The 57197-nt window shown below is 64.1% G+C and carries 49 protein-coding genes (2 of these 49 running past the window's edge); 14 read left to right on the top strand and 35 right to left on the bottom strand.

Features of this window, described 5'->3' with window-relative positions:
- The 3 genes from AC1RWL_RS01830 to AC1RWL_RS01820 all read right to left on the bottom strand — a co-directional run.
- Positions 1-210, bottom strand: the 5' end (the start) of a protein-coding gene (locus tag AC1RWL_RS01830; RefSeq protein WP_439623503.1) for an aromatic/alkene monooxygenase hydroxylase subunit beta. 849 nt of this gene lie to the left of the window's left edge; the window shows 210 of its 1059 coding nt (coding positions 1-210); the start codon lies at positions 208-210; its stop codon lies off the left edge, out of view.
- Positions 211-259: 49 nt separating this feature from the next.
- Positions 260-1345 (bottom strand): NADH:ubiquinone reductase (Na(+)-transporting) subunit F, encoded by a 1086-nt coding sequence (locus AC1RWL_RS01825; protein ID WP_493093517.1) that lies wholly within the window; start codon positions 1343-1345, stop codon positions 260-262.
- Between the two features lie 85 nt (positions 1346-1430).
- Entirely contained in the window at positions 1431-3104 is a 1674-nt protein-coding gene (locus AC1RWL_RS01820; RefSeq protein WP_492647811.1) for an aromatic/alkene/methane monooxygenase hydroxylase/oxygenase subunit alpha, read from the bottom strand.
- Between the two features lie 486 nt (positions 3105-3590).
- Between AC1RWL_RS01820 and AC1RWL_RS01815 the strand changes: the two genes are divergently transcribed.
- From AC1RWL_RS01815 to AC1RWL_RS01800, 4 genes are read left to right on the top strand one after another with little or no spacing between them, the layout of a single operon-like run.
- Positions 3591-4046 carry a hypothetical protein gene (locus AC1RWL_RS01815; protein WP_493093518.1) on the top strand — a complete coding sequence of 152 codons (456 nt, stop codon included), beginning with the start codon at positions 3591-3593 and terminating at the stop codon, positions 4044-4046.
- Positions 4047-4074: 28 nt separating this feature from the next.
- Positions 4075-4374, top strand: a complete 300-nt coding sequence (locus tag AC1RWL_RS01810; protein ID WP_493093519.1) for a hypothetical protein — start codon at positions 4075-4077, stop codon at positions 4372-4374.
- Position 4375: 1 nt separating this feature from the next.
- The gene (locus AC1RWL_RS01805) at positions 4376-5476 is read left to right on the top strand and encodes a WD40 repeat domain-containing protein (protein WP_493093520.1); all 1101 of its coding nucleotides are present in this window, start codon (positions 4376-4378) and stop codon (positions 5474-5476) included.
- Between the two features lie 12 nt (positions 5477-5488).
- A complete protein-coding gene (locus tag AC1RWL_RS01800) occupies positions 5489-5668 on the top strand; it encodes a hypothetical protein (RefSeq protein WP_439623511.1) in 180 nt (59 codons plus the stop codon).
- Between the two features lie 74 nt (positions 5669-5742).
- Here the strand turns inward: AC1RWL_RS01800 and AC1RWL_RS01795 are convergent, their stop codons facing one another.
- Together AC1RWL_RS01795 and AC1RWL_RS01790 are read right to left on the bottom strand one after the other, a co-directional pair.
- Positions 5743-6036, bottom strand: a complete 294-nt coding sequence (locus AC1RWL_RS01795) for a ribbon-helix-helix domain-containing protein (protein WP_493093521.1) — start codon at positions 6034-6036, stop codon at positions 5743-5745.
- Between the two features lie 93 nt (positions 6037-6129).
- Complete coding sequence (locus tag AC1RWL_RS01790) at positions 6130-7182, bottom strand: NAD(P)-dependent alcohol dehydrogenase (RefSeq protein WP_493093522.1); 1053 nt, start codon at positions 7180-7182, stop codon at positions 6130-6132.
- A gap of 226 nt (positions 7183-7408) precedes the next feature.
- Between AC1RWL_RS01790 and AC1RWL_RS01785 the strand changes: the two genes are divergently transcribed.
- The 7 genes from AC1RWL_RS01785 (at position 7409) to AC1RWL_RS01755 (ending at position 21156) form a co-directional block, all read left to right on the top strand.
- The gene (locus AC1RWL_RS01785; RefSeq protein ID WP_493093523.1) at positions 7409-9301 is read left to right on the top strand and encodes a sigma-54-dependent Fis family transcriptional regulator; all 1893 of its coding nucleotides are present in this window, start codon (positions 7409-7411) and stop codon (positions 9299-9301) included.
- A gap of 216 nt (positions 9302-9517) precedes the next feature.
- Complete coding sequence (locus AC1RWL_RS01780) at positions 9518-10603, top strand: ATP-binding protein (RefSeq protein ID WP_256115251.1); 1086 nt, start codon at positions 9518-9520, stop codon at positions 10601-10603.
- Complete coding sequence (locus tag AC1RWL_RS01775; protein ID WP_493093524.1) at positions 10575-12905, top strand: DUF5682 family protein; 2331 nt, start codon at positions 10575-10577, stop codon at positions 12903-12905. Before AC1RWL_RS01780 ends, AC1RWL_RS01775 begins: the two co-directional genes overlap by 29 nt.
- Before the next feature lie 22 nt (positions 12906-12927).
- Positions 12928-16878, top strand: a complete 3951-nt coding sequence (locus tag AC1RWL_RS01770) for a WGR and DUF4132 domain-containing protein (RefSeq protein WP_493093525.1) — start codon at positions 12928-12930, stop codon at positions 16876-16878.
- Positions 16875-18014, top strand: a complete 1140-nt coding sequence (locus tag AC1RWL_RS01765) for a VWA domain-containing protein (protein ID WP_493093526.1) — start codon at positions 16875-16877, stop codon at positions 18012-18014. Before AC1RWL_RS01770 ends, AC1RWL_RS01765 begins: the two co-directional genes overlap by 4 nt.
- A gap of 3 nt (positions 18015-18017) precedes the next feature.
- Positions 18018-19958: a YehQ family protein gene (locus AC1RWL_RS01760; RefSeq protein WP_493093527.1), complete on the top strand. Its 1941-nt coding sequence runs from the start codon at positions 18018-18020 to the stop codon at positions 19956-19958.
- 91 nt (positions 19959-20049) lie between these two features.
- Entirely contained in the window at positions 20050-21156 is a 1107-nt protein-coding gene (locus AC1RWL_RS01755; RefSeq protein ID WP_493093528.1) for a hypothetical protein, read from the top strand.
- Between the two features lie 69 nt (positions 21157-21225).
- On the opposite strand, the gene AC1RWL_RS01750 is transcribed toward AC1RWL_RS01755, so the two are convergent.
- The 4 genes from AC1RWL_RS01750 to AC1RWL_RS01735 form a co-directional block, all read right to left on the bottom strand.
- Complete coding sequence (locus AC1RWL_RS01750) at positions 21226-23427, bottom strand: methyl-accepting chemotaxis protein (protein WP_493158194.1); 2202 nt, start codon at positions 23425-23427, stop codon at positions 21226-21228.
- A gap of 151 nt (positions 23428-23578) precedes the next feature.
- A complete protein-coding gene (locus AC1RWL_RS01745) occupies positions 23579-24841 on the bottom strand; it encodes an MFS transporter (RefSeq protein ID WP_493093530.1) in 1263 nt (420 codons plus the stop codon).
- Positions 24842-24943: 102 nt separating this feature from the next.
- Positions 24944-25444, bottom strand: coding sequence for an NUDIX hydrolase (locus tag AC1RWL_RS01740; protein WP_256115421.1), 501 nt, complete (start codon positions 25442-25444; stop codon positions 24944-24946).
- 157 nt (positions 25445-25601) lie between these two features.
- Positions 25602-26408: a BtpA/SgcQ family protein gene (locus AC1RWL_RS01735; RefSeq protein WP_493093853.1), complete on the bottom strand. Its 807-nt coding sequence runs from the start codon at positions 26406-26408 to the stop codon at positions 25602-25604.
- 309 nt (positions 26409-26717) lie between these two features.
- On the opposite strand from AC1RWL_RS01735, the gene AC1RWL_RS01730 reads away from it, so the two are divergent.
- The gene (locus AC1RWL_RS01730) at positions 26718-27593 is read left to right on the top strand and encodes a DeoR/GlpR family DNA-binding transcription regulator (RefSeq protein ID WP_493093531.1); all 876 of its coding nucleotides are present in this window, start codon (positions 26718-26720) and stop codon (positions 27591-27593) included.
- Entirely contained in the window at positions 27590-29074 is a 1485-nt protein-coding gene (locus AC1RWL_RS01725) for an FGGY-family carbohydrate kinase (protein ID WP_493093532.1), read from the top strand. The genes AC1RWL_RS01730 and AC1RWL_RS01725 overlap by 4 nt, the downstream gene beginning before the upstream one ends.
- A gap of 90 nt (positions 29075-29164) precedes the next feature.
- Here AC1RWL_RS01725 and atzF read toward each other — a convergent pair whose 3' ends face one another.
- The 8 genes from atzF to AC1RWL_RS01685 are packed head-to-tail and all read right to left on the bottom strand — an operon-like array spanning position 29165 to position 37456.
- The gene (gene atzF, locus AC1RWL_RS01720; protein ID WP_493093533.1) at positions 29165-30970 is read right to left on the bottom strand and encodes an allophanate hydrolase; all 1806 of its coding nucleotides are present in this window, start codon (positions 30968-30970) and stop codon (positions 29165-29167) included.
- Positions 30971-30973: 3 nt separating this feature from the next.
- A complete protein-coding gene (locus tag AC1RWL_RS01715; RefSeq protein WP_493093534.1) occupies positions 30974-31321 on the bottom strand; it encodes a cupin domain-containing protein in 348 nt (115 codons plus the stop codon).
- On the bottom strand, positions 31314-31982 hold the full coding sequence (locus AC1RWL_RS01710) for a cysteine hydrolase family protein (RefSeq protein WP_493093535.1): 669 nt from the start codon (positions 31980-31982) through the stop codon (positions 31314-31316). Before AC1RWL_RS01710 ends, AC1RWL_RS01715 begins: the two co-directional genes overlap by 8 nt.
- Positions 31982-33529 carry an ABC transporter ATP-binding protein gene (locus AC1RWL_RS01705; RefSeq protein ID WP_493093854.1) on the bottom strand — a complete coding sequence of 516 codons (1548 nt, stop codon included), beginning with the start codon at positions 33527-33529 and terminating at the stop codon, positions 31982-31984. Before AC1RWL_RS01705 ends, AC1RWL_RS01710 begins: the two co-directional genes overlap by 1 nt.
- Positions 33530-33531: 2 nt before the next feature.
- Complete coding sequence (biuH, locus tag AC1RWL_RS01700; protein ID WP_493093855.1) at positions 33532-34230, bottom strand: biuret amidohydrolase; 699 nt, start codon at positions 34228-34230, stop codon at positions 33532-33534.
- 28 nt (positions 34231-34258) lie between these two features.
- Positions 34259-35179, bottom strand: a complete 921-nt coding sequence (locus AC1RWL_RS01695) for an ABC transporter permease (protein WP_439617891.1) — start codon at positions 35177-35179, stop codon at positions 34259-34261.
- Positions 35179-36306: an ABC transporter permease gene (locus AC1RWL_RS01690; protein WP_493093536.1), complete on the bottom strand. Its 1128-nt coding sequence runs from the start codon at positions 36304-36306 to the stop codon at positions 35179-35181. Before AC1RWL_RS01690 ends, AC1RWL_RS01695 begins: the two co-directional genes overlap by 1 nt.
- A 19-nt stretch (positions 36307-36325) precedes the next feature.
- Positions 36326-37456, bottom strand: coding sequence for a BMP family ABC transporter substrate-binding protein (locus AC1RWL_RS01685; RefSeq protein WP_493093537.1), 1131 nt, complete (start codon positions 37454-37456; stop codon positions 36326-36328).
- A gap of 388 nt (positions 37457-37844) precedes the next feature.
- On the opposite strand from AC1RWL_RS01685, the gene AC1RWL_RS01680 reads away from it, so the two are divergent.
- The gene (locus AC1RWL_RS01680) at positions 37845-38459 is read left to right on the top strand and encodes a GntR family transcriptional regulator (RefSeq protein ID WP_493093856.1); all 615 of its coding nucleotides are present in this window, start codon (positions 37845-37847) and stop codon (positions 38457-38459) included.
- Between the two features lie 9 nt (positions 38460-38468).
- On the opposite strand, the gene AC1RWL_RS01675 is transcribed toward AC1RWL_RS01680, so the two are convergent.
- The 18 genes from AC1RWL_RS01675 to AC1RWL_RS01590 all read right to left on the bottom strand — a co-directional run.
- On the bottom strand, positions 38469-39398 hold the full coding sequence (locus tag AC1RWL_RS01675; protein ID WP_493093538.1) for an electron transfer flavoprotein subunit alpha/FixB family protein: 930 nt from the start codon (positions 39396-39398) through the stop codon (positions 38469-38471).
- A gap of 23 nt (positions 39399-39421) precedes the next feature.
- Positions 39422-40171, bottom strand: coding sequence for an electron transfer flavoprotein subunit beta/FixA family protein (locus AC1RWL_RS01670; protein WP_493093539.1), 750 nt, complete (start codon positions 40169-40171; stop codon positions 39422-39424).
- 51 nt (positions 40172-40222) lie between these two features.
- Positions 40223-41302, bottom strand: a complete 1080-nt coding sequence (locus AC1RWL_RS01665) for an AbrB family transcriptional regulator (RefSeq protein ID WP_493093540.1) — start codon at positions 41300-41302, stop codon at positions 40223-40225.
- 103 nt (positions 41303-41405) lie between these two features.
- Complete coding sequence (gene pcaC / locus AC1RWL_RS01660) at positions 41406-41786, bottom strand: 4-carboxymuconolactone decarboxylase (protein WP_100674842.1); 381 nt, start codon at positions 41784-41786, stop codon at positions 41406-41408.
- A gap of 42 nt (positions 41787-41828) precedes the next feature.
- The gene (gene acnA / locus AC1RWL_RS01655) at positions 41829-44537 is read right to left on the bottom strand and encodes an aconitate hydratase AcnA (protein ID WP_493093541.1); all 2709 of its coding nucleotides are present in this window, start codon (positions 44535-44537) and stop codon (positions 41829-41831) included.
- Positions 44534-45925, bottom strand: a complete 1392-nt coding sequence (locus AC1RWL_RS01650; RefSeq protein WP_493093542.1) for an MmgE/PrpD family protein — start codon at positions 45923-45925, stop codon at positions 44534-44536. Before AC1RWL_RS01650 ends, acnA begins: the two co-directional genes overlap by 4 nt.
- Before the next feature lie 39 nt (positions 45926-45964).
- Positions 45965-47326, bottom strand: a complete 1362-nt coding sequence (locus AC1RWL_RS01645) for a CapA family protein (protein WP_493093543.1) — start codon at positions 47324-47326, stop codon at positions 45965-45967.
- A gap of 94 nt (positions 47327-47420) precedes the next feature.
- Positions 47421-48020 carry a thiamine pyrophosphate-dependent enzyme gene (locus tag AC1RWL_RS01640; RefSeq protein ID WP_493093544.1) on the bottom strand — a complete coding sequence of 200 codons (600 nt, stop codon included), beginning with the start codon at positions 48018-48020 and terminating at the stop codon, positions 47421-47423.
- A gap of 2 nt (positions 48021-48022) precedes the next feature.
- Positions 48023-48565 (bottom strand): phosphonopyruvate decarboxylase, encoded by a 543-nt coding sequence (locus tag AC1RWL_RS01635; RefSeq protein WP_493093545.1) that lies wholly within the window; start codon positions 48563-48565, stop codon positions 48023-48025.
- Between the two features lie 91 nt (positions 48566-48656).
- Positions 48657-49655, bottom strand: coding sequence for a Bug family tripartite tricarboxylate transporter substrate binding protein (locus AC1RWL_RS01630; protein WP_493093546.1), 999 nt, complete (start codon positions 49653-49655; stop codon positions 48657-48659).
- 166 nt (positions 49656-49821) lie between these two features.
- The gene (locus tag AC1RWL_RS01625) at positions 49822-50769 is read right to left on the bottom strand and encodes a LysR substrate-binding domain-containing protein (RefSeq protein WP_435269234.1); all 948 of its coding nucleotides are present in this window, start codon (positions 50767-50769) and stop codon (positions 49822-49824) included.
- Positions 50770-50861: 92 nt separating this feature from the next.
- Positions 50862-52046 (bottom strand): 2-methylaconitate cis-trans isomerase PrpF, encoded by a 1185-nt coding sequence (prpF, locus tag AC1RWL_RS01620; RefSeq protein WP_493093547.1) that lies wholly within the window; start codon positions 52044-52046, stop codon positions 50862-50864.
- A gap of 3 nt (positions 52047-52049) precedes the next feature.
- Complete coding sequence (locus AC1RWL_RS01615) at positions 52050-53552, bottom strand: tripartite tricarboxylate transporter permease (protein WP_493093857.1); 1503 nt, start codon at positions 53550-53552, stop codon at positions 52050-52052.
- On the bottom strand, positions 53552-54001 hold the full coding sequence (locus AC1RWL_RS01610) for a tripartite tricarboxylate transporter TctB family protein (RefSeq protein ID WP_493093548.1): 450 nt from the start codon (positions 53999-54001) through the stop codon (positions 53552-53554). The genes AC1RWL_RS01615 and AC1RWL_RS01610 overlap by 1 nt, the downstream gene beginning before the upstream one ends.
- Positions 54002-54136: 135 nt before the next feature.
- A complete protein-coding gene (locus tag AC1RWL_RS01605; RefSeq protein WP_493093549.1) occupies positions 54137-55615 on the bottom strand; it encodes an aldehyde dehydrogenase in 1479 nt (492 codons plus the stop codon).
- 20 nt (positions 55616-55635) lie between these two features.
- On the bottom strand, positions 55636-56349 hold the full coding sequence (locus AC1RWL_RS01600) for a 4-carboxy-4-hydroxy-2-oxoadipate aldolase/oxaloacetate decarboxylase (protein ID WP_439623580.1): 714 nt from the start codon (positions 56347-56349) through the stop codon (positions 55636-55638).
- A gap of 35 nt (positions 56350-56384) precedes the next feature.
- Complete coding sequence (locus AC1RWL_RS01595; protein ID WP_493093550.1) at positions 56385-57092, bottom strand: HpcH/HpaI aldolase family protein; 708 nt, start codon at positions 57090-57092, stop codon at positions 56385-56387.
- Positions 57089-57197: the final stretch of an NAD(P)-dependent oxidoreductase gene (locus AC1RWL_RS01590; protein ID WP_493093551.1), read on the bottom strand. The gene runs 824 nt beyond the window's last position; only the last 109 of its 933 coding nucleotides appear in the window; the start codon falls outside the window, past its right edge; it ends in the stop codon at positions 57089-57091. The genes AC1RWL_RS01595 and AC1RWL_RS01590 overlap by 4 nt, the downstream gene beginning before the upstream one ends.

Below are 57197 nucleotides of genomic sequence, written 5' to 3'. Positions count from 1 at the left end.
GACGTAAGCGCCCTTGCCATCGGCGAACGAGATGATCCAGTCCTGGATCAGGTAGCGTTCCGGGTCGGGCTGGACGTCGACGGTGACGTCCTCGTAATGGGTGGCGCGCTGGCCCTTCGGATCGTAGTAGCGGTATTTCCGGCTGTCGGAATCGGCGAAGACCGCGGAACCCGCCGCACCCGATCCGATTGAAGTCGCTGTCGCTGTCATGGTTTCTCACTCCCTTTTTTCAGTTGGCTTTCGGACCCCAAGGGTCCTTTCAGTGACCCGTCGTGGTGGCGCCGGACGAGGTGGTGAACTTGTCGAAGAAGATGCGTTCCAGCTCGAAGCCGTTCATGAAGAGAACCGGCTGGAGGGCGTCGATCATCGGCGGCGGGCCGCAGGCATAGACATCGCCCTCGCCGTCGATGCCGAGCTGTTTCAGGATGGCGTCGACGCTCTGGTGCACGAAACCGCGCTCGCCCTCCCATCCGCTCGCCTCGTCGGCATGGGACAGGACCGGGATGAAGGTGACGTCCGGATGCGCGCTGAGCAGCTCCTCTATCCGGTCGAGATAGAACAGGTCGTCCGGCGTGCGGGCGCCGTAGAAGAAATAGACCGGACGCGTCTCGCCGCTCTTCAGATGGTCGTTGAGGATCGACCAGACCGGCGACATGCCGGAGCCGGCACCGACCAGCACTAGTGCTCCCTGTCGCTCCTCCCGCCGGAAGCAGGTTCCGTAGGGTCCGACGACGGTGACCTCGGCTCCGACGCGGATGCCTCCGGAATCGAGCTCTCCGGAGAACTTTCCCTCGGGGTATTTCTTGATGATGAAGGAGAGTTTCTGGGTTTCGTGCGGCGTATTTGCCATGGAGAACGAGCGCGTAATCGTCTCCCCTTTTTCCGTGGTGACCGTGATGTCGACATATTGCCCCGCCCAGAACTTCATCGGGGAGCTGAGCTCGATCTCGATGCCGCGGATATCGTGGGTCAGGTTCTCCTTGGCGGAGATCCGGCCGCTGAATGTCTTGACGGCAATCGATTTCGCCAGAACCTCCTCGTCGTAATTGAGAAGTTCGACTTCCATGTCGGAATAGGCGATCGACCGGCACAACAGGATGTGGCCGGTATCCTTCTCCATGTCGTTGAGGGCGAAGGTCGAGTATTTGAGCATCTCGACCTCGCCGTCGAGCAGCACGCATTTGCAGGCGGAACATTGCCCTTCCTTGCAGCCGTGCGGCAGCGCGATCCCCTGGCGGAACGCTGCGTTGAGAACCGTCTCGCCATGTTCGACCTCGAACTCGACGCCGACCGGCTCGAGGCGGACCTTATGTGCTTCCTGATGTCGTTTTTGAGCTTCTGCCATGCTGGAACCTCCCAATTCCCGATCCCGGACTGTTGCGGAGGCCGGCCGAAACCGGCCTCCGCGGGTCGTAACCCGGTGAAAGGCCTCAGTTGACGGCGTTGATCTTGAAGCCTGCGCGATACTCGGCGAGGTGCTGTTCGCGGGCGGCCGGCGACATTTCGCGAAGCAGGGTCAGCGGCGACAGGATGGTGTGGCCGCGGATATCGTCCAGCGTCCACATGTCCTTGGCGTCGAAGCTCAGATGCGGTTGCGGAATGAGCGTCTTGCCGTCGGAGCGGATGAAGTTCAGGTCTTTCATCGCGTCGCCGAGATCCCAGCCGTGATAGACGGTTTCCCATTCGCGCTTGCCGCTGAAGCGGCCCATGGCAGGCGTCGGTCGGCCCTGGTATTCGTCGGAAAACGCCTCGACGGCGGTCCAGCGGTCCAGTTCATGGGCGAAGGTGTGGATCTGCCCGTCGATCTCGTCGACCACGATGTCCTCGCGGATGAGGCAGGGCACCAAGCAGCTCCAGCAGCGATGCGGATAGACGTAACCGACATCCTCGTTGAAGGTGATGATCTTCTCGCCGCGCTTGCTGAGCTTGGCATGCCACTTCCAGAAGTCGCCGAATTCGGCATACCAGCCGGGATATTTGTGCTCGAACCATTCGAAGTCCTTGTCGGTCTGAGCTTCGATACGCCAGAAGTTCAGCGGCCAGCCGACCGTGAAGAACTGGGCAACCTTGTGCACGTAGTTCTTCTTGGTGATGCGGTTCCAGGCTTCGTGAACGTCGTCGTGATGGACCTTGATGCCGTATTTTTCGAGCGGCAGCATGTAGGTGCGGTAATAGTCCTCGAAGATCCAGCGGTGCCACATCTCCGCGTAGGATTCCTTGTTCTTGTCGCGGTTGGTGGTGCCGTATTCGATCAGCGTGCCGATGGCGGCGTCGACGATCGCGTGGTTCTGCCAGAAGGCGTAGCGCAGGTCGCGCTCCAGAAGCAGGTGGTTTTCCGGCTCCTTCAGGGCGGCCATCAGCAGCGAGTGGCCGTTGCCGATATGGCGGCTTTCATCGGATTGGACCGACAGGAACACCGTCGGCAGCGCATAGTCGCCGTTGCGGGCGGCTTCCGAAGGCATGGCCACGAACAGGGTGTTGGTGAAGGCCGTTTCCGCGACCACGGTCAGGTACATGCAGGCCGACGTCATCACGTCGCCGGTGATGAAACCCTCGCCGAACTGGCGGCCGATGGTCGTGGCATAGCACTTGCCGAAGGCTTCCTCGGTGATGTCGAAGCCCGCCGGGTCGATATAGTTCTCCATGTACCATTTCTTCAGGTTCATCTGGATGGTCGAGTGACGGAACTCGTCGACCATCTGCATGGTGAAGCCGGTGCGCAGGTCCTCGCCGGGCGCGATGCGCGCCACCATCGCCATGGAGCGGGCGGCCGAGATTTCCGGGAACGGAATGATGGCGAGGAACAGCTTCATCCACTCCACCCAGCGCGGCTGGACGTTGCGGAACATGTCGCCGCGCAGCGCCGCATCGAGCGCGCCATAGACGCGGTTGTCTTTTTCCTCCTGCATCGGGAAATAGGACCGCAGGACCTGCTTCATCGGATCGCGCGGCGCCTTGGTGATCTTGTAGTCCGTCGGAAACGTCATGGCTTCCTGGACATAGGTCGGGTTCCAACCGAGGTCGGAAATCTTCTTCGTCGCCTCGCCGACGGATATGCCGCGCTGCGAAGTAATCTTGTTGAGCGTCAAAGACGACATCGTCATTAGCCTCCACTGTGTTTGAACCGCGAGCCTCCCGGCTCCGGCTGGAACGGCGCCATCAGCACCGCGAGCGAAAGTTGACATGGCACGGCAAAGGGTGGCGCCCGGGGCGCGACCAAGGTCCGACCATTCAAGTGGATCACGGCAAAGGTTATTGGGAGAAAGGCCCAGTCATTCCGAACACGGACTGTTGCGAACCTGTACCCCAACTCCTTCGTTCTTCTGGCGTCGCTTCAAGCGCGATGGCTTCTTGTGAAATAGACGTTGCAAGGCCCGTGCCAGTTTGGAAAAACCCGGCAATCCGCGCCTCGACGCGATCGGGAAACCAAAAGTGTAACGTTATTTTACAATCGTAAATTACAACATGTAACGGCTTAAATACTTAGCACATGCAGCATAAATTCATTTAAAGGCTCGGGAAAACAATATTGGACATGATTTTATTCTTTACCTATATAAACCGCTTCCTTCTCAATTCGGAAGACAGCCATGTCAAACAACGATGATCCGATCGCAGGAATAAGCGAAGGCGAGGATGTCAACACTGCGCTCGCGCAGCTCATGCCGCGGGACCTGGTTTTCTCGATGCGCTTCATGGGCGAGAGCCAGCACCTGATGCAGAACCACTTCCAGCAGTTCATTCTGCAGGAACTGGCCATGGCCGGCATCACGCCCGAAACCCATCCGATGCTCCACGCCTTTGCGGAAAAACACGCGCTCATGCTGCGCGATTTCGTCTTCTCGGGCGTGTCGCTTTCCCGGCAGTTCCGCGTCGGGGAGATGGAGCAGCTGACCGGCGACATGCTGATCCGCGTCGATGTCTGGGACCAGCTTCGCAGCCACGTTTCCATGGCGGAACGGCAGTTCAGGACCCAATTGCCGGACCTGCCGACCATTCTGGAAGCCTGGAAAGCACCGGAGGCCGGCGGCACCGCCCGCCGTTGAACACGCTGTCACACTCAGGAGGTTTTCAATGTCCGATCTCGATCTCATGCGCCGCCGCGTCGAACTCGTCGGCACCGTATCGACGCTGACCGCGAAAGCCCTGAAGCTGACCCAGGCGGTCTCCGGGGTCGAAATGGACATCCTGCGCCTCGAGCTGGCAATCGGCCGCGATCCCGCGAACAGACAACTGGTGCAGGAATTGCATGACCAGGAGGAGAGCGCCGCGGCGATCCGCCAGGAACAGGCCGACTGCGCGGAAGACATCGCTGCGGCGGAACGGGAGGTCGCCGCACTGGATGTGCTGATCGCGGCCGCAAAGGGAGGATGAAATGAACCAGCAGACCATTCCCAACGTCACCCTGTTCGATCTCCTGGCGCGCAACTGGCAGCGCCCGGCGCCCGTCCGCCAGCTCTGTTTTAACGAGGACGACACGATCCTGGCGATCGGCTCCGCCGATGGCGCGGTCGCCCTCGCCCGCATCGGCGACAACGAACCGCCGGAATCACGCATCGCGGTCGACAACGGCCAGACGACGATCTCCCCCCGAAAGGGCAAGCCTTCGCCGTTAATCAGCACCCGCATCCAGGAGGGTACAGCCCTTTCGGCCTATCGGGACGGCACCTTCCTCGTCTCGACCCGCAGCGGCGAACTTCTCCACGTCACGCGTTCCGGCGAGATCGCGGGAAAGGTCCTTTCCGACAGAACCCCGATTTCCGCCTTCGCCCACAACCACGCGGCGGACCTGACGGCGGTGATCGTCAGGCGGCGGCTGCGCCTGCAATCGGGCGAGGCGCAAGCGATCCGGGAGGCCGAGCTCGGCGACCTGGCACCCTTGCTTGTCTCGATATCGGACGATGGCGGACTGATCGCGCTTGCCGGCCCGGACAGGCTGAGCATCCGACGCATCGACGATGATTCAGGCCCGCTATGGGAAACGAACCTTTCATCACCACCGCTTTCGTTGAAATGGAGCGCGGATCGCCGATGGCTCGGCTGCGGGCAACAAACCCGCGGCCTCTGTCTGCTGGATGCGGAAACTGGCGAGCGCATTGTGTTCGGCGATTTTCCGGGTCCGGTCGGCACGGTCGACTGGAGCGAGGCGACGAACACGGTTGTCGCGTCCGGAGCCTATCGCATCGCCGGCTGGTCGATGACGGCAGCGCCTGCCAAGGCGCTTGCAACGGGACGTGCCGGCTTCGTCATGGTGGAGGCCGTTGCAGTGCATCCGGCCAAGGCGCTGGTGGCAGCGGGCTATGCAAACGGCAGGATTGCCGTCGCCGAGATCGGGTCACCCGAAGAATTGACCATCCGCGATATCGGCGGCCCCGTCACGGCGCTGCAATGGTCGGCAAGCGGCCGCTATCTGGCGGCGGGCGACGGCTCGGGCAACGCCGCCATCATCACCTTCCCAAATGAAATCTTCAAATAGCAGGAGGACATCATGCAAGCAGAGCAACGCACGACGGAAGACACAAGCAAGGACGCCTTTTTCGAACGGATTGCCAAACTGTCGGAGGAGATGATCGCCGCGCACGGCAAGGATTTCAGCATGGGTGCGCTGGTGCTCGGCGCGCGATGGATCGCCGAGGGCCGTGTCGAACCCGACCGCAAGGACAATTGAGCGCCGCGCAACGCGACGGCACGATCCGGCGAGACCGGGGTCAGCGGATGTTACCCGTCTGCCGATGTCGGCCGTCAGGCCCGGTTTGCGGCGCCGATCCCGCCCCGGCGCTCCTCTTGGTAGAGGAGACAGACGGTCCGCAGGATGGACGCCAGGTTGGAGATGCCGCCGGGCAGTTCCATCGCCTCGGCGTAAAGCTGCGAAATCAGCTTGGAGGTCGAAAGCCCCTCCGTCTCGGCTATGCCTTCCAGAACCTGCCAGAAGGCCGTCTCCAGGCGGACACTGGTCGAGTGCCCCGAAATCCGCACCGATCGGCTGACCTTCGCGAACCGTCGCGGGCTCTGGTCCGTCAATACCCTGCACATCATGGTTTCTTCCTTCGCGTCCTCGCGCCTCCAACAGACGCTCCCCGCCGCTTGTCGCGGCAGGGAGCGGGAGACGGTCTGCGGCTGATCGGCATGTCAGGGGATGAGCACGGCGCGCCCGTGGATCTTGCCGTCGCGCAGGTCCTTGAGCGCCTGGTTGGCATCGGCGAGCCGGTATTCGACGGTTGTCAGGTCCACGAGCCCACGATCGGCGAGCGCCATCAGCTCAGTCAGTTCCGCCCAGGTGCCGACCAGGTTGCCGATGATGTTCTTTTCGGTAATCACCATGTCGACGGTCGGAATGCGGATGTCCTCGCCGTAGCCGACGACATAGTAGCTCCCCATCGGCCGGGTCATCTTCAGGCCCTTCAGCGTCGTGCCCTTCTCGCCGACGAAGTCGATGACGGCTTCGGCACCCTGCCCGCCCGTCAATTCGAGCACCGCCTCCACCTCGTTGCCGTCGGCCTTGACCAGCTTGTCGGCGCCGATCCTGCCGGCAAGCTCCAGCGAAGCGTCGGAAATGTCGACGACGATGACGTCGGCCGCGCACATGGCCTTCAGGCACTGGATGCCGATATGGCCGAGCCCGCCGGCGCCGATGACGACGACCGATTCACCGGGCAGCAGATGGCGCGTCGCCTTCTTGACCGCGCGATAGGCGGTGAGGCCCGCGTCCGCATAAGGCGCGACTTCCTTGGGTGCGAGCGTCTTCGGCAACGGCACGATGTTGCGCTCGGAGGTGCAGAGATATTCGGAATAGCCGCCGTCGCAGTCCAGCCCGGGGAACCTCCCAGGACCGTGCATGTCAAAACCGCGCCGGCAGGCGAGGCAGGTGCCGCCGGAGATTTTCGGATGCACGATCACCGGATCGCCGACCTTGATGCCCTCGACCTCCTTGCCGATGGCCTCGACCCAGCCGGCATTTTCGTGCCCCATGATCAGCGGCAGAAGCGCGTTGCCGTTCGGGTCCATGTGCGGGCGCCAGACGCCCTCGATGATGTGCAGGTCCGTGCGGCAGACCCCGGCCCCGCCGATGCGCACGATCACGTCGGTGGATTTCTTGATCGTCGGGTCGGGGACATCCTGAAACGAGACCCACCGTCCCGTTTCGAGCTTGTCGTCATATTGCGTCAGAACTTGCGCCTTCATGCTGATGTCTCCTCCTTCGGCGGGCCATTGCCCGTTGCAGGGGATTCTTCGCAAGCGCCATGCCACATAGATAATTCAAGAAATATCAAAAGGATAACCGGAAGAAACGGCACAAAGACTGTTCACCGCCTGAACGGCGTGGACAACGGACCTGTCCAGTTTCTGTTCATTGCGCAGGCGCGCGACAAGCAGTTACCCTGCTTGAAATGATGCATGAGGAGGAGACATGCAGCATCTATCGGGAATGGACCGCGCGCGCAGCGCGCTGGAAAAGGGCGAGCGTTTTCCCATCGGCACGCTACATCCCGTCGTGGCCGACAGCTGGGAGCGGTGCCGCGATTTCGATCTCGACCCGCGCGGCACGCCACGCCACAACGTCGTCGCCTTTGCCGATGTGAAACAGCGGCGCGAGGCGAACGCCGCCATGCGTCTGTTGGCGCTGGCCGAGATGCAGCTTCTGCATTCCCAGATCGCCGGCTCCAATTTCATGATCGCGCTGGGTGACGCAAACGGCGTCGTGCTGGATACGATCAGCGACCAGCACTTCGCCGACAGCGAGGCGGGCCGCGCGATCATTCCGGGCAGCATCTGGAACGAAAGCGAGCGCGGCACCAATGCGCTGGGGCTTGCCGCCCTCGTCGAAAAGCCGGTGGCGATCTATGGCCGGGAGCACTATTTTGCCTGTCACGGCCATCTGAGCTGCATGGCCGCCCCGATCTTCAGTTCGGATGGCAAGGTGCTTGGCCTGCTCGATGCCTCCTGCGCCCATGAAGCCCGGCAGGAGCACACCCATGCCCTTGTTCGCATGGCCGCGGCCCAGATCGAAAACGGCCTCCTCTACCAGAGCCATTCCAAAAGCTTCGTCTTCGCTTTCCATCCACGCGTGGAATATCTCGACACGCTCTCCGCCGGCCTGGTGTCCGTCTCGCTCGATGGCGAGATCCTGTCGATCAACCGCCCCGGCAAGACCCTGCTGGACGGCCTGCCGGCGCTGCTGGGAAATCATTTCGACATGCTGTTCGAAGCCGGCTTCGGCCAGGCGGTGGACGGCCTCCTGAAGGGCGGCGTCATCCGGATCCGCGATCGGGCGGGCAGCGGCGTCTTCATGGTCTGCCGGCAGATCGGCGAGCACGATGCCCCGGTGGGGAAGCGCCCGTCGCCATCGATGCCGGCCCTGATCCGACAGGAAAGCGCGCCGGACTTCGTTTCGCACGATCCGGCGGTCAAACGATCGCTCGGCGATCTCGCAGAGGCGGCGGTGCTGCGCATGCCTGTGCACATCACCGGGGAAACCGGCACCGGCAAGGAACTGATGGCGCAACATGTCCACAAGGTCAGCGCGCGCAAGGGCGAGTTCGTCGCGCTCAATTGCGGCGCCGTGCCGGAAGAGTTGTTCATCGCGGAAATCTTCGGCCACGAGCGCGGCGCCTTCACCAATGCGCGCGCCGAAGGCTCCATCGGGCTGGCACGCATGGCCGATCGCGGCACGCTTTTCCTCGACGAGGTTGCCGATATTCCGCTGGCGGCGCAGACCTCGTTGCTGCGGTTCCTCGACAGCATGGAAATCCGTGCCGTCGGCGCGCAAAAGACGCAGAAGGTGGATGTCCAGATCGTCTCGGCAACCAACCGGGACCTGGAGAACATGGTGGCGCAGAGGCAGTTCCGGGCGGACCTCTATTACCGCCTGAACGCCTTCTCCATCCGCTTGCCGCCGCTGCGCAGCCGGACCGATTTTGCAAGCATCGTGCGCCACCTCATGGAGAAGATGGCGCCCGGAACGCCGGTGACCGATGCGGCGATCGCCACGCTTTCGCAGCGAAAATGGCCGGGCAACATTCGAGAGCTCAGGACCGTACTGCAGCGCGCGCTGGTGCGCCGCTGCGCCGACTATATCGATGAAAGCTGTTTCGACGAGGCCAGCCTTGTGCCCGACCTTGCCCGCGATTGCTGCGATGAGTGTCGGGACAGGCCGCTCAGCCGCGCCAAATGCCAGGAAATCCGGTCGGTCTACGACAAGACCCAGCAGAACATCTCCCGCACGGCGCGGGAACTCGGGCTGTCCCGCACCACGGTCTACAAGCATGTGCGGACCGTGGAAGCATCGCCTCAGCAAATATGAAAAGAGGCCGCTAATTTAAAATATACCTAAATAACGACTATACTCACGAAGGCGAACCGCCGGCGCGATAAGCTCGAATTTTTCATTCACTCACGAAGAAAACTGCGCCTTGAAACGTAACTCAAGCGCAATACATTGCCTTTGGCTACCCTACAGGCAGTCGCGGGCCTTGATCCCGTTTCGACGCAGCCCGCCAGAACAGGACCGATCTGTCGCATGCCTCAACAGACCGCCGCCATCCAACGCCCCCCTGCCGAAATCGCATATCGAGAGGAACTGGACGCCCTGCGTCGCACCGACAAGGGGCCGCGTCCGCCCGGCTGGGCGCTTTCGCTGCGCGCCGTCAAATCCTTCGTGCTAGGTGGTGATGGGGCGAGCGCCAAGCTCGTAGCCTCCCCCGCCCTCATCGAGCGCGCGATGGTCACGCTCGCCACCTCCCGCGCCCTTCTCCTCATCGGCGAGCCGGGCACGGCCAAGAGCTTTCTTTCGGAGCTGCTCGCCGCAGCCATCGGCGCGGATTCGACGCTGACGATCCAGGGCGGCGCCTCGCTCACCGAGGACCAGATCAAATATGGCTGGAACTATGCGCTTCTCGTCAGCGAGGGGCCGAGCCGGCGCGCGCTTGTTCCGGCACCTTTGCATCGCGGCATGTCGGACGGCAAGATCGTGCGTTTCGAGGAAATCACCCGCTGCCCGCTGGAAGTGCAGGATACCCTGCTGTCGATCCTCTCGGACCGGGTCATGGCCGTGCCGGAGCTTTCCGGCGAGGACGGCATGGTTTTCGCCCGCGACGGCTTCAATGTCATCGCCACCGCGAACACCCGCGACCGCGGCGTCAATGAAATGTCGGCGGCGCTGAAGCGGCGCTTCAACTTCGAAACGGTCTTCCCCATCCGCGACGCGGACGAGGAACTGGCGTTGGTCAAGCGCGAGGCGGCAAAGCTGCTCGCCCGCTCCGGCGTGCCGGCAGCACCCGACGACGACGTGCTGGAGGTCCTCGTCACCTGCTTTCGCGAATTGCGCGACGGTCTTTCGGCCGAGGGCGGCATGGAGCGGCTGAGTTCCGTGATGAGCACCGCCGAAGCCGTGAGCGTCGCCCATGCAGTCGGCGTGCGCGGCCATTACATGCGCGGCGACCGGGGACGGCCTGAAGACATCATCGAATGCCTTGCCGGCACCGCCGCCAAGGACAATGCGGAAGATCTCACAAAGCTCCGGCGCTATCTGGAGCAGAAGGTATCGAAGCGGTCCGGCGAAGCTTGGAAGGCGTTTTATGCGGCTCGGCATCTTCTCACGCCCTGAGCGCAAAGCCGCGCCGGCAGCGGAGGAACGGCTCGTCGTGATCGGCGTCCGGCACCATTCGCCTGCCTGCGCCCGGCTGGTTCGCCAGGCCATCTCGCGCCACCGTCCAGCCTTCGTGCTGATCGAAGGGCCGGCGGACTTCAATCCGCACCTCGCCGATCTCCGGCTGGAGCACCAGTTGCCGCTTGCCATCTTCAGCTATCACGCGAGCCAGCACCGCAGCTTCGCCTCCTACTCGCCCTTCTGCGCCTATTCACCGGAATGGGAGGCCTTGCAGGCAGCTTGGGAAGCCGGCGCGACGCCGCTCTTCTGCGACCTGCCCGCCTGGCACCCGGATTTCGGTGAGCGAGCCAACCGCTATGCCGATCCGCATGGCCGCCGTGCCGCCGTGGCAGAAGCTGCCGTGGCCGGTGCGCTTGGGGAGGATGGCCGCGATGCCGTCTGGGACGCGCTCGCCGAACAGGCGCCCGCCGACGAACTGGAGCGCCGGCTGGACCGCTATTTCGACCTGCTGCGCCCGGAGGGCGGCGAGGACCCACAGGAGCTTGCCCGCGAGCGCTTCATGGCCGCCCATGCCGCCTGGGCGCTGAAGGAGGCGCAAAACCGCAAGGTGGTCCTCGTCTGCGGCGGCTGGCATGCAGAGGCGATACGGCGGCTGGCGCGGGAGGCGGATGGAGAACGGCCTGACGTCCCGGCTCCGACCGGCGACGAGCGCGCCGGAAGCTACCTCGTGCCTTACGATTACCGCCGGCTCGACCGCTTCACCGGCTACGCCTCCGGCATGCCCTCTCCCGCCTATTACGAACAGGTTTTCGCCCGCGGGCTGGACGCCGCCGCCGACTGGGCGGAAAACGCGATCGCGCAGGCGATGCGGGCCGCCGGACAGGTCGTTTCCACCGCCGATCGGGTGGCCTGGCACACGCATGCGCAGGCGCTCGCCATGGCACGCGGCCACCGCGCGAGGCTGCGCTCGGACCTGCTGGATGCGGCGCTCGCGACCCTCGTCAAGGATGGGCTCGACCAACCGGCCGCCTGGACCCGCGACGGCGCCGTGCGTGCCGGCACCCATCCGGCCCTCGTCGCCATGCTGAAGGCGCTGACCGGAGAACGCCGCGGCCGGCTGGCGCCCGGAACGCGCCGGCCGCCGCTGATCACCGACATCGAGATCCGGCTGGCAGAGGCGGGGCTGACGCCCGACCATCGCGCCCGCCGGATAGAACTCGACTGGAGCATTGCGGCCGACAGGGAGCGCGCCCACACGCTGAATGCGCTGCGGCTTCTCGGCATGCCCGGCCTCGAACGGCTCGAAGGTCCGCTGGCGCCACGCACCGCCGCCCCGCGGGAAACCTTCCGGCTGGTCCTCCATCGCGATGCGGAAGGCATGCTCATCGAGGCTTCGCGCTGGGGCGGCACGCTGCCGATGGCCGCCGCCGCCCTCCTCAGCGACCGCGCGGCGCAAGCCGGGGGCGACCTCAAGATCCTCTCCCTTTGCCTGGCCGACGCGCTGTTTGCCGGATTGCTCGTTCTCGAAAACGACCTGACCGCTCAACTCGCGCAGGGCATTGCGCTTTCGCACGACATGGGTGCCATCGGCGCGGCGGGCCGTCTGGCCGTCCAGTTGCATCGCTTCGGCGAGATTTTCGGCATGGCCGCGCGGCAAGCACTCGGCGAACTGTGCGAGTCCGTCTTCGACAAGGTGCTGCAGACGGCGGAGGCCATTCACAACGACGAGGAGGGCCTGCGCGCCGTCCCGGCATTCGCCGCCTGCCGCGACATGCTGCGCGATTGCCCGGACCTCGATATCGAGCGCTACGCCTTTCTGGCAACGCTTGGCCGGTGCCTGGCGAATGCGGAAACGGCGCCCGCCATTGCCGGCGCGGCCCTGGGCACGCTCGTGGCCTGCGGGGAAGGCGGCGCCTACGATGTGGCCGGCCGCATGCACCGTTTCAGCCGGCCAGACCAGCTCGGCGATTTCCTGTCGGGGCTGTTTGCGCTGGCGCGCGAGGAGATTGCCGCCGACACGGCCGTCATCGACGCCGTCCGCGCCCTGATCGACGGCTGGCACGACGATGCCTTCCTGACAGCGCTTCCTGCCCTCCGGCAGGCCTTCGCGTTTTTCCCGCCGCGCGAGCGGGAGCGGCTGTCGCGCGTCATCCTTCGCGCCCACGGCGCAAGCGAGGCGCAGGCGGAAATCCAGGCGCTGGAATGGATGCGCCAGCCGGCACACGCCACCGACCAGGCTGCGGCACTGGCACTCGAAGCGATCGTCGCCCGGCGTCTTGCCGATGCCGGGCTGGTTTGATGATGAGATGAGGAAAGACAGCATGGAACGCTACGAACTCGTCGAGGGAACCTCCTCCAAATTCTGGGAAGCCACCGTCGCAGGAACCCGGCTTACGGTGCGTTTCGGGCGGATCGGGACGCAGGGCCAGACGAAGGACAAGGACTTCGACCGCGCCGAGGATGCCGAGAAGGAAAAGAAGAAGCTCGTCAAGGAGAAGACCGGCAAGGGCTATGTGCTGGCGACAAATGGTGCGGCGGCCCCCGCCGCCCCTCAACCGAAACCCCAACCCGCCGAAGCGAAGACGGAAAAGCCCGCGCCGGCGGCGGCAGCCGAGATCGAGGAAAAGCCTGTCCCCGATACACCTCAGGAGCGCGCTCCGGAACCGGCTCCGCCGGAGATTCATCTGGACGAGGCCCAGCTCGACACGTTGCTGGGGGAGCCGCTCGCCACCCGCTCACGCCCGCATCCACATCTCGACGCGGCCGGCGCCTGGGCGCAGCTCGTCACCGACCTGCACAGCATCAAGCCGCTCGTTCGCAAGGAAGGTGTCGAGGCCCTAGCCTGGCTGTCGGAGAGGATGGGCGAAACCGGCCCGAAGGACCCTGCCTCCGGCGGCGCCGTCGGCTGGCTGAAATCGAAGTTTGCCGGAAAGGCGGCGGCGAGCCTCGATCCCGCGGAAGCGCAGAAATGGATCTCACAGATCATTCTTGCGAGCGACGGCCTGGTCATGGGGCAGAAGGGCCGCGAGGACAAACGGGCGGCAGGTCTCTTCACCCTGCGTGCCTTCTTCTTCTGGCTCGTCGGCACGGGGGGCGTCGAGGTCCTGATCGAAGCCGTGCTACCCTCCATCGGCAATGTCCGCAAGGGCCGCCACGGCTACGACACGTCCTCCTGGAGCGCGCCGTTCGACCTTGCCCTGCGCGATGTGCTGACGTCGCTGCCGCAGCAGGACTACGAACAGGCGATCGGCCTGTTGACGCCGGCCTACCACGCCGAGCAGGACTGGATGAAGAAAACCATCTACGCCTTCGTCCTGGGCGATGACCGCCCGATCACGCACGACCTCACGCCGCTCTCCGTCCTCAACCAGGCCGCCGCCAGCGGCGAGGATATCGGTGCGTGGCTTTGCATGGTGCCGCTGATCGTCGACGCGCCGCCGTCCGCGACGGGCAAATGGCGGGCAAAGCGCTCCTATTTCATGTATTTCACCTATCTCGACGTCCCGCTTTCCGACATCGCGGCCAGCATCATCGCCAATGCGCGGCATTACGGCGAAACGCCGCTGCCCATGCTCGACTGGATGCTCCACTATGGCTACGAAGCACAGCGTACGACGCTGGCCCGCATCATACTCGCCACCGGCGACGACACGGCGCTGACCGTGCTCCTGCCCTATCTGCACGAAAAGTGGATCCGCGCCGCACTCGACGAGGCGATGGCCGCCAATCCGGCGCTCGGCCTGCACCAGCATCTCGTGACGCTCGCCGCGGGACGAAACGAACCGGTTGTCCGCGCCCGGGTGATGGATCTCATCAAGCAATATCCTGCACAAACCCTAAAGGGCTGGGCCGCCAGCGGCCGGCCGCTTGCCCAGTTGGAGCGGCTGCTCGAAACCAACAATGTGCCGCTTGCCGCGGCCGAAAGCCTGCCAGCGGTCCTGAAGGACCCGCCGTGGCGCAAGAAGGCCGTCAGGAACGAAGACACGGTGCTTGATCTCAAGCCGGTCGCAACACCTTTCCGCTATCACCGCGAGGAGCCCCTCCCGGAAGAAAACCGCTGGCGCCACTCGCGCGCCCGCGTCGTCAAGACCACGGAAGAGCTGATCAAGGCGATCCGCGAGTTCGAGGCGAAGGAACTCTCCGACTGGTACAAGGTGCCGCGGTCGCTGTCGGTGCCGCAGCCCGGCGACGACGAGGAGCAGGTGCTCGCCTTCGTCGCGCAGCGCGTGAGCGAAATCCACAACGCCCGTTCCTATGCGCTGACCGTGAGCGGATGGAATACGCTGATCGATGCCGTCGAGCAGCAGCCCGACGGGCTGGCGATGACGCTCTGGGGATGCCCGGGCGTGCTGGCAAGCTACTTCATGGGCGATGTCTATCCGCGCATGATGGCGCGCTTCGGCGAAAGGGCGCTTCCCGGCCTGCTGCGCCAGGTCGAAAGCGACCCGATCGGCATGCTCGACAAGGTGAAGGATGTCGATGCGGCGGAGCTCGCCCCGCTCGCCGCCCGCGCACTGCTCAAGCTCAAGAAGGCACGGCTGCCGGCCATGCACTGGTTGCGAAGCCATCGCCGGACGGCGATCACCCGGCTCATCCCCGACGCTGTCGGCAGGAAGGGCGCGGCCCGCGATGCCGCGGAGCATACGTTGCGCTGGCTGATTGCCGACCGGGCGGAGACGCGGCAAGAAATCGAAACGATCGCCCGCACCTACGAGGCGCAGTCCGCCGACGTGCACAAGGCGCTCGCCGAGGTTCTGGACCGCGACCCGCTCGGCCGTTATCCGGCGCGCATTGCCAAGCTGCCCGCCTGGTTCAAGCCCGCTGCTCTTGCCCGCCCGGCTCTGAAGGAAGGCGGCGCGTTTCCGGACGAGGCGGTCACGGCCCTTGCGGAGATGGTGTCGTTTTCCACGCCGGAAGCGATCTATGCCGGCATCGACGTCGTCAAGGACGCCGCGACCGCCGACAGCCTTGCCCGCTTCTCCTGGGACCTGTTTTCCGCCTGGCTGGCGGAGGGCGCGCCGGGCAAGGACGGCTGGGCGCTGCGGGCGATCGGCTGGCTGGGCGACGATGAATGCGCCCGCCAGCTGACCCGGCTGATCCGCAAGTGGCCGGGCGAATCCGCCCACCAGCGCGCGGTGACCGGTCTCGACGTTTTGGCCGATATCGGCACCGACGTCGCCCTGATGAACCTCAACGGCATCGCCGAGAAGCTGAAGTTCAAGGGCCTCCAGGAGCGGGCGCGCGAAAAGATCGCCGTTCTCGCCGAGGCACGCGACCTGACGCCGGAGGAACTGGCCGACCGGCTGGCGCCGGACCTCGACCTCGACGAACGCGGCGGCATGGACCTCGACTTCGGCCCGCGCCGCTTCCGCGTCGGTTTCGACGAGTTCTTGAAGCCCTGGGTGAAGGACGAAACCGGAAAGCGGCTGAAGGACCTGCCGAAGCCGGCCAAATCGGACGATGCGGAACTTTCCGCAACCGCCGTCAAGACATGGGCGGCTCTGAAGAAGGATGCGCGCGCGGTTGCAAGCCTCCAGATCACCCGGCTGGAAAACATGCTGTCGACCTCGCGGCGCGTGGCCCCGGATGTCTTCTGGACCTTCTTCGCCAGCCATCCGCTGATCCGCCACCTCACCCAGCGCCTGGTCTGGGGCATCTATGGCGACCGCGATCCGCGCACGGCGCCCACGACGGTCTTCCGGGTCTCGGACGATCTTTCCGTCACCGATGCCGCCGACGACACGCTCGATCTCGACTTTTCGGCGAGCGCGGCGGGCTTCATCGGGCTCGTGCATCCGTTGCATTTGCCGGCGGGCGGGCTCGATGCCTGGGGTGCGCTGTTCGGCGACTACGAGATATCGCAGCCCTTCGCGCAGCTCGGCCGCGAGATCCACACGCTGAGCGAAACGGAAAAGACGACGCGCGAAATCGACCGCTTCGAGAACCTCAAGGTGGAATCGGCCCGCATTCGCGGCATGGCGTCCCGCGGCTGGCAGCTTGGTTCGCCGCAGGATTCAGGCTGCATCTGGTGGCTGGAACGGCCGGTCCGGTTCGCGGACGGCACGACGAAGGACGCGATGTTCTACTTCAGCGACGGCCTCTTTGCCGGCGCGGCGGACTTCGAGGACAAGCTCCAGACCCTCGGCAAACTCTCGCTGGAACAGCCCTATGGCAACAAGGGCGGAACCAGGACCTTCGGCGAGCTGGACCCGGTGACGGCGAGCGAAATGCTGCGCGGACTGGCACTGCTTGCGGAAACGGCGGTGAAATGACGGTGCCGGCGCTCGATGCCCTGACACGGTGGCGCCTCGTCCTCGGCGAGGCGGCGGATGGAGCCTGCCGCTCTGCCGGCGGCGCACTTGCCGGCGAGACGCTCGCCATGGACGCGGCACTCGACTGGCTCTATGGGCGCGAGGAAGAGGACGGCACGCGCAACATCGCGCGCCAGGGCGGACGCGGCGGCTCCGCGCTGACGACGCCGCAATGGATCAACGACATCCACCGGCTCTTCCCCAAGGAAACCATCGAGCGGCTGGAGCGCGACGCTATCGAACGCTATGCGATCGACGACGTGGTGACGAACCCGGACGTGCTGGGGCGCGCCGAGCCGAACGAGACGCTGCTGAAAGCGGTGCTGCGCACCAAGCACCTGATGTCGCCCGACATCCTCGTCTTGGCGCGCAAGCTGGTGCAGGAGGTCGTGCGCCAGTTGATGGAAAAGCTCAGCCGCGAACTGACGCTCGCCTTTTCCGGCGTGGTGGACCGGCGGCGGCACAGCCGGTTCCGCATCGCCAGCGACCTCGATTTCCGCCGGGTGGTGAAGGACAATCTCAAGCATTACGATCCCGAAACACGCAAACTGACCGTCGAAAGGCTGCATTTCTTCGCCCGCAACCAGCGGCACATGAAGACCTGGCAGATCATCCTGCTCGTCGACCAAAGCGGCTCCATGTTGGATTCGGTGATCCATTCGGCGGTGACCGCCGCCTGCCTCTGGGGGCTGCCGGGCGTTCGCACCCACCTCGTCGCCTTCGACACCAATGTCGTCGACCTGACGAAGGATGTGGACGATCCATGCGAGCTGCTGATGAAGGTGCAGCTCGGCGGCGGCACGGACATACAGGGCGCCGTCGCCTATGCGGCAGGCCTCATCGAACAGCCCGAACGGGCGATCGTCGTTCTCATCTCGGACTTCTACGAAGGCGCAAGCCCTGCCATGCTCGAACAGCGTGTCGCCTCGCTCACCGCCCAGCGCACCCTGGTGCTCGGCCTTGCCGCGCTCGATTCGGAGGCGGCCCCCGCTTACGATCGCGAGATGGCGCGCCGGCTGGTTGCCGCCGGGGCGGAAGTGGGCGCGATGACACCCGGCGAGTTGGCCGGCTGGCTCGCCGAAAAGATCGGACGCTAGCGCATGGCCCGTTCCGACCTGATCGCGCTGACCGACGAAGGGCTCGTGCAGCTTTCCAATGCGGGCCTCGTCAAACGGGCCGTTCGCGAGCTTGCCGCCGGAAGCGGACCCGCCATGGCGGAAGCGTCCGACGGCATGATCGAGGCCCGCTTTTCCGACGGCACGCTGACCCGCCTGGCCCCCGGCCAGGGCCTCGCCGATGCGAGCTGCACCTGCCCGTCCTCGGGTGTGTGCCGCCACCGCATCATGCTCGCCGTCGCCTATCGGGCGGAAAGGGCGGAGGCAACCGGCTCGGATACGGCGGCAATATCAAACTGGAACCCTGCCTCGCTGGACCCGGACATCTTCGAGGCAACGCTGGCACCATCGACAAAAGCGGAACTCTCCCGCCTCATGGCCTCCCGCCATACGGTCCGGCTCGAATACGGACAGACGCCCACGGCGCATCTGCCGATGGCGAGCGTGCGCTTCCTGGTGCCGGACGACCTGTCCTATGCCCGTTGCGACTGCGTGGAGGGCCAGCGCTGCGCGCATATTGCGCTGGCGATCCGCGCCTTCCAGGCCGCCGACGGCGGCAGGGAAACGACGATCGGCGGCGGCCACGCCGCAGACAGCGGTGGCTCCCGGGAAATGCTCCGCGAAGCGTGCGACGCGGTCGTTTCCCGCCTCATCGAGGCCGGTATCACGGCCGGACCGGCTGCCTATGAGCAATCGCTCGCGGCCGCGCACCGCCATGCCGAAGCGCTCGGCGCGGCCCAGATGCTTCTCGTTCTCGGCGCGCTGCGCGAACAGATAGAAGCCTATGAGAGCAGGAGCGCCCGTTACGACGAGCGGGCCGTGCTCCGGCTGGCCGCCGAGCTGTTCGCCCGCACGCGGGCCGGCGACGCCGCCAGCGCGCTTGGCCTCGGCGAACCTTTCGAAACCGCCATGGGCAAATCGCGCCTCGTCTCGCTCGGCGCCCGGCTCCGGCAGGAGGGTACGGATATCCGCGCCTCCATCCTGCTCGCCGACAGCGACATGGGCGCCACCATGCTGATCGAGAAACTCTTCTCACCGCTCCCTGCGGACCGCGGCACCTTCCAGGCCTCGGTGGTGCGCCGGCAGATGGCGCCGGGCCTGCCGGTTGCCGGCATTGGCCGCGGGCAGATCCTCACCAGTGTCGCGCGCCGCCGTGCCGATGGCCTTCTCGGCCTCGGCAGCGGCAGCGGCGGGCGCACGCAGGTGATGCCGCGCGACGCGGTTTTCGCCTTCCCCCGACCGCTCGCCACGACAAGGCTTGTCGACGTGGTCGACGCGCTTTCCGCCCGCCCTATCGCGCTGCTGCGACCACGCAGGCTCTGCGATGCGGTGCATGTCTTCGAGGTCGAGGCGGTCCTCGGCCAATCCTGGGCGCCCGGACGCCAGATATGGGAGGCTGCGGTGCGCCTCAAGGGCGATGGCGGCATCCTCTATCTGGAGCGCGAATTCGATGCCGGCGCTCCCGGTGCGACCGGCGTGCTGGCTGCCGCGCTTGACGGCGCGTGGGGCGCGCTCCGCCAGGTGGCCGGACCGGTGAGAATGGAAAGCGGCGCGCTCGTCTGCACGCCGTGGTCGCTTTCGGCCGACCGCTTCATCGTTCCCGATCTCGATGTCGCCGAAGAGCAGGCCAGCGTGATCCCCGCGGCGATGGATGCGCGGTCCGACCTTTTGGACGAGACGGAGCGGCTCCTCAGCGGTGTGCTGCACGGCGGAAGCCGCGCGCGAAATGCCGTCGATGCTCTCGCCGCCTCGCTCCACGCCCGGCTTGACGGCGCCGGCTACCGTGCCATGGCCGAGCGGCTTTCCCTTTGGAAGAAAGCGCCGGCAACGGATCTCATCGAGTTTTGCCGCGCCGCGATCTGGCTTTTGACGTTGCAGGAAAGCCGCGCATGGAACCAGCCGACCTCCAGCGACCGTATCGAGTGACTAGAGAGATGTCTTTACTCGCGAATTTATCGGTTTGTCCCACCGTCTCCACCTTGCCGACACCATAAGCGAAACAATTTCCAGGCAGATCATGACATTTCCAACCATCACGCTTCCAGCCCGCGCTCTCACCATCAAGCGCGGGGTCATTTCCACGCCGCTCGCCTATTATTTCTCCACGCCGATCCTGCTCGTGATTGCCGTGTTCATGGTTATGACGGAAGGCCCGGGCATCCTTCGCGACTACAAGATCAGCCAGAACCCGCTCTTCCTCCAGAATGCCGATATCAACGGCAAGTGCACGACGCGCAAGGCCGTCTTCACCACCTGCGAGGTCGATCTCACCTATGACTACGACGGTCAGCGGTACGAAAAGGACGTCGAGGTGATGTTCGTCGACTTCCACACCGGCGACTACGAGACCGGCGCCGTGATTTCGGCCGACCAGCCGGATCTTGCCACGATCAGCCTCGGCCTCGACATGCTGTGGAACCGGATCATCACGCTTTCCGCCTTCGCCATCCTGCTGGGCGGCGGGTCGCTGGCGATGATCTTCCTCGCCCTGCGCATCCTGTGGGTGCGCGCACAATTGCGGCACCCCGCACTTCTGACGCCCATCCCTGTCGAGATCACCGCAATCGACAACAAGCGCAAGCGCCTGGCGGTCACCTATGCGGACAGGCTGAGCGAGCGGAAAACGAAACGCGTGGCCTATACCCGTTTCGAGGCCGGGCAGGAACCGATCATCGTCGGCGATGCCGGCAACAACGCGGTGGCACTGGCCGTCTGGCACGGCAACACCGCCCTGCCCGTTCTTCTCGACGACCGGTTGGAGAGGATCGACATGTCCGACCAGGAGCGCGCCGATGCGCTCGCACCGCTTTTGGCAGCAGCCGCGTCGGGCGCTGGCCAGCCGACGGTCGCACGACCTGTCGCATCGCCGCCCAAGGGAATGTCCCTGGCACGGCGCGCCGGCCTGTTTCTCATCGTGCTGGTTCTGCTCGTCGCCGGCATCTTCGGCTACTGGCTCTGGTACGTCACGAGCGCACCGTCACAGTACAATTCGCCCGGCATGGACATCAACAACATGATGCCCGAGGCGCTCAACCGATGGGGTTGCAGCCAGCTGCAAAAACGCTTCGGCGATGGACCGGCGCCATTCGGATGCACGGCCGCTGATTATCAGAGCTGGAAATAACGAAAGCGCTCCGTGCGTCGAAGCCCACGACGTTGTCATGGGCTTCGACGCACGCACAGCTCATCCTGCTCAGAATTCTTCCCAGGAGTCGTTCTGGACTGCGACGGCGGCCGAACCCTTTGTCCCGAAGGCGGTGGCGATGCGGTTGACCATGTTGCGGGCGGGTGAGTGCGATGGAGCCGCCTTGGCGACGGGTGCCGCCCGCCGCGCGGAGTGACCCGCGGACGCACCGCTTCCCAACTGGAACTGTCCGACCAGTTCCCGTAGCCGGGTCGCTTCATTGGCCAGCGTCGCGCCGGCGGCATTGGCTTCTTCCACCATGGCCGCATTTTGCTGGGTCACCTGGTCCATCTGGTTGACGGCCGTATTGACCTCCGTCAGCCCGATCGACTGCTCGCGCGACGAGGTCGCAATCGCGTCCATGTGCTGGTTGATCGAGACGATATAACCTTCGATCGTTCGCAGCGCCTCGCCCGTCTGGCTCACCAGATGAACACCGTTTCCAACCTCGGCCGACGAATTGCGGATCAGGTCCTTGATTTCCTTGGCGGCCGTCGCCGAGCGTTGCGCGAGTTCGCGAACCTCCTGTGCGACCACCGCGAAGCCCTTGCCGGCATCGCCGGCACGCGCGGCTTCGACGCCGGCGTTCAGCGCCAGCAGATTGGTCTGGAAAGCGATGTCGTCGATGACGCCGATGATGCTGGAAATCTGGTTCGACGACTGCTCGATCTTGCCCATGGCATCGACCGCATTCGCAACGACATCCCCCGACTGCCGGGCGCTCTGGTTCGCCTGAATGGCGACCGTGCGCGCCTCGTCGACGCGCTTGGAGGAATTGCCCACATTGGTCGTGATCTGGTCGAGCGCCGCGGCCGTTTCCTCCAGCGAAGCAGCCTGCTGCTCGGTGCGCTTGGAAAGATCGTCGGCACTTTGGCTGATCTCGCGCGATCCGCTGTCGATGGAGCCGGTCGCATCCGCAACCGCGGCCATCGTATCGCGCAGCTGCGCGACGGCGCGGTTGAAGTCGCTGCGCAGGCTTTCGAATTCCTCGGTGAACGGCTGGTTCAGCTGGACGCCGAGATTGCCGGAGGCGAGCTGTTGCAGCCCGGAGGCAAGACCGTTGGTCGCCTGCGCCATCGCGTCCCCGCGGACACGATCCTGCTCGGCGGCAAGACGCCGATGCTCCTCGGACTCGCTGCGCTGGGCTTCCGCCTGGCGTTCCAGGTCACGCGTCTTCAGGCCGTTGTCCTTGAACACCTTGACGGCACGGGCCATCGCGCCGACTTCGTCGCGACGGGAATCGCCTTCGATGGTCGCCGTCAGATCACCGGCAGCCAGGCTCGTCATCGTCCCCGTGAGGCGGCCGAGCGTGCCGGCCAGCGAGCGAGCGAAGAGAAGGAAGCCGAGAAGCGACAGGAGCGAAACCACAGCCGTGCCGATGACCGTCATCCACAGGGCCGTCTTTCCTTCGTCAACGATCGAGCTGACGTCGGAAGCGATCTCCAGGATGCCGATCTTGGCGCCAGAATAGTTGTTGAACGGCACCGCCTTGACGACAAACGTCGCGTCGTTGGACACAACCTGCTTTTCAAGCGCCTCCCCGTCGAAGGCGGCCTTCAGGTCGTCGTCGGAGAGGAACACGGAATCCGTGGTCGAAGCCTGCTTTTCCAGTTTGCCGTCGACGAGGATATGGACAACGACAGCGCCGCCGATCCGTTTTGCGAGGGGCTCGAAATAAGCGTTCGCCAGACTGGTCCCAACGTCGACAACGCCGACCGTCTGGCCGCCGCTGATGACCGGCGCCGAAGCGAACATGCTGACGGCCGTGCGGCCGGGCTCGATGCCCGCCACGAGCTTGCCGCTGGACAGCGCCTCCACGACGGTCTTGCGGCGTCCCTTGATATCATCGCCGAATTTGTCCGGCGTATGGATGCGGGCGACGGCCTCGCCATTCGCATTGACGAACGTCATCAATTGCAGGCCGCCGTCACGCACGACGGCCGGCAAGGTCGGCGCGTGCCGGGCGACAATCTCGTCGCGGGCGTTCCTGGTGATCAGGTCGGCGACCTCGGGCTCGCCCGCAACCATCAGCGCGAGGGCAGACGCTGCCTTGCGCTGGGCCGCCATGTCCGTTTCGATGAGGGCGAGGTCGCTCGCGATTTCGCGCTGCAAGGCGTCGTTGGTCGCGATCGATTGCCGATACCAGGCCGTGCCTCCGATCGCGACACTGGAAAACAGAACGGCTGCGAAACCGCAGGCCGTGATCGTCATCCACAGAGGACGTCTAATCTCGACTTCAGGCATTGAATCCCCACCTTGGCACAACTTGAGTTGCATTACTGATGGGGAGTAATCCTTCAATTTTGAGTAAATTCCTCCAGGCGAAAAATGCATCGCGATTTCTTGTAGCCGGCAAGCCGTTTCAGCTCGCCACCGCCTCCCGCCTCCACTGGCGCAGCTTCGGCCCGAAGATCAGCCAGCTCACCAGAACGAGGTTCACGATGTTCCAAAGGAAGCCGTGCAGGAAGGCGAGCCGATAGGAGCCGGTGGCATCGAAGATATAGCCGGCGGCGAGCCCTCCGCACGCCATGCCGAGCACGGTTGCCATCAAAACCAGGCTGATGCGAATGCCGGCCTCTCGCGGCGGCAGGAACTGGCGGATGATCACCGCATACATCGGCACGATGCCACCCTGGAACAGCCCGAACAGGCCGGAGATCACGTAGAGCGACGACCGGCTGTCGAAGAACAGATAGAGCAGCAGCGCTGCCGCCTGCATGGACGAGCCGAGGATCAGCATCGGGCCTGCGCCGATCCTGTCGGCAACGACCCCGGAAGCCAGGCGGCTGACGACGCCAAGCCCGAGCATCAGCGCGATGATCTGCGTGCCCACGGCCACGCCATAGCCGAGATCCCCGCAATAGGCGACGATATGGACCTGCGGCATCGACATCGCCATGCAGCAGGCAAAGCCGGCGACGACGAGAATGGCCTGCAACACGTTCGGCTTCAGGCCGAGCTCGTTGCGCGCCGCTTCGGTTGCGGCCTCGGCCTGCGCATAGCTGGCCGTCTGTACGCGCCGCTTCAGCAGCAGACCGATCGGGACCATCACCAGAGGAATGAACAGGCCGATGCCGATATGGGTGGCCCGCCAGCCCTGTGTGGCCTGGAAATGCTCGATGATCAGCGGCCATACCGCGCCGGAAAGATAACTACCCGAGGCAGCAAAAGCGACCGCGAGCGCCCGATGCTTGCGGAACCAGTGAGAGAGGTCGGAGATCAGCGGCGCGAAACCGGCAGCCGAACCAAGACCGATCACCACCGACAGAGCGGCGAATTGCCAGATATTGCTGGTGAAGGCGGCCAGGACATAGCCGATGCAGAGCAGGAATGCCCCCAGCAACACAGGCAGGACAATGCCGACCCGATCGGCCAGGCGTCCCATCGCCACCCCGCCGAAGGCAAAACCCAGCATGGTGCAGGTATAGGGCAGCGAGGCACCACCGCGCACGGTGTCAAACTCGATCTGGAGGGTCGGCAGCAGCACCACGACGGACCAGTTGCCGACGCAGGCCACAGTGCCAAGAACGAGCGTGAGCACCAGCCGCAGCCAAGCATAAGCGGAATCGACCTCGCCGGAGCCAAGGTCCCCTGGCGCCCCAATTTGCTTTCCCGATAATGCCATGCTTGGTCTCTCCTCGACTCAGTCTGCACACTGAACATTCTTGGATTGCCGTCAAGGATCATCCGCTTTGGAGCGGCGCGGCGTGAACAGCAGATCAAGACCTCAACGCGGCTTGAACTCGATAAGCAGCGATTTGAGTTCGATTTCGCGCACGCGGCGCGCGGCCTCGTCCGGGCTGACCCAGGCGATCGTGCGCTCGCCCTTTTCCTTGAACTTCTCGGCGAAGGTCGTCGCTTCGATCTGGAAGACATCGACGATACAAGGGGCGACGTCGCCGTCGTCCAGCAGTTTCAGATAGGTGTAGCAACCCACGGGTTTCTTGCGGATCTTTCCGCTGATGCCGGCTTCCTGCAAGGCTTCGATCGCCGCCGCCTCGAACGGTTTCTTGCCTTTCATGGGCCAACCTTTGGGAATGATCCACCGGCCACTGTCGCGGGAGGTGACGACCAAGAGCTCGAAACCCGATCCGTCCGGCACGTAGCGAAAACACAGGGCACCATATTGCTGGCGAAAAGCCCCCGAAAACAGCTTCTCGGGGGTTTCGGCAAGCTTCTGCAAAAGCGTTTTTGATTTGGCGGCCTTCGGCGCCTTCGCCTTCTTGATCGCTTTCGGCTCCTCATCCGCGGGGCAATTCGGCCACTTTACCGCACCTGCAGGGGCAAGGCGACGAGAGCGGGGTTGTCCATTCCATACGCGAACGATGCGGTCGAGGACAAGTTGCAGCGGCGTGAAGTCAGGAGAATTGCCCGCGGCTGTTATGTCAGCCACGCTCCTTGCGCACGATGTCCATGAACGCCTTCGCCCGCTGCGGATCGACAGCATTCCAGGTATGGCCATCGACTTTGAGCGAGGAGCCCACGACGCAACCATCGGCGACGTTCAGCACATCGATCACCGTGGCATGTTTCACGCCCGTATTGGCAAGGACCGGGGTCTCCGGCAGCACGTTCTTCACCGATTGCAGGTCGACCATTTTCGCCGATTCCCCGGTAATTGCACCCGAGACCAGAACGGCATCCGGGATCGACGAGAAAACGGCCGAACGCGCCCGGTCCGCCAGGGGACGGTTGTCGATCGAAGCCGCAAATTCCGCCGAGACATTGTTGAGAATGACCAAATCCCTGCGGTCGAGTTGCCGCGCGCGCCGCATAGCGCGGCCGGCATTCGGGGTCCACGGCCCCATGTCCGAGGCGTAGGTGCCGGTAAAAATCTCGCGCACGAATGAAGCGCCAGTCGCCGCCGCCAAGGTGACGGTGCTGTCCGGGTCCCATAGCACATTCACGCCGAAGGGTTTTTCGATCTTTTCGACAAGACGCCCGATCACGAAGGCCATGGCCGAGGTGGTGGCGATATCGACCTTCAGTTCATAGGGACGATCGTTTTCATTCCCGAACATCACGGCATCGACGCCGGCTGCCTGCAAGGCCTCAAGGTCCTTCAAGGCGCCCTGGTAGATGCCTTCGATCCCGGCATCGGCATCGTAAAGCGGCGTTCCGGGCATCGGGTTCAAATGAACCATTGCGATGACCGGTTTAATGCCGGGAAAAAGCTGGGCGAATTTCGTCATGGTGTACTCCGTTGTCCGCCAGCCGAAGGCACGGGCGGCTATGATTGCAGGGGAAAGGGATCCGTTTTCCGGCATTCGGTCAGTCCGGCCTGCCTGTCGATATCCATTTGAACATAACCAAACAAAAATCTTTTCAGTTCGCAACAAAAATGTTTTATTATGTTCGAAACGGCCAGAAAATGTGTTTTATTATGTTCGATACGCGCCGACTTCCCACACTGAACGCCGGAAATTCTGGGAGGACGCCTGCCAGATGTGCTACCCGCTGGGAAACAAAACGCCCCGCCAGACCTTGAGACAGGCACACAGATGACGCAGCCCGAACAAAAGATCGCCACCTCCCCTTCGTCCGCGCGAGACCGCACACGAGCGCCGGCACGCGTGCGCCTGGCCCGTATTCTGGAAAGGCTGAACGAAGGTGGATCGATCTCGGTCACGGATATCGCGCAGGAGTTTGGGATTTCGGACATGACCGTGCGCCGCGACCTGGCGGAGCTGGAGCGCGACGGATTGCTCGAACGTGTTCACGGCGGGGCGGTGGGGCTGAAACGCGGGCCGCTTGAGGTGATCGACGATGCCGAGCCGGCTTTCGAGGCCCGCACGCGCCAGAACGCCGAGCGCAAGGCCCGCATCGCGCAGGCGGCTGCCCGTCATGTCGCCGGGCGCAAAGCGATCGCCTTCGACCTCGGAACGACGGTTCTGGCTGCCGCAAATGCCATCGTAAAGGCCGGCCCCGACCCGCAACTGCGCGCCTTCTCCAACAGCCTGCATGTCGGCATGACCATGGCGCGGGCAGGCATCGCCACCTACATGAGCGGCGGCCTGATCCGCGCCGAGGAGATGTCGCTGACCGGCAAGGAGGCAGTGGACGGGTTCTCCCGCTATTATTTCGACGTCGTGCTGCTCGGCGCCTCGGGCATGACGGCCGAAGGCGTTTTCGATTATTCACCTGAGGAGGCAGCAGTAAAGTCCGTCTTCCTTCAGCGCTCGGCCGAGCGCGTCCTGCTGATGGACAGCAGCAAGTTCCGCCGGATCTCGACAGTTCTCATCGCCACGCTTTCTGAAATCTCGACGCTGATCACCGATGCGCCGCCGCCGCCGGAGCTGGCCACCGTGCTGGCTTCGGCAGGCGTACGTTTGCTCGTCGCCGATCCCTCGCACCTGCCGGAACGAACCCTGGAATGACCGTCTTTCTCGGCCTCGACATCGGCACCACCTCGACCATCGGCATCCTTGTCGATACCGCAGGCCATATCCTGTCGCTCGCGTCGCGGCCGGTGACACTCTATTCCGAGAAACCCGGATGGGCCGAAGAGGAACCGGAGCAGTGGTGGCAAAACTGCTGCGCGATCATCCCGGATCTGCTGGCCCAATCGGGCATCGAGGCCACGCGCATAGCAGGAATCGGCGTGGCGGGAATGCTCCCCGCAACAGTGCTGCTGGACGATGCAGGGCATCCGCTGCGCCGGTCCATTCAGCAAAGCGATGCCCGTGCCGGAGCCGAGGTCGAGGATATCCGACGCGAAATCGACGAGACAACCTTTCTCGCGGCGGCCGGCTGCGGGGTGAACCAACAGCTTGTCGGCGCCAAGATCCGCTGGCTCGCACGGCATGAGCCGGAGGTGCTGGCGCGGGCAAAGACGTTGCTCGGCTCCTACGACTACATCAATTTCCGGCTGACCGGCAAAGCGGCGGTGGAACAGAACTGGGCGCTTGAGGCGGGGATCATCAATCTTGCAAATGGTGCGATCGACCTCGCCCAGGCAGAAAGAACCGGAATCCCCAAGCACCTGCTCCCGCCGCTGATCAAGTCCTCGGCAATTCTCGGCCGGGTCACCGTAGCATGTGCGCGCGAGACGGGGCTTGCAGAAGGCACGCCGGTGGTTGGCGGCGCGGCCGACATGATTGCGTCCTGCCTCGGGGCGGGCGTCGTGAGCAATGGCGACGTGCTTCTCAAATTCGGTGGCGCCGTGGACATCCTGACTGCGACCGACGTGCTCCGTCCCGATCCACGCCTCTTTCTCGATTACCATCTGGTCCCCGGTCTCTGGATGCCGAACGGCTGCATGTCGACCGGCGGGTCCGTGCTGAACTGGTTTGTCGACACGTTTGCGGGCGCAATCGAACCCCTGAACGGCTCGCGCCATGCCGCGCTGGATGCGATGGCCGCCGACCGCCCAGCAGGGGCTTTGGGCCTGACCTTCCTGCCCTATCTGCTGGGAGAAAAGACCCCGCTGCACGATCCCTGGGCACGGGGTTCGCTGAACGGGCTGACACTGTCGCACGACCTCGGCCACATCTGGCGCGCGGTGCTGGAATCCTATGCCTATGCAATCCGCCACCATATCGAAACCTTCAACGAGGTCGGGCATCGGACCAGTCGTTTTCTTGTCTCGGATGGCGGAGCGAAATCCTCCGTCTGGATGGGCATCGTCTCCGACGTTCTCGGCCAGCCGCTGCAACGCCTTACCGGACATCCCGGCTCCTGCCTCGGAGCAGCATGGGTCGCCGCCGTCGGCCTTCGCGCCGCAGAATGGAGTGGCATCGCCGCCTTCACCACCAGGGACACCGTGTTCAACCCAACCCCGAGCAACCGCGAAACCTATGACCGAGGCTATGCCGCCTTCCGGGATCTCTACCGCCGCCTGCAAGGTGTCCAGTCATGAGGACCTGCCGTTGACGCCGGCTTGAAGCGGAATTGCGTCGCTAGCTCAACCATCTTACGCCGCCACGCGCGCTGCGGCGTTTGGAGATTCTCAGGTAGTTGCGCCTTGCAAGTAGCTGCGCCAGCCGCGGTGGGCCGTGATGTCGAGGGCATCGGTGACGGCGGAAGCTTCGACGACGAAGCCTTTTGCCGAGCTGCCGTCCTCCAAGGCCAGCGTGCCGATTCCGAGCGGGGCGGGAATTGCGGCGACGAAGCGGCCGAAGGCGTCGGGTGACAGGCTCCAGACCTCCACCTCGATGGAGCCGCCGGGCGCGTCCGAGACGCGCAGCAATCCTGGCTTCGGGGGTACCGTGCCGGCAAGCGAGAAGAGGCGGTATGCTGCGGTCGTGCGGGTTTCCCGCAGGAAATGGGCTCCGAGTGCCTTGAGCTCTCCGTTGAGCGGCATGCCGGAGAGATGGGCGCCGACCACGACGAGCTCGATCCGGTCCTCCGGAGAGGTGGACAGGGCGAGCTCGGCTTTCGGAAGCGCCCATGCGGTGGCGCCGAGCGCCAGCCCGCTGCGTTCGTGAAGATCACGCGCCAGGGAAGCGACGAGGCCATCCTTGCCGGCCGGCCCGAGCAGCGTGACGCTGGCCGGCAGTCCGTCCGTGCGCTTGCCGGTCGGCACGGCCATGCCGCAGAGGTCGAGCAGGTTGACGAAATTCGTGTAAGTGCCGAGGCGGGAATTTTCGCGGATTGGCTCGGCCGCCAGTTCGGCCAGCGTGAAATGCCGCGGCGCTGTCGGGACGCACAGCAGGTCGACCGAGGCGATCAGTGCCTCCACCTTTTTCTTCAGCGCCTGCAGGGCATAGAAGCCCTTGAAGGCATCGGCGGCGGAAAGCGATTTGGCGCCGCCATAGATCTTGCGTGTCACAGGATGAAGGCTCTCCTCGTGCGCGTCGAAGAAGGGCTGGATCGCCGCATAACGCTCTGCGACCCAGGCGCCTTCATAGAGCAGGTTCGCGGTGGCGTAGAATTCGGCGAAGGGCAGCTCTACGAGCTGGTGGCCCATGGCCGACAGCGCGGACAACGCCTCTGTATAGGCCGCCGCCATCGCGTCGTCGCCGAAGAACTGCCGGTCGGCCAGCGCCGGAACGCCGATCTTCAGCACCGGCGGGGTGGCGCCGTAACCGATTGCCGGGATCGTCCTAGAATAGGAATCGGTCGCGTCCGCCTGCGCCGCCACTGAGAAGACACGCCAAGCATCAGCAACCGTGAGCGCGAAGATCGAGACGCAGTCGAGCGTGCGGCAGGCGGGGATGACCCCGCTGGTGGAAAGCGCGCCGACCGTGGGCTTCAGGCCGACGATATTGTTGAGGCCTGCCGGAATGCGGCCCGAACCGGCGGTATCCGTGCCGAGCGCGAAGGAGACGATGCCGCGTGCCGTGGCGACCGCCGAGCCGGAGCTGGAGCCGCCCGGCACCAACGTCGGATCGATGGCGTTGCGTGGCACCGGAAAGGGCGTACGCACGCCGACGAGGCCGGTTGCGAACTGGTCGAGATTGGTCTTGCCGATAGCGAGCGCGCCGGCCGCTTTCAGCAGGCGCACGATGGTCGCGTCCGTTTCCGGCATATAGGCATAGTCCGGGCAGGCTGCAGTGGTCGGCATGCCGGCCACATCGATATTGTCCTTGACGGCGAAGGGGACGCCCCAGAGCGGTTTTGCAACGGGATCGAACGGGCCAAGTGCGGCGGCTGCGGCTTTCACGGTGTCGATTTCGGCGAGATGCAGGAAAATTCCGGGGTCGTCCGCGGCGGTGATCCGCGCATAGGCCTGGTCGATCACGACATCGACAGCAAGACCGGCCGCATAGGCTTCGTGCAGCGAGGCTATATCGAAGGGTTGGTCCATGCTCATGCTCTACTCCGTTTCCAATATTGTCACCGGCCGATCCCACTGGATCAGCACCACGCATCCCGTGTCGCTCCAGATCGAATGTTCCGTGCCGATGGCATTGACGATATAGGACCCGGCGCCATAGTCGCCAGCTTCGTCCGATTGGGTTCCGGTCAGCACGAGGATCGTCTCCAACCCCTCATGCCGGTGGCGCGGCACGCCCGCGCCGGCCTCGTATTTCAGCAGAGCCACCCCCGGCTGGTCGTTCTCGAAGGGCTTGATCCAGTGGATCGTCACGCCATCGCGGAAGGGACCGAATTCAAGGTCCTTCCAGCCGCCGGAGATAAGGTTTTCGCGGGTCGTCTCAGGCATCCGCAATGCCCTCCAACACGTCGTCGAGTTTCGCCGTCCAGCCGACGATCGCGCCCTGCGCGCGGATCATCGCGATGGCTGCGGCCTTGAATTCCGGAAAGTAGCTCTCGGTCGCCTCCTCGACGAGCAGGCATTCATAACCCCGGTCGTTCGCCTCGCGCATGGTGGTCTGTACGCAGACCTCCGTCGTCACGCCGGCGAAGACGAGTTGGGCAATGCCCTTTTCCGCGAGGATATTGCCGAGCGGCGTCGCGTAGAAGGCGCCCTTGCCCGGCTTCTCGATCACCACTTCGCCGGCGATCGGCGCAAGCTCCGGCAGGATGGCGGTGCCCGGCTCGCCGGCAATCAGGATTCGGCCCATCGGGCCTTCATCGCCGATCCTGAGCGTCGGCGCGCCGCGGTCGCGCTTGGCGGGCGGCAGGTCGGAAAGGTCCGGCCGGTGGCATTCCATCGTATGGATGACCGGCAGGCCGGCAGCGCGGAACCCGGCGATCAGCCGTTTGACATCGGGTACGATCGCGGTGACTCGCGAGACGTCGTTGCCGAGGCTCGCACCAAAACCGCCCTCCTCCGCAAAATCGCGCTGCATGTCGATGACAACGAGCGCCACGGCGTCCTTCTTCAGCGGAAAGGCGAATGGCTCTGCCCTGATCTCCACCATCAATGATGCCCCGCCATATGCGCGCCGATGATGGAAATGTCGGCCTCGCGCGCCGGCGTCTCGTAGACGAGCTTGCCTTCCGACATCACCATGATGCGGTCCGACATTTCCATCAGCTCATCGAGATCCTCCGACATCAGCAGCACCGCCGCCCCGGCATTGCGCGCCTTCATGATACGCGCGCGAATCTCCGCGACAGCCGAGAAATCGAGCCCGAAACAGGGGTTGGAGACGATCAGCAGGTCGACATCTCCCGTGAGTTCGCGGGCAAGCACCGCACGCTGCACGTTGCCGCCGGACAAGGCGGCGATCGGCGAGGCAGGCGAGGCCGTCTTCACCTTGAAATCGTCGATCAGCGACGAGGCCCGCTTCTTCATGCCGCGCCCGTCGAGCCAGATCGCCTCCTTGCCGCCCTTTGCGACGTCGAAGGTGCGGAAGGCGAGGTTCTCCGTCACCGTCATGCGCGGCGCGCAGGCATTCGCCAGCGGCTCCTCCGGAATGAAGCGTACGTTGTTCGCCCGCGTCTCCGGCCGCGTCGCGCCATAGGCCCGACCCTTGACGGTCACCTCGCCCGTCTCCGCCGCCCGCTGGCCGGCGAGCACTTCTGCCAGTTCCTTCTGCCCGTTGCCGGAAATGCCGGCAATGCCGACGATCTCGCCGGAGCGAACGACGAGGTTCTCGATATCGATCATCTTGAGGCCCGTGCGGTCCGGCGCCCTAACCTTGCTGACGGAGAGGACGGCCCTGGCGCCGTCGCTGACCGGCAGGCGCGTGTCGAGTTCGGCGAGCTTCACGTCGCCGATCATCATCGCCGCCATGTCCGCGGTCGAAAGGTCCGAGACGAGGCCCGTGCCCGTCAGCTTGCCGCGCCGGAGCACGGAGACGGCGTCGGCGAATTTCGTGACCTCATGGAACTTGTGGCTGATCATCAGCACGGTCAGTTCGCCGCGCTCCGTCATGCCACGCACGAGGCCGAGCATCTCGTCGGCCTCGGCGGGGGTCAGCACGGAGGTCGGCTCGTCGAGCACGAGGAAACGACGGCCGAGATAGAGCTGCTTGACGATCTCCAGCTTCTGCTTTTCGCCCGCCGCAAGCTCGCTGACCGGCCGGTCGAGCGGGATGGTGAAGGGCATCGTCTCCATGAAGGCGGCAAGCGCCTGCCTTTCCTTCGCCCAGTTGATGACGGCCGGAACGTCGGTGCGGTTGATGACGAGGTTTTCGGCCCCCGTCAGCGACGGAACCAGCGTGAAATGCTGGTAGACCATGCCGAGCCCGAACGCCGCCGCATCGCGCGGCGAGGCGACCGCCACCTCGCGGTCGTCCACCTGCAACTGGCCGGCGGTCTGGTGGTAGAAGCCCATGATGCATTTGACGAGGGTGGATTTTCCAGCGCCGTTTTCTCCAAGCAAAGCATGGAACGTACCGGCCGGCACCTTGATCGAGACATTGTCCAGCGCCGTGAAGGCGCCGAAGCGCATCGTCATGCCCACCGTCTCGATGCCGACGGCGGGCACGGTCTTGAACGGGGGGATATTGCCGACAAGCATGGTCATGGCAGCTGCTCCACCAATGTTTTCGAATTGGAGACGGAGCCGAAGACGCCGCCCTGCATCTTCACCATCTTAATGGCGGCGAGGTGGTTGCCATGGTCGGTCGCGCCGCAGCAATCTTCGAGAAGAAGGCATTCGAACCCACGGTCGTTCGCCTCGCGCATGGTGGTGGAGACGCAGACGTCCGTGGTGATGCCCGTCAGGATGATGTTTTCGATGCGCTTCTGGTTGAGGATGAGTTCGAGATCGGTGGCGCAGAACGAACCCTTGCCGGGCTTGTCGATGATGACCTCGCCCTCCAGCGGGTAGAGCTCCGGGATGATGTCCCAGCCGGGCTCGCCGCGCACGAGGATGCGCCCGCACGGCCCCGCATCGCCGATGCCGGCATGGATGCGCCGCGAGCGCCAGCGCTTGTTGGCGGGCAGATCCGCAAGGTCCGGCCGGTGGCCCTCGCGGGTGTGGATGATATGGTAGCCCTTGGCGCGCATGGCCGCCAGCACGGCCTTGATCGGCGCGATCGGCGCCTGCACCAGCGAGAGATCATAACCCATGTGATCGACATAACCGCCCTTGCCGCAGAAGTCGGTCTGCATGTCGATGATGATGAGGGCGGTGTTGTCGGGCCGGAGCTTGCCATTGTAGGGCCAGGGATAGGGATCGCCTTCGACGAAGGACAGCGTCTCGGTGTCGGCGGGCATGGGGGCGAGGCTGTTCATGGGGTCGCTCCTATTTGGTGATCGAGAGTGCGCCGGGGGCACCGGCGAGCGAGCGTGTCGGCGAGGACGTGGCGATGAGGATTGCGAGCGTCAGCACATAGGGCGCTGCGTAGAACAGGTAATAGCCCTGCGTGACGCCGACCGATTGCAACGCCGGCCCAAGCGCCCCTGCCCCGCCAAAAAGCATGGCGGCGAGGAAGCAGCCGATCGGGTTCCAGCGCGCGAAGATGACGAGCGCCACGGCCATCAGGCCCTGTCCGGAGGAAATGCCCTCGTTCCACGAGCCCGGATAGAACAGCGACAGATAGGCACCGCCGATGGCCGCCAGCGCCCCGCCGACGGCGGTGGCCAGCAGGCGCACCGTATCCGGGTTGAGGCCCATGGCACGCGCGGCATCCGAACTGTCGCCGACGACGCGCAGGATGAGGCCGATCCGCGTGTTGCGAAACGCCCACCAGAGGAAGACGGCCAGTGCTGCGCCGATGAGGAACAGCACGTTGATGTTGAGGGCGGCCTGCACCTGCGGAATATCCGACCAGCCGCCGAAGGGGATCGACGGCAGTTTCGGCGCCGAAGGCTGGATGAAGGGCTTGCCGAGGAAGAAGGCGAGCCCAAGGCCGAACTGCATCATCGCGATACCGATCGCGATGTCGTTGACCTTCGGGAACTTGCAGATCCAGCCGTGGACGAGACCGAAGACCGCACCCGCGGCCATGGCAGCGAGCACGCCGAGCCAGGGCGACAGCGTCATCACGGCGACGCCGTAGGCCGTCATCGCGCCGAAGACGAGCGTGCCTTCGAGCCCGAGATTGATGCGGCCGGAGCGCTCGGTGATCGCCTCGCCAAGCGAGACGAAGATGAAGGGCGTCGAGACGCGGATGGCGCCGGCAAGGATGGCGAGCGGAACGCCCCAGAGACCGATATCCTCCATCACGCGCTCCTTTTCCAGAGATCCGGGTTGAACAGGCGGAAGCGCCCGTAGAGCGTTTCGCAAAACAGGATGACGACGAAGAGCGTGCCCTGGAGCACCAGCACCGTCGCATCCGGCAGGCCCATGCGCCGCTGGATGAGGCCCCCCGAGGCATCGATGCCGCCGAGCAGGATGGCGACGGGAATGATCGCCAGCGGATTGTGTCGTGCGAGGAAGGCGACGAGGATGCCGGTATAGCCGTAGCCTGCGGCCAGCGACGCATTGGCGCTGCCCTGCACCGCCGTCACCTCGATCATGCCGGCAAGCCCGGCGAAGGAGCCGGCGATCGCCGTGAAGCCGACGATCAGCCGCCCGACCGGCAGGCCCTGGATCTGCGCCGCCCGGACATTGCCGCCGGCAATGCGTGCCGCAAACCCGAAACTCGTCGCTTCGATGAGGATATAGGAGACGATGCAGGCGACAACGCCGATGACGAGGCCCCAGTGCACGTCCATGCCCGGAATGTTGCCGAGCATGTATTCCGCCGGCAAGGGCGTGGTGGACGGCTTGTTGAGGCTTGCCGGATCGCGCAGCACCCCTTCGATCAGGTGGTTCATCAGCGCGATGGCGATATAGGCGAGCAGCAGTGAGGCGATCGTCTCGTTGACGCCGCGATAGTGGCGCAGGAAGCCGGAAAGGCCGATCCAAACCGCTCCGACTGCCATGCCGGCCAGCCCCATCGCCACCCAGACGACGAAGGGCGGCGCCGTGCCGATCATCGGGAGCGCAATCGCCGCCCCCGCGACCCCGCCCAGCACCACCGCCCCCTCCGCGCCGATGACCACGAGGCCGAGCCGCGCCGGCAGCGCGACGCAGAGTGCCGTCAGAAGAAGGGGGGCGGCCCGGCTCAGCGAGTTCTGCACCGAAAACCAGCTGCCGAAGCCGCCGGCATACATCAGCTGGAACAGCTGCACCGGCGACTTGCCGAGCACGGCGATGAACAGCGAGAAGAGCGCGAGGCCGACGAGGATCGCAAAGAGCGCGATCGCCAGCGGCTCCGCGCGCCGCGCAAGCCATTCCAGAAGGGGCCGGATCTGTCCGGCCCGCTCCGAGAGCGGTGTGATGGGCATGTTGGCTTCGATCGTCATGACGTCGCCTCCGCCCGGGTTACGATGTCGATCCGACGACGCCTTCGACGAGATAGTCCATGCTTTCGAGCTCGATCGCGTCCTCCGCGAAGGCCTGGCCCTCGGCGACCACCACATTGCCCTTGTTGTCCTTGATGCCGGCCTTGAAGACCGAGAAGCTGCCGCCCATCATCTCGGCGAGCGTGGCGTCGAACGTCTTGCGCGCTTCCTCGGAGACGCCCGGACCGAGCGGGCTCATCTTGACGAAGCCGTCCTTCAGGCCGCCGCGCACGAAGTTGCCGAGCTTCTCGCCGGCCTGCGCCTTCTTGACGAAGTCGGTATAGACGTTGCCCCAGGCCCATTCCGCGCCGGTCAGGTATTTTTCCGGTGCGAGCGGGCTCTGGTTGGCGTGATAGCCGCAGATGAAGGCGCCGCGACCGGCCGCGGTCTCCACCACGACTTTGGGGCTGTCGACATGGCAGGTGATGACGTCGGCGCCCTGGTCGATCAGCGCATTCGTCGCCTCGGCCTCCTTCACGGCAAGCGACCATTCGCCGGTGAAGATCACCTGGCAGGTGATGGCCGGATCGACCGAGCGCGCGCCGAGCAGGAAGGAGTTGATGTTCTGCAGCACCTGCGGGATCGGCTTGGCGGCGACGAAGCCGATCTTCTTGCTCTTCGATGCGTAGCCGGCCGCGATGCCGTTCAGGTACTGGCCCTGGCCGATATAGCCGAAATAGGAACCGGTATTGGCCGGATGCGTGCCTTCCTTCCACAGGCCGCCGCAATGGCGGAACTGGGCGTCGGGATATTTCTTCGCCATGTCCAGCATGTGGGGGTCAAAATAGCCGAAGGAGGTGGGAAACAGCAGCCCGGCGCCATCGAGGTTGATCATCGATTCCATCGTCTTCTGGACGTCGACCGTTTCGGGCACGTTTTCCTCCTCGACGACGGTGACGCCTTCCACTGTCTTGAGCATGGCGGCGCCTTCGGCATGGGCCTGGTTGTAGCCATAATCATCCTTGGGGCCGACATAGATGAAGCCGACCGTAAGTGCCGCCTGCGCCATGGCGGGAGAGAACAGCCCGGACGGCGCAAGGCCGACGACGGCGGCGCCCATGGCAGAGGTCCTGAGAAAATCGCGGCGGGAGAAAGGAAGGAGTTTGGTCATCGGAATGCTCCTTGCGAGGAATGGAAGCCAGGTCTGGCAATGCAAGAAAGCAATGCAACGCCTATGCCAGATTCATAAGCCATTGTTTAAGATAGATTTATTTTGGGAGCAGATTCAGCACTGCGAAAAGTGCATGCAGTTTTGCGACGCGCGTGATGATTTTTCAGACGGATGCAGTTAAATGGCTAAAATTTAATCGCCACTTCTCCAACTTTCACAGACAATCTCCAAACTCATTTGAAATAATCTGTTTTCTCTTCAGATGGTTAATTGCCATATTTGACAGCCACTCAACGGGAATGCATCTGTATGCAGATTGAGGAAAGATTCGCGCGTGGCAGAGAAAAGGCAGAGACAGGTCGTGCGGGCCGGAACCACCGTCGAACAGATGGTGAAGGCGATCGGCGACATGATCGTGACCGGCACGATGCAGCCCGGCGAGAAACTGGACGAGTTTTCGCTGGCGGCGCGCTTTCAAGTGTCGCGCACCCCCGTGCGCGAGGCCCTGCGGGAGCTTGGCGCCATGGGACTGGTGGAACGCCAGCCGAACCGCAGCGCCGTCGTCACCAATGTATCGGGAGGCTATCTATCCTCGATGTTCGAGGCGATGGCGGAACTGGAAGGCGTCTGCGCGCGCCTCGCCGCCGGGCGCATGACGGTGGCCGAGCGGCGCGCGCTGGAACTGTCGCACCACGCCTCCATGCGGCTGGTACAGGACGGCGCCGAAGAGGACTATGCCGCCTACAATGTCGAGTTCCACACAAGGCTCTACAACGGCGCGCACAATGACCATGTCTTCGAACTGGTCACGCAGACCCGCGCGCGCCTCTCCCCGTTCCGCCGCGCACAGTTCCGCCTCCCCGGCCGCCTTTCCAAATCCTACAGCGAACACCAGGATATCGTCACCGCGATCCTGCGGGGAGACGGCGAGGCAGCCGGAAAAGCCGCCTATGCCCATGTGTCGATCGTCAGCGATGCCAGCACGGTCTTCGCCACGGATTAGGGGCGGCGTTCAGAGCGCCTTCTGCAACTCCGGCAGCGCCTCGAAAATATCCGCCACAAGCCCATAGTCGGCGACCTGGAAGATCGGCGCCTCCTCGTCCTTGTTGATCGCCACGATCACCTTGCTGTCCTTCATCCCGGCGAGGTGCTGGATGGCACCCGAGATGCCGCAGGCGATGTAGAGCTGCGGCGCGACCACCTTGCCCGTCTGCCCGACCTGCCAGTCGTTCGGCGCATAGCCGGCATCGACCGCAGCACGGGAAGCGCCAACCGCCGCACCGAGCTTGTCGGCAACCGGAAGGATCACCTCCTGGAACTTCTCCGAAGAGCCAAGCGCACGGCCGCCCGAGATGATGATCTTAGCCGAGGTCAGCTCCGGACGATCCGACGAGGACAGCGCATCCTTGACGTGGGTCGAGAGACCGGGGTTCGCAGCCGCCGAGACGCTCTCGATGGCAGCACTGCCGCCTTCGGCTGCTGCGGCGAAGGATGCCGTGCGCACCGTGATCACCTTCTTCGCATCGGTGGACTGAACCGTCTGGATCGCATTGCCCGCATAGATCGGACGCTTGAACGTATCGGCAGAGACGACCTCGATGATTTCGGAGACCTGGGCGACATCGAGAAGTGCTGCCACGCGCGGCAGAACGTTCTTGCCGACGGAGGTCGCGGCCGAGACGATGGCCTCGTAATTGCCGGCAAGCGACACGATGAGGGCCGCAAGCGGTTCCGCCAGATTGTTGGCAAGGGTCTGATCCTCGGCGACGAGAACCTTCGAAACGCCGGAGAGCTTTGCCGCCTGTTCGGCGGCTGCCTTGGCACCGGCACCGGCGACGAGCACATGCACGTCGGAACCGATCTTCGATGCCGCCGTCAGCGCCTTTGCCGTCTGGTCGGAAAGGTGGGCGTTGTCGTGATCTGCCAGAAGAAGAATGGCCATGGTAATGTTCTCCCTTTCCTGCCTTACAGCACGCCGGCTTCGTTCTTGAGCTTGTCGACGAGTTCCGCGACCGACTTGACCTTGACGCCTGCCTTGCGGCCGGACGGTTCCTCGGTCTTCAGCACCTTCAGCCGCGGGCTCGTGTCGACGCCGAAGTCGGACGGCGTCTTCTTGTCGAGCGGCTTCTTCTTCGCCTTCATGATGTTCGGCAGCGAGGCATAACGCGGCTCGTTGAGGCGCAAGTCCGTCGTGACCACGGCCGGGAGCTTCACTTCGATGGTCTGCAAACCGCCGTCGACTTCGCGGGTGACCTGGGCGGAACCCTCACCGATCTCGACCTTGGAGGCAAACGTCGCCTGTGCCCAGCCGAGCAGCGCCGAAAGCATCTGGCCTGTCTGGTTGCTGTCGTCGTCGATCGCCTGCTTGCCGACGATGATCAGGCCGGGCTGTTCGGCTTCCGCGACGCCCTTGAGGATCTTGGCCACGGCGAGCGGCTCGACGGCATCCTCCGTCTCGACCAGCACGGCGCGGTCGGCGCCCATGGCGAGTGCGGTGCGCAGCGTCTCTTCGGCCTTCGCCGGACCGATCGACACGACGACCACTTCCGACGCCTTGCCGGCTTCCTTCAGCCGCAGCGCTTCCTCGACAGAAATCTCGTCGAACGGGTTCATCGACATCTTCACATTCGAAAGCTCGACACCCGAGCCATCCGCCTTCACGCGAATTTTGACGTTGTAATCAACGACCCGCTTGATAGGGACCAAGATCTTCATGCGATTCCACACTCCTATGCTCATCAATTCCGCTGACCGACACCGCTTTCCTCAGCCCGGATCGGGCGACCCAAAAACCCTTTGCAGGAGGTCGAGCACGCCATACCGGGTCAGCAGCGCGTAATAGTGCGAGGCCAGGCTGTTGACGAGGATGCCGCGCACCACCTGGAACCCGACGACAGTCGGAACGGCAAGATGCAGGATTTCAGCCGTGACCGTCATTTCAGACAGGCCGCCCGGCGAGGTCGCCAGAATGGCGGCCGGATAGGTCAATCCCGTCGTAAGGGACAGAAGCAGGGCGAAACCGACCATCACGGTGCCCAACCCAAAAATCGAGATGACGCTGAAGAACGCTACCCGCGGGAGCTTCGCCAGGATATCGCGGCGAAAGCGGCAACCGACGGCAAAACCGATCATCAACTGGGCGACGGCAAAGAGCGGGTGATACATCTTGCCGGCAACGAGGCCCCTGGAGGCAAAGATCGCCGTGAACAGGATCGCTCCGATCATATAGGGGTTGTTGAGCCGGATGCGCCCGAGAAAATAGGCAAAGGCTGCCCCTCCGACGATCAGGCCCACCGTCCAGTATGGATCGACGATCCGGGTGCCGGGCGCCACCGCGAAATCGGGCGTCCCGAATGCGAGCAGGATCGACGGGATGGTGAGGGCGACGATCGTGACGCGCAATGTGTGGACGATGGCGATCGGCTCGGCCTGAGCACCCATCTGCACGCCGATGTTCCCCATCTCCGCAAGACCGCCCGGCAGGCTGGCAAAGAAAGCCGTTTTCTGGTCGAGCCGCGCCTGGCGCGCAAGAATGACCCCCGCCACGCAGGACATCATTACGGAAACAAGCGCGCTGAGCACCATGAGCGGCAGCCAGCCGCCGAGTTCCGCCAGAACGCTTGCCGTCATCGTCAGGCCGACGGCGGTTCCGATCGTGAGCTGGCCGAATTTGCGCACATTCTCGTTGGGTCGCAGATCGAACCCGGTAGCCGAAAGGCAGGCCGCCACGAGCAGCGGCCCCAGCATCCAGGCCAGCGGAATATGATAGGCCGCACCCGAAAAGCCCGCGAGCGCTGCGAGCGCGAAGGCCAGGGTGGTCGTGCTCAGCCTTTTCCAGGCTTTCAACGATGGAATTGCACCACTCCTTGAGATGTGCGGAATTCTTTAGAAAATCAAACGCGCCGCGGAACCGATTGGAAAAGGCCCGCGACGCGCAATACCTCGGACGCTACTTGGAATCCAGTTCCTTCAGCACCTCGCGGCCAATCCGGAAGCTGTCGACCATCGCGGGCACGCCGCAATAGATGCCGACCTGAAGAAAGACCTCCTTGATCTCGTCCCGGGTCAGGCCGTTGTTGATGGCGCCACGGACATGCGCTGCAAGCTCATGGGGACGGTTGAGCGCGCTGATCATTGCAAGGTTGATGATCGAGCGGGTCTTGCGGTCCAGTCCCTCGCGGCCCCAGACTTCGCCCCAGCAATAGGTCGTGACGAGCTGCTGCAGGTCCTGCGTGAAGTCATCGGCCTGGGCGAGCGCCTTGTCCACATAGGCGTCCCCGAGCGTTGCGCGGCGGATGGCGAGACCCTTGTCGTAGGTTTCCTGGTCCATGTACATGTCCTTTCATGAGGCAGTTGGTTTGAGGTCGGGCCTTCAGGAGGCTGCGCGCATGCGCTTCGCCTCGGTCGTCAGTTCGCTGAGGATGTAGGGCATGACCCCGCCGCTGCGCGCATATTCCACCTCGACAGGCGTATCGAGGCGCAGGATCAGGGGCACTTGCGTGCTCGTTCCATCGGCCCGGTGAATGACGAGCGTCAGGGACTGGCCGAGCTCGACGTCATCGCCGAGACCGAGGATATCGAAGCGTTCCGAGCCATCGAGGTCGAGGTCCGCGGTCCGGGCTCCCCCGGCGAGCTGGCACGGAAGCACGCCCATGCCGACGAGGTTGCTGCGGTGGATACGTTCGAAGCTTTCGGCCACGATGGCACGCACACCCAGAAGCCGCGTGGCCTTTGCCGCCCAGTCCCGCGCGCTGCCGGTGCCATATTCCTGGCCGGCCACTACGATCAGCGGAACGTTGTCGGCCTTGTAGAGAAGCGAGGCGTCGTAGATGCTCATCGTCTCGCCACCCGGCTGGTGTGCGGTCACGCCGCCCTCCACGCCGGGAACCATACGGTTGCTGAGCCGCTGGTTGCCGAACCCGCCGCGCACCATCACCTCATGGTTCATCCGCCGCGCACCGAAATTGTTGAAATCGAGCGGCGCGACGCCGAGGCTGCCGAGATAGGTTCCGGCCGGAGAACTCGCCTTGATGTTGCCGATCGGGCTGATGTGATCGGTGGTGACCGAATCCCCCAGGATCGCCAGCGCCCTTGCGCCGATGATCGGCGTCAGGACCGAGACCAGGAACTCGGGCGCCAGGAAGGGAGGCTCCTTCAGGTAGGTCGATTGTTCGTCCCATGCATAAAGCTTGCCCGTCGTCTGCGGAATGGTCTTCCAGTTCGGATCGCGCGCGGCAATGTCGCCCGCATAGGTCTCGCGGTAGAATTCCGGATTGGCTGCAATCGCCTGGGCTTCCGCGAGCTCTTCGGAGGATGGCCAGATATCGCTGAGATAAACGGGTTTGCCATTCGTTCCGATGCCCAGCGGCTCGTTCAGCAGGTCGATATCCATTCGCCCCGTCAGCGCGAACGCCACCACGAGGGGCGGGCTTGCAAGGAAGGAAGCGCGCACGGCCGGGTGGATACGCGCCTCGAAATTGCGGTTTCCCGATAGCACGGCACAGGCGACGACGTCGCGCACGGCAATCTGTTCTTCCAACTCGGGATCGATCGGCCCGGAGGCGCCGACGCAGGTGGCGCAACTGTAGCCGGCGACGGCGAAGCCGAGCGTGTCGAGCGCCTCCTGAAGGCCGGTCGCTTCGAGATAGCGGCTGACCACCATCGAGCCCGGCGTCAGCGACGCCTTCACCCAGGGCTTGGTGCGAAGGCCGAGCGCGACGGCGTTGCGGGCGACCAGGCCCGCCGTCAGCATGACACCCGGATTGGACGTGTTGGTGCAGGAGGTGATGGCCGCGATAACCACGTCACCGTCGCGCACCTTTCGCGCGGTCTGGTCCACATCGGCGGAAGCTACCGGCGTCTTTCCGTAGCCGCCTTGTGCGACCGGCGCCGCGAGCACCTCGGCGAAACGTTCCTTCAATCCGTCGAGCGGGATGCGGTCCTGCGGCCGCTTCGGGCCGGCAAGGTTGGGCACGACGATCGAGAGGTCGAGCTCGATCACTCCGGAATAATCGATGTCGCCGGATTTCGGCGCACCGAAGAATCCTTGTGCACGATAGAGCTTTTCGACGGCCTTTACGGTCTCCTCCGTGCGCCCCGTCTGGCGAAGGTAGGAACAGGTCTGCTCGTCGACGGGGAAATATCCGATGGTCGCGCCATATTCGACGGCCATGTTGGCGATGGTGGCGCGGTCGGGCACGCTCAGCGTCGCAACGCCCTCGCCGAAGAACTCGACGAATTTTCCGACGACCTTCGCCTTGCGCATCATTTCGGTAACATGCAGGACGAGATCGGTGGCGGTCACCCCCTCGCGCAGCCTGTTGGAAACGTGCACGCCCACCACATCGGGCGTGAGGAAGAAGAGCGGTTGCCCGAGCACGGCGGCCTGCGCCTCGATGCCGCCGACGCCCCAGCCGACGGTGCCGAGGCCCGCGATCATGCAGGTGTGGGAATCCGTCCCGACGAGCGTGTCAGGAAAACAGATGCCATCCTTTTCGAGATAACCGGGGGCCAGAAGTTCGAGATTGAGCTGGTGCAGGATGCCGGCGCCCGGCGGGAAGAGCCGCACGCCGCCATAGGCCTGCATGGCCCATTTGACGAAACGGTAGCGCTCGGCATTGCGGCGGATGTCGAGTGCGGTGTTGAGCGTCAGCGCGTCCGGCCGGGCGTTGTAATCGACCGTCAGCGTATGATCGAGCGCCATATCGACCGGCACCTTGGGGCCGACGATTTCCGCCGGATAACCACGAAGCATCATCGCACTGCGAATGGCGGTCAGATCACCAAGCAGCGGAATGCCTGCCGCGCAGTTGAGCACGATACGCCCGACCGTGAAGGGTATTTCCGTCTCGCGCGGCGCGTTCGGCTGCCAGTTGGCGAGAGATTCGACGTGGCTGCGCAGGACCTTCTTGCCGTCGCAATTGCGCAGGACCGATTCCAGCACGATGCGCAGCGAAACGGGCATGCGCGACACCTTGCCGATGCCGTTTTCCTCCAGCGCGGGCACGGAGAAGTAGCGATATTTGCGGCCGGACCCAAGGGTGATGTCGCGACAGGTCTTGTCCTTGAGATCGGATGTCATCGGGAACTCGCTGATGAAAGGGTTTCCATGAGCGTGCGAACCGACGCGAGATCGGCCAGGGTTCGAACATGCTCCGTAAGGGTTTCGGCCTGCGCCTCGTACAGCCGTCCACGCGTCAGCAGCTTGAATTTTTCGCGGCTTTCGGCCTGCGTGCAGGGATCGACCGGCGTGCCGTGGCAATCCAGCACCGTGCCTTCGAACGATCGCCCGTCGGCGAGCGCCAACGAGACGCAGGCGCCATATTGGCTGGGATAAACGGCGTCGATGCGGGGATCGACGACGATCTCGATGCGTGCTGCCAGCTCCCGGATATCCGCCCTGTTGACCACCGCGGCGGAAAACATGTCCGGGTCTCGCGGGTCGCCCATCAGGGAGAGCGCGGCGCAATAGGGAATGCTGTACTGGGCGCCCATCGTGTCGATTGGCGCCGGCTCGCTGTTGTTTTGGGCCGCATATTTGCTGACGCCAACGCGCACATGGGCGATATCGGCGGATGTAAGCGGCTGGGGACCGCGCATTTCCGAAAGAAGCTGCACGGTGGACTGGATCCATCCGCAGATCGGATAGACCTTGAACCAGGTCTTCGAGATCGCCCATTGCGATCCCAGCCCCTCGCTCAACCGGGCCGCATCCGCACTGCTGCCGCCGAACACTTCGACGAGGCCGAAGCGGCTGTCGATGGCAAAGGGCGGGCCGAGGAAGCCGCGCCGGGCAAGCTGAGCCGCGCGCACGCCGGCCTCGGCCGCGCGGCCGAGATGCAGCCGCTTCACCATGCCGCCGCCCTTGCCGATGGCAAAACTCTTGATGCCGCCCGCCGCCGAGCAGCTCAGCCCGATGGCGGAGAGAAGCTGGTCGCGCGTCAGGCCCATGACGATGCCGGCGGCAATCGCGCAGCCGGCCGGCGCCGAAAGGCTGGCGACATGGAAGCCCCGGCGGGATGGTTCGGCGCCGAGCGCAAGGCCGATGCGGTGCGTCACCTCGTAACCGGCGACGATGGCTTCCAGAAGCCGGGCGCCGCTGGCCTCGACGGCCTCGGCGGCGGCAAGGGCTGCCGGGATGACCGCCGCGCCGGGATGCACCACGGATTCGGCGATCAGGTCGTCAAGCTCGTAGCCGTGGATTGCGGTGCCGTTGCAAAGGGCGGCGGCGGGTGCCGCAAGCCGTCCCCGGCCGATGACGGTGCTGAAGCCCTGTGTTCCTTCCGCGATCATCTCGTCGGCCAGGATGCGCGACCATGGCTGCGAGGCGCCGAAGACACCGCAACCCAGCGCTTCCAGAAGGCAGATCCTGGCCTGCTCCACGACGGCCGGAGGCAGCGTGTCAACGGATATCTGGCGCACGAGGTCGATCAGGTCGTGGGCGTGGCTGTTCGTCGTCATGGTGTCCATGAGTATTCCTCTGCTGGCGTATCGAATGCGGCGTATCCGTCAGAGCCGGATGATGCCGACACCCTTCTCGATGTCGATCCGTGTGCCAAGCGGCTCGGACAGGGATTTGAGGCGTTGAAGAACTGCCTCGCCGGTTTCCTTGTCGGCGATAAAGGGGCGGCCTTCCGTCAGGGCATGTGCGCCCTTGCCCGTCTGCCGCGTGATGACCGTTCCGTCCGGCGTCGTCCGGCGCCCCATCTCAACGGGGTGCAGCCGGATCTCCTTCAGGGCATCGCCATCATATTCGAGCTCGAACACGGCGGAACTCCACCAGGGGGCAAGATCGAGGCCGGGATGGAGCGGATAGGCGGCGGCGTTCAATGTCGTCAGGCGATCGACATCGTGATCCCAGGCCTCATAGCTGTCATAGGGCACGCGGCGGACGAATTCCGACTGGGCGATGAAATTGCCGACGCCGTAGAAGATCGGCTTGCCGTCATGGATCTCGATGCCGAGCGTCTTGTGCCAGCCGTGGCCGATATAGATGTCCGCGCCGGCGTCGATGGCGGCATGGGCGAACTGGCGGGCGAAGCGCGGAGGATTGTCGCTGCGCGGACCCTCCGAGACGTTATAGTGATGGGCGACCATGACGAGATCGGCCATCGTCGCCGCCTCTTCGATCGATCGCAGATTGCCTTCGAGATCGCGCGGATGGCATTCGCTGAACACCCCGAACTTGTCGCCAGCGACGAAGGCGGGCGATGTGCGGGTCGACTGGTCACCGGGGAAATTCAACGCGATTTCGTCCGCACCCGCGGCGTTTTTGCGCCGGCTGCCGATGCCGAGCCGGCTGGCGAGCCTTTCCAGTTCGGCGGCAGCGGCGCCGTCGACCTCGTATTTCATCGACACGCGCAGGGGATTGACGCCGGGCCGGCCGCGCAACTGCGCCTTGGGATGGCTTGCCCATTCATAGGCCTTGTTGCCCGAACTCGTCGAAACGAGCGCCACGCGGCCCTTTCGCGTCTCGAAGAAGGCCGGCTCGCGCGCCTCCTCCAGATCGCGCCCCGTGCCGGCGCAGGCGAACCCCGCGTCCCGGCAATGGCGGGCGGTCGACAGAAGGCCGGACGGGCCGAAATCGAAGCTGTGGTTATGGGCGAGCGACAGGATATCGATGCCGGCCGACTTCAGTTCCGCGGCAAGGTCCGGTTCCGCGATCATGTAGCTGGCGACCCAGTCGCCGCGCGAGGCCCATTCCAGATCGTCCGCATCGCCGAAGTTCATTTCGAGATGGGCATAAGTGACGTCGGAGTTTGCGAGCAGATCGAGCACTGCAAGAAATTCCGGCTCCTTATAGGCGGTGAAAGGCCGGGCAATCATGCACTCGCCTGCCAGGACGACTTTCCAATCCCGCTTGCGAGACATGTTTTCTCCCCCGATTCTTTCGATTGATTGGCATGGCCGGCGCCCACCGCTGTCGATGGGCGCCCTGGGGACGCCGTGGCGTCCGGTCTCGCGCTCAGTAATAGGCGCGTTCGGCTCCGAGAAGGTTCTCGCGGAAGCGATCCTTCAGGTGCACGCCGTCGCGCACGCGGATCGACATCGGATAGCGCTGCGTGTTCACCTTGATGGCCGCGAAGAACGGGCCATCGCCTCCGAAGAGCTTCGGCACGACCGCGTTAAGCTCGGCCTCCGTATAAACCGTCTCGGCACCGGCAAAGCCGCATTCGCGCGCAACGCCGGCCAGGCTGACGCCGCGCCGCGTATGGGTCGGCTGCATGCCGGTCTCACTGTAGTGCTCGTTGTCGATGACGGCGATGGCGAGGTTCTTCGGGCGCTGCGCGCCGATCGTCGCAAAGGCGCCGATGCCCATCAGCATCTCGCCGTCGCCGGTCATGACCAGCACGCGGCGATCGGGCTGGGCAAGCGCAAGGCCGAGGCCCATCATGGCGGCGGCTCCCATCCCGCCCCACAGGCAGAACGTGTTGAGGTGGTCGACCGTGCCGGCATCGTAGGTCGCCGACCCGAGGCCCGTGACCATCAGCGCGTCTCCACGCTGTGCGACGATCGCTCTCAACACCTCACGGCGATCCATCGTACCTTTTTTCGTGTCGGTCATTGTTACTTGCTCCAGTCCTTGAAGCCGAGAAGCCGCTGGCTGAGGAGCACTGCGACGACGCAATTGGAAGAAAAAGCGAGTTGCGCGCCGGCGTAGACGATCTGTCCCACCTCTTCGGCATGGCTCGCGCGCTGAACGTAGACGCCCATGTCCTGCAGGACGCGCTCGGCATTCTGCCCCATCGGCAGCTGCCAGGGATTGAACTCGCCCCACTCGCCGCGCATGGTGACGACCATCAGCAGCGGCATGCGGCAGTGCAGCGGGACGCTCAGCATGTTGATACAGTTGCCGACGCCGGACGACTGCATGATGAGCGCACCGCGATCACCCCCGAGCCATGCGCCGGAAAGCATGGCAACGCCCTCTTCCTCGGTCGTCAGCGAGACTGCGGTCATGTCGGCGTCCGCCTCGCAGTTCGAGATCAACTCGATATGGCCGGCATCCGGAACGTAGGCGACTTGTTTGACATCGCTCCGCTTGAGTGCCTGGAATATCTCGCCGGGCCAAAGTCGGGGGGTAGGTTCTTGTTTCACGTCGACTCCCATTGAAAGGCTTGAACAGAATTTGGAAAAGGCGGGGCCTGGCTGCGCGGCCACAGGCCGCGCAGAGGATGGTGTTCAGGTTGGTTTTCAGCGATCAGAGCTGTTCGGCTACGCCGGATTCCTTGACGACCGTGGCCCATTTCTTGATGTCGCTGGCCACCTGCTTGGCGAACTCTTCAGGCTTGTTGCCCACGAGCACGGCACCGGTCGGCTCGAAGCGGCCGCGGAAGCCGGGATCATCGATGAGCGCCTTGACGCCCTCATAGACTTTCTGGACGATCTTCGGGTCCGTGCCGGTGGGAACGAGAAGGCCATACCAGAGATCGGATTCGAACCCGTCGAGGCCAGGCAGTTCGGCGACCGCCGGAACGTCCGGCAGGGACGAGTTGCGGTCCAGACTGCTGACTGCCAGAGCGCGCAGCTGCCCCTGCTTGATATAGGGCGACGCGCTGAGGATGGAGACGAAGAGGCAGTCGATATGGTCGCCGAGAAGGGCGGTGATCGACGAGCCCGTTCCCTTGTACGGAATGTGCGTGATGTCGACGCCCGCGCGCGACTTCAGCATTTCGAGCGCCAGATGCGCACCGCCGCCGACGCCCGACGAGCCGCAGCTCAGCGTGCCCGGGCTTTTCTTCGCGAGTTCGAGGAACTCTTCCATGGTCTTTGCCGGCGATGCCGGCGGCACCAGGAAGACGAAGGGCAGGCTCGACAGCATCGAGACCGGCGTAAAGTCCTTGATCGGATCATACTTCACGCGGTCGCCGAAGAGCTGCGGATTGATGGCGATCGTGGCATTGGTGGTCAGAAGCAGCGAGTAGCCGTCCGGCTTCGATTTCGCGACGATGTCCGTTCCCAGATTACCGTTTGCACCCGGCTTGTTTTCGACGATCACCGCGTTGTTGTTCCAGAGGCCCTGAAGCTTGTTGGCCAGTTCGCGCGAAACGATGTCCGTGCCGCCGCCCGCCTCGAACGGCGTGATGATACGGACCGTCTGGTTCGGATAGTCCTCCGCGGACTGCGCAAAGACCGGAACGCTTTGCAGGGCGAGTAAGGATATTGCTAGTCCGGCAATCTTCTGACGATATGAAAACATGACTTTCCTCCCTTTATGCTGGGGAGTTTAGTAAGCGGGTCATGCAGGCGCAAAGCGTCATTTTCGATAGTAGTATGCGATACAGGAATACTGGGATCAATGCCGCAAAAGACCGCTCTCCCCTCGCGCGAGGGCGCGCTTTGTCGCTCAACCAGGTGGATTGGCTCTACTTCGCCGCGCGCTCGCGCTCACGCGCCCGCAGCGTCGCGCGGACATGGTCCGGCGTCAGCGTCGGCGTCAGAAGTTCGATGAAATCGAAGATGAAGCGGCGGATATAGGTGTCGGTCCGCAGGGTGACATAGCTGGTGCTCGCCTCGAAGAGATGGCTGGCATCGCGCGCGCGCAAAGCCCTGTCATGAGCCGGGTCAAAGGCATCGGTCGCCATGACGGCGATGCCGATGCCCATCTCGACATAGGTCTTGCCGACATCTGCATCCACGGCGTTGAACAGGATGGTCGGCGTAATGCCCTTTTTCTCGAAGGCGTCGAGAATCTTCCATCGGCCGCTGCGATGCGGATCGTGCGCGATCATCGGATATTTGGCGATTGCCTCCAGCGTCAGGGTCTTGACCCGGAAAATGGGGTGGCCCTTCGGAGCGATCAGGCTGCGGGTGATCTGGTAGCAGGGCAGGCGCAGCAGGTGGGGAAAGGGCCGCATCGTTTCCGTGCCGACGGCAATGTCGGCCTTACCGGTCTCCACCGCCTCGCAGATTTCCGTCGGATTGCCCTGCAAGAGCCCTATCCGCACATGCGGATGGCGCTGGACGAAGCTCTTGATGACGCGGGGCAGGATATATCGGGCATGGGTATGGGTGGTCGCGATCGTCAGCGTGCCGCCTTCCTGGGCGCCGTAATCCTCGCGGATGTTCTTGAGGCTCTGGACTTCGTTGAGGATGCGCTGGGCGATTTCGACGACTTCGCGGCCGGGATCGGTCAGGCCGGTCACCCGGTTCCTGCTGCGCTGGAAGATCGAGAAGCCGAGTTCGAGCTCCAGTTCCTGGATCTGCTTGCTCATGCCGGGCTGGGACGTGTTCAACGCATCGGCGGCGGCCGAAATATGGTTGCCCTGCCGGTTGACCTCAATGACATAGCGAAGTTGGCGAAGCTGGACCATGGGCATTTCCTGCGGTGATGACCTCAGGCCCAGTCTATGCGGCTTCTATTCGCTTCGTCATGAAAAATATCAGGTTTTCCGTAAAACAGCGATCATCGGGCAATCGCGGCAAGGCCGCTTTCATCCTGCGGCCAGAATTCGCCCGGCGTGCAGACCCATCCCTCCATCAGCCGCCGTGCCGAGCGGCTCATGGCGAGCCGATCGGCGGTGAACGTCCCCGCCGTTTGAGAAACGTCCGCTTCGACCGTCAGGATACCCGATGCGTGGCCGAGCCTGACTTTCGGGCTGTAGGTCTGCGCAAGGCGATGAGGCACCGTACCCGGCACCTGCAAGGCCGCAGCGATCGCGGCGGCACCCGTGCCGGTGATCGCGTGGTGCAGCTTTCCCATCGATATGATGCGCGCCACCAGATCGGTCGACGCAGCACCGATGACCTGTCCGTTCGATGCCCGGTAGTCGATGGAAGGAGAGACGAAGGCGAGTTTCGGCATGTGCGGTCGCGTCTGTGTCGCCTCCTGCGGTGTTTTCGCCAGGCCCATGGCGACGGCGCAGGCGGCGCGGATCATCTCCAGGCGCTCCAGCAGTTCGTCGTCGCCGTTGATGTGCTCGGGCAGCTCCGTTCCGGCCAGTCCGAGCACACGGGCCTCGACGATCGCCGTCGCCATGCCAGCCTGGAGAAGCGTGACATCGAACCGGCCGATGCCCGGCACCTCCACCCTGTCCAGAACTCGACCCGTGGGGAAAAGCCCACCGTCCGCGTTGTCCTGCGGCGGATATTCTATGAGGATTTCGGCACCGGCAAATGCGACCCCATCCATCTCGAACGAACCGGTCTCGGCGGTCTGGCCGGCCCGCACCGGCACGCGGGCCACGATCTGCTGGCCGAGATTGACCTGCCAGATCCTAACGGTCGCAACGCCGTCGGACGGCACGTCGACGAAGCCTTCGTCGATGGCGAAAGATGCAGTCGCACTCAGGAGATTGCCGCAGCTTCCGGACCAGTCGATCAGGGCGCGATCAACCGCGACCTGACCGAAGAGATAGTCGATATCGCAGCCGGGGCGCGTCGACCGGGAGATGACCGCGACCTTGCTTGCGCTGGAATGGCCGCCGCCCACGCCGTCCATCTGGCGACCGTAGGGGTCAGGGCTTCCAAAGGCGCGCAGCAGCACGCGGTCGCGCACCGCCGGGTCCGAGGGCAAATCCTCCAGCCGGACGAACAGGCCCTTGCTGGTGCCGCCCCGCATGAGGACGGCGGGGATGCGGCGTCGCGTCATGGCTCAGCCTTCCGCGATCGCCTGGTCCTTCTGCTTGCGAACCAGAGGAACGACCATCAGGATCATGAGGCCAAGCGCGATCGCCAGGAAAACGGCGCTGAGTGGCGACGAGACGAAGACCTCCAGGTTTCCGTGCGACTGCAACATGGCGCGGCGGAAATTTTCCTCGATCATCGGTCCGAGCAGGAAGCCGAGGATGAACGGCGCCGGTTCGCAGTCGAGCTTCAGGAAGACATAACCGAGCAAGCCGAAGAAGGCCGCGAAGGCGATGTCGCTGGCGCTCATGTTGACCGTGTAGATGCCGATGCACGAGAAGACGAGAATCAGCGGATAAAGCCAACGATAGGGAACCTTGAGAAAGGCGACCCAGAGACCGACCAGCGGCAGGTTGAGGATGACGAGCATCACATTGCCGATCCACATGCTGGCAACCAGGCCCCAGAAGAGTTCCGGATGCGACGTCATCACCTGGGGACCCGGCGTGATGCCGTGGATCATCAGGGCGCCGAGCAACAGCGCCATGGTCGCGCTGCTGGGAATGCCGAGGGTCAGCGTGGGGATGAAGTGCGTCTGCGCGGCGGCATTGTTGGCCGATTCCGGGCCGGCGACGCCTTCGATCGCGCCTTTGCCGAAGCGGGACGGATCCTTGGCGAGCTTCCGTTCAAGCGCGTAGGAGGCGAAGGAGGCGATCGTCTGCCCCGTTCCCGGCAGGACGCCCAGGATGGAGCCGATGCCGGTGCCGCGCAAAATGGGTTTCCAGGATGCCTTCAGGTCTTCGCGGGTCGGCATGAGGTTAGTCACGCGCCCGGTCAGCACTTCGCGTTTCATCGAAACGCCGAGATTGACGACGATTTCCGAGAACGCGAAGAGGCCGGCAGCGACGACGACGAAATCAAAGCCCTCGGCAAGGCCGTCCATGCCAAAGGTGAAGCGGTCGATGCCGGAATTGACGTCCGTGCCCGCCAAACCGAAGATCGCGCCGCAAAACGCCATGCCCATGCCCTTGACGAGAGAGCCGCGCACGAGGGCGGACGAACAGATCAGGGCCATGAACATCAGGGAGAAATATTCCGCCGCGCCGAACTTCAGCGCCACGGCGCCAAGCGGCGGCCCGACGAAAGCGATGAGCAGCGTGCCGATGCAGCCGGCAATCACCGAGCCGATGGCGGCAATGGCGAGAGCCGGCCCCGCCCGCCCCTGCCGCGCCATCTGATATCCATCGATGCAGGTGACCGCCGAAGAGGATTCGCCCGGAAGGTTGACCAGGATTGCGGTGGTCGAGCCGCCATAGGCCGCACCGTAGTAGATGCCGGCAAGCATGATCATCGCGCCTTCGGGCGGAAGACCGAAGGTCAGGGGCAAGAGCACGGCGATCGTCACCAGCGGTCCGACGCCCGGCAACACGCCGATGAAGGTGCCGAGCAGCACGCCGGCAAAACAATAGGCAAGGTTCATCGGCGACAGGGCGACGCCGAAACCCAGCGAAAGATGCTGAATAAGTTCCATCACCAGGGCCTCAGTTTGAGGGGAATGTTCAGTCCGTAGACGAAGATGCCCACCGCGATCAGCGTCATCGCGATAACCATGATGGCGAGTTCGCGCATGCTGCCTTCGCGTCCTGCCAGCCGGCTGATCAGCACAAGCGCCACCACCGCGACGATGAGGCCGCGCGATTCGATGAGCAGGCTGAAGGTGAAGACGGCGACGAGGATGAAGGCGAGCGGCCGGATTTCCCAGCTCGTCACGCTTTCGGAGGTCTCCGGATGCAGGCTCGAACGGACCACCATCGTGAGCCCGATCAGCGTCATGATGGTTCCCAGGATGACCGGGAAATAACCCGGACCCATATTGCCCGCCGTTCCCATGTCGTAGCTCTGGCCCAACACAATGGTGCCAAGCCCGATCGCGCCGAAAAGAGCTCCGCTCAGGAAATCTTTTGTGATGTGAATCTTCATTCTTCCTCCCCGTCCTCCGACATGTCGATGCCGGTGCGTCCTCCCGCCCGGCGCCGCTGTCATACAGCGCTTTGTCCGCATCCTGCGCCGGCCTTTGGCCGCCACGGGACGATTCAGCTCATTTTCCGGCGGCTGTCACCGCTGCACGAACGGATTGGCCGACGGCGCACCGTAGTTCATCCAGACGCTCTTCACCTGCAAGTATTCCTTGATCATTTCCGCACCGTTCTCCCGGCCGACGCCGCTCTGGCGGTAACCGCCGAACGGCGACATGTAGCTCGTTGCGCGATAGGTATTCACCCAGACGGTGCCGGCTTTCAACACCTCCGTCATGCGCACCGCCCGGCCGATATCCCGTGTCCAGACGCCGGCGGCAAGCCCGTACATCGTATCGTTGGCAATCCGCACGGCATCCGCCTCGTCCTTGAAGCGGATGACGGAAAGGATCGGGCCGAACACCTCTTCCTGCGCGATGCGCATGCCGTTTTGCACGTCCTTGAAGATCGTCGGCTCGACGAACCAGCCGTCGCCACATTCCGGCCGCTTGCCCGGCTCGCCGCCCATGACCAGCGTCGCTCCTTCGCCGCGGGCGACATCGATATAGTTCAGCACCTTCTCATATTGCGGCATGGTCGTGATGGGACCGACCTGCGTCTGCATATCGGCGGGGTCGCCCATGCGGGCCGCCTTCACCGTCTCGACAAGGCGCTCAAGGAAAGCGTCGTGGATGGAATCCTCGACCAGAAGGCGCGAGCCTGCGAGACAGGTCTGGCCGGTGGCCGCGAAGATGCCCGCGATGGCGCCGTTCACCGCTTCGTCCAGGTCCGCATCGGCGAAAACGATATTGGGCGATTTTCCGCCAAGCTCCATCGTCACATGTTTCATGGTCTGCGCCGCCGAGGCATAGATCCGCTTGCCTGTCGCGTCCGATCCGGTGAAGGCGACCTTGGCGACCTTCGGATGTTCCACCAGCGGCGTGCCGACCTCGTTGCCGAAGCCCGTGACGACATTGACGAGGCCGCTCGGCGCGCCGGCTTCCTCGATGATCTTGACGAATTCCAGAACGGAGGCGGAAGTGAATTCGGACGGCTTGATAACCACGGAATTCCCGGCCGCCAGCGCCGGCGCCAGCTTCCACGCCGTCAACATGAGCGGCGAATTCCAGGGCGTGATGACGGCCACGACGCCGAGCGGCTCGTAGCGCGTATAGTTGAGATATCCGCGTTTATCGAGCGGGATGACGGAGCCTTCCACCTTGTCGGCGAGCCCGCCATAGTAGTGATACCAGTTCGGCATGTAGCGCATCTGCGCCAGCATCTCGGCCATCAGCTTGCCGTTGTCGCGCACTTCGATGGCCGCCAGCTGTTCGGCGCGCTGCGCGGCAAGGTCACCGATGCGGCGCAGCAGCGCGCCGCGCTCGCTTGCCGTGCTGGAAGCCCAGGGGCCGGTGGTCACCGCCGCGTGGGCGGCTTCGACGGCTTTTTCCACATCCGCGGCGTTGCCCCGCGCGATCCGCGCCCAGGGCTTGCCGGTAAAGGGATTGAACGTGTCGAACCATTCTCCACCGTCGGGATCAACGAACTTGCCGTCTATATAGTGCTGAAAATCCTGCATTCCGGTCTCTCCCGTCATCGTCATGCGCCCGGCTCATTCGGCGAAATCCACGTCGCGTGTTCCACGACCTTGCCCTTGAGCAGCCTGTCCATATCGAGCGCGCCGTGGGCAGGATCGGGCAGCAATTCGTTCAGGTTGCCGTTTTCCATCGACAGGGCTTCCGCACGCTCGCGCTGCATCGCCTTGGCGAGAATCTGCTCGGCCAGCAGGCGCGGCACGACGGTGATGCCGTCGTCATCGCCGACCACGATATCGCCGGGCGAAACGACGACCCCGCCGACCTGCACCGGAACGTTGATCGAGCCGGGCGTGTTCTTCTGCGGGGCGCGCGGTGACACGCCCCTGGAGAAGACGGGAAACCGGTCGCGGCGCAACAGGGCCACGTCGCGCACCGTCCCGCTTGCAACGACGCCGACGCCACCGCGGCCGCGCACCTGCAAGGCACTGCGATGGCCGAAACAACCGCTGTCGGAATCACCGGCATCGATGACGAGCACGTCACCCGGCTGCATCATCTGCACCGCCTTGTGCGTCATGATGTTGTCGCCGGGAAAACAAAGCACCGTGAAGGCGGACCCTACCATGGTGATGTTTTCGAAGATTGGGCGGATATCGGCTTTCATCGCGCCATGGCGGCCCATCGCGTCGCTCAGGGTGGATGTCGGCACACCCTTGAACGCCTCGATCAGCTCGGACGGCGCCCGCTGGAAATCATGATAGATATGGCCGTACATGGCCTCTCCTCCTAAAAGTCCTTCATGTCGTTCGCTCAGGCGCGCTCCACCACGCGCGTTTCGCGAACACCATCGAGAAAGGTCCGCGCCGGACCGGCGACGAACGTCTTGACGTGAACGTTGATCCAGCGCAGCCCCAGGCGTCTGTAATGCTCGACCATGTGCAGATCGCCCTGAACATTCATCCCGGCCACGCGCCCGGCGCGTTCGATCATGCCGATGGCATCCTCGACCGCCTGCCGCACCTTCGGATGTTCGGGCTGCCCCTTCAGGCCCATCGACTGGGCGAGGTCCAGGGCGCCGATATAGAAGACATCGACCGCCTCGGATGTCAGCATCTTCGGTAGATTGACGAGTGCGGATTTCGACTCGATCATCGCCACGAAAAGCTTCTTTGTATGGTCGCCTTCCCATTGGGTGATGCCATGGGCGATCGCCGCAAGTTCGACGGGCGTGTCGACATGGGGCGCCTGGATGCCGTCCACGCCGCAGCTCAGATAACGGTTGATCAACCCGATCTCGTTGGACCAGGGACGCACGATGGACGCCATTCCCGATGCGCGCGCCGCCCGGGCCAGATCCTCTACTTCCTTGAAATCGGTGCTCGCATGTTCGCAATCGATGAAAACCGCATCGAAGCCGAGGCCGCCGACGAACTCGACGAGGCGCGGCGTTGGAAAGTCCGTGTTGCAGACCGCAATCGTCCCGCCATTCTTCAGCCGGTTTTTCAGGTCGTGGCTCATCGGCTTGCCTTGGCAGGGCTCGCGCTCGCCGCACTTTCGGTGACGAAGCGTGCAAATTCCGTGTGGTCGGCGTTGGGGCCGTTCCACGCGCGCGCGTCCTCCCAG

The sequence above is a fragment of the Shinella sp. GW821-FHT10F02 genome, from assembly GCF_058809275.1.
Note: the sequence above shows the minus strand (reverse complement) of the source record. Positions and strands in the feature narration are given on the sequence as shown.

What these genes read in the sequence shown, in the direction of transcription:
- acnA (WP_493093541.1), bottom strand. Translation starts at nt 44,537, where the DNA reads ATGACATCCGATCTCAAGGACAAGACCTGTCGCGACATCACCCTTGGG.
- AC1RWL_RS01755 (WP_493093528.1), top strand. Translation starts at nt 20,050, where the DNA reads ATGACATTTCCAACCATCACGCTTCCAGCCCGCGCTCTCACCATCAAG.
- AC1RWL_RS01825 (WP_493093517.1), bottom strand. Translation starts at nt 1,345, where the DNA reads ATGGCAGAAGCTCAAAAACGACATCAGGAAGCACATAAGGTCCGCCTC.
- AC1RWL_RS01715 (WP_493093534.1), bottom strand. Translation starts at nt 31,321, where the DNA reads ATGCCTGAGACGACCCGCGAAAACCTTATCTCCGGCGGCTGGAAGGAC.
- AC1RWL_RS01820 (WP_492647811.1), bottom strand. Translation starts at nt 3,104, where the DNA reads ATGACGATGTCGTCTTTGACGCTCAACAAGATTACTTCGCAGCGCGGC.
- AC1RWL_RS01675 (WP_493093538.1), bottom strand. Translation starts at nt 39,398, where the DNA reads ATGGCCATTCTTCTTCTGGCAGATCACGACAACGCCCACCTTTCCGAC.
- AC1RWL_RS01605 (WP_493093549.1), bottom strand. Translation starts at nt 55,615, where the DNA reads ATGCAGGATTTTCAGCACTATATAGACGGCAAGTTCGTTGATCCCGAC.
- AC1RWL_RS01635 (WP_493093545.1), bottom strand. Translation starts at nt 48,565, where the DNA reads ATGGGAGTCGACGTGAAACAAGAACCTACCCCCCGACTTTGGCCCGGC.
- AC1RWL_RS01775 (WP_493093524.1), top strand. Translation starts at nt 10,575, where the DNA reads ATGCGGCTCGGCATCTTCTCACGCCCTGAGCGCAAAGCCGCGCCGGCA.
- AC1RWL_RS01600 (WP_439623580.1), bottom strand. Translation starts at nt 56,349, where the DNA reads ATGTACGGCCATATCTATCATGATTTCCAGCGGGCGCCGTCCGAGCTG.
- AC1RWL_RS01595 (WP_493093550.1), bottom strand. Translation starts at nt 57,092, where the DNA reads ATGAGCCACGACCTGAAAAACCGGCTGAAGAATGGCGGGACGATTGCG.
- AC1RWL_RS01815 (WP_493093518.1), top strand. Translation starts at nt 3,591, where the DNA reads ATGTCAAACAACGATGATCCGATCGCAGGAATAAGCGAAGGCGAGGAT.
- AC1RWL_RS01800 (WP_439623511.1), top strand. Translation starts at nt 5,489, where the DNA reads ATGCAAGCAGAGCAACGCACGACGGAAGACACAAGCAAGGACGCCTTT.
- biuH (WP_493093855.1), bottom strand. Translation starts at nt 34,230, where the DNA reads ATGCCCGCCGACACCGAGACGCTGTCCTTCGTCGAAGGCGATCCCTAT.
- AC1RWL_RS01810 (WP_493093519.1), top strand. Translation starts at nt 4,075, where the DNA reads ATGTCCGATCTCGATCTCATGCGCCGCCGCGTCGAACTCGTCGGCACC.
- prpF (WP_493093547.1), bottom strand. Translation starts at nt 52,046, where the DNA reads ATGACGCGACGCCGCATCCCCGCCGTCCTCATGCGGGGCGGCACCAGC.
- AC1RWL_RS01625 (WP_435269234.1), bottom strand. Translation starts at nt 50,769, where the DNA reads ATGGTCCAGCTTCGCCAACTTCGCTATGTCATTGAGGTCAACCGGCAG.
- AC1RWL_RS01805 (WP_493093520.1), top strand. Translation starts at nt 4,376, where the DNA reads ATGAACCAGCAGACCATTCCCAACGTCACCCTGTTCGATCTCCTGGCG.
- AC1RWL_RS01735 (WP_493093853.1), bottom strand. Translation starts at nt 26,408, where the DNA reads ATGACGAAATTCGCCCAGCTTTTTCCCGGCATTAAACCGGTCATCGCA.
- AC1RWL_RS01785 (WP_493093523.1), top strand. Translation starts at nt 7,409, where the DNA reads ATGCAGCATCTATCGGGAATGGACCGCGCGCGCAGCGCGCTGGAAAAG.
- AC1RWL_RS01770 (WP_493093525.1), top strand. Translation starts at nt 12,928, where the DNA reads ATGGAACGCTACGAACTCGTCGAGGGAACCTCCTCCAAATTCTGGGAA.
- AC1RWL_RS01725 (WP_493093532.1), top strand. Translation starts at nt 27,590, where the DNA reads ATGACCGTCTTTCTCGGCCTCGACATCGGCACCACCTCGACCATCGGC.
- AC1RWL_RS01670 (WP_493093539.1), bottom strand. Translation starts at nt 40,171, where the DNA reads ATGAAGATCTTGGTCCCTATCAAGCGGGTCGTTGATTACAACGTCAAA.
- pcaC (WP_100674842.1), bottom strand. Translation starts at nt 41,786, where the DNA reads ATGGACCAGGAAACCTACGACAAGGGTCTCGCCATCCGCCGCGCAACG.
- AC1RWL_RS01640 (WP_493093544.1), bottom strand. Translation starts at nt 48,020, where the DNA reads ATGACCGACACGAAAAAAGGTACGATGGATCGCCGTGAGGTGTTGAGA.
- AC1RWL_RS01795 (WP_493093521.1), bottom strand. Translation starts at nt 6,036, where the DNA reads ATGATGTGCAGGGTATTGACGGACCAGAGCCCGCGACGGTTCGCGAAG.
- AC1RWL_RS01765 (WP_493093526.1), top strand. Translation starts at nt 16,875, where the DNA reads ATGACGGTGCCGGCGCTCGATGCCCTGACACGGTGGCGCCTCGTCCTC.
- AC1RWL_RS01780 (WP_256115251.1), top strand. Translation starts at nt 9,518, where the DNA reads ATGCCTCAACAGACCGCCGCCATCCAACGCCCCCCTGCCGAAATCGCA.
- AC1RWL_RS01650 (WP_493093542.1), bottom strand. Translation starts at nt 45,925, where the DNA reads ATGGACACCATGACGACGAACAGCCACGCCCACGACCTGATCGACCTC.
- AC1RWL_RS01610 (WP_493093548.1), bottom strand. Translation starts at nt 54,001, where the DNA reads ATGAAGATTCACATCACAAAAGATTTCCTGAGCGGAGCTCTTTTCGGC.
- AC1RWL_RS01685 (WP_493093537.1), bottom strand. Translation starts at nt 37,456, where the DNA reads ATGACCAAACTCCTTCCTTTCTCCCGCCGCGATTTTCTCAGGACCTCT.
- AC1RWL_RS01630 (WP_493093546.1), bottom strand. Translation starts at nt 49,655, where the DNA reads ATGTTTTCATATCGTCAGAAGATTGCCGGACTAGCAATATCCTTACTC.
- AC1RWL_RS01645 (WP_493093543.1), bottom strand. Translation starts at nt 47,326, where the DNA reads ATGTCTCGCAAGCGGGATTGGAAAGTCGTCCTGGCAGGCGAGTGCATG.
- AC1RWL_RS01705 (WP_493093854.1), bottom strand. Translation starts at nt 33,529, where the DNA reads ATGCTTGTCGGCAATATCCCCCCGTTCAAGACCGTGCCCGCCGTCGGC.
- AC1RWL_RS01695 (WP_439617891.1), bottom strand. Translation starts at nt 35,179, where the DNA reads ATGGAGGATATCGGTCTCTGGGGCGTTCCGCTCGCCATCCTTGCCGGC.
- AC1RWL_RS01750 (WP_493158194.1), bottom strand. Translation starts at nt 23,427, where the DNA reads ATGACGATCACGGCCTGCGGTTTCGCAGCCGTTCTGTTTTCCAGTGTC.
- AC1RWL_RS01680 (WP_493093856.1), top strand. Translation starts at nt 37,845, where the DNA reads ATGGTGAAGGCGATCGGCGACATGATCGTGACCGGCACGATGCAGCCC.
- AC1RWL_RS01790 (WP_493093522.1), bottom strand. Translation starts at nt 7,182, where the DNA reads ATGAAGGCGCAAGTTCTGACGCAATATGACGACAAGCTCGAAACGGGA.
- atzF (WP_493093533.1), bottom strand. Translation starts at nt 30,970, where the DNA reads ATGAGCATGGACCAACCCTTCGATATAGCCTCGCTGCACGAAGCCTAT.
- AC1RWL_RS01760 (WP_493093527.1), top strand. Translation starts at nt 18,018, where the DNA reads ATGGCCCGTTCCGACCTGATCGCGCTGACCGACGAAGGGCTCGTGCAG.
- AC1RWL_RS01710 (WP_493093535.1), bottom strand. Translation starts at nt 31,982, where the DNA reads ATGGTGGAGATCAGGGCAGAGCCATTCGCCTTTCCGCTGAAGAAGGAC.
- AC1RWL_RS01615 (WP_493093857.1), bottom strand. Translation starts at nt 53,552, where the DNA reads ATGGAACTTATTCAGCATCTTTCGCTGGGTTTCGGCGTCGCCCTGTCG.
- AC1RWL_RS01745 (WP_493093530.1), bottom strand. Translation starts at nt 24,841, where the DNA reads ATGGCATTATCGGGAAAGCAAATTGGGGCGCCAGGGGACCTTGGCTCC.
- AC1RWL_RS01690 (WP_493093536.1), bottom strand. Translation starts at nt 36,306, where the DNA reads ATGACGATCGAAGCCAACATGCCCATCACACCGCTCTCGGAGCGGGCC.
- AC1RWL_RS01730 (WP_493093531.1), top strand. Translation starts at nt 26,718, where the DNA reads ATGACGCAGCCCGAACAAAAGATCGCCACCTCCCCTTCGTCCGCGCGA.